Annotated in this window: 56 protein-coding genes and 3 pseudogenes (2 of these 59 only partly in view); 32 read left to right on the forward strand and 27 right to left on the reverse strand. The window is 70.7% G+C overall.

From position 1 onward, the window contains the following. Nucleotides 1–103: the beginning of an FAD-dependent monooxygenase gene (locus OHT76_RS02865; RefSeq protein ID WP_328869116.1), read on the reverse strand. Its footprint begins 1,142 nt before the window's first position; only the first 103 of its 1,245 coding nucleotides appear in the window; its start codon is at nt 101–103; its stop codon lies beyond the left edge, outside the window. A 339-nt stretch (nt 104–442) separates the two neighbouring features. Between OHT76_RS02865 and melC1 the strand changes: the two genes are divergently transcribed. Both melC1 and melC2 read left to right on the forward strand, forming a co-directional pair. Then, nucleotides 443–817, forward strand: a complete 375-nt coding sequence (melC1, locus tag OHT76_RS02870; RefSeq protein WP_328869117.1) for an apotyrosinase chaperone MelC1 — start codon at nt 443–445, stop codon at nt 815–817. Between the two features lie 34 nt (nt 818–851). Continuing rightward, on the forward strand, nt 852–1,676 hold the full coding sequence (gene melC2, locus OHT76_RS02875; protein ID WP_328869118.1) for a tyrosinase MelC2: 825 nt from the start codon (nt 852–854) through the stop codon (nt 1,674–1,676). On the opposite strand, the gene OHT76_RS02880 is transcribed toward melC2, so the two are convergent. Then, on the reverse strand, nt 1,655–2,347 hold the full coding sequence (locus tag OHT76_RS02880; RefSeq protein ID WP_328869119.1) for a ribonuclease H family protein: 693 nt from the start codon (nt 2,345–2,347) through the stop codon (nt 1,655–1,657). The two genes, melC2 and OHT76_RS02880, sit on opposite strands and share 22 nt — an antisense overlap. 35 nt (nt 2,348–2,382) lie before the next feature. Then, complete coding sequence (locus OHT76_RS02885) at nt 2,383–3,183, reverse strand: VOC family protein (RefSeq protein ID WP_328869120.1); 801 nt, start codon at nt 3,181–3,183, stop codon at nt 2,383–2,385. A gap of 146 nt (nt 3,184–3,329) precedes the next feature. Between OHT76_RS02885 and OHT76_RS02890 the strand changes: the two genes are divergently transcribed. The 5 genes from OHT76_RS02890 to OHT76_RS02910 all read left to right on the forward strand — a co-directional run bounded on the left by OHT76_RS02890 (nt 3,330) and on the right by OHT76_RS02910 (nt 9,045). Then, entirely contained in the window at nt 3,330–4,337 is a 1,008-nt protein-coding gene (locus tag OHT76_RS02890) for a zinc-binding alcohol dehydrogenase family protein (protein WP_328876438.1), read from the forward strand. Between the two features lie 279 nt (nt 4,338–4,616). Next, on the forward strand, nt 4,617–6,050 hold the full coding sequence (locus tag OHT76_RS02895) for a family 2B encapsulin nanocompartment shell protein (protein WP_328869121.1): 1,434 nt from the start codon (nt 4,617–4,619) through the stop codon (nt 6,048–6,050). A 17-nt stretch (nt 6,051–6,067) separates the two neighbouring features. Further along, nucleotides 6,068–7,111: a family 2 encapsulin nanocompartment cargo protein terpene cyclase gene (locus OHT76_RS02900; protein ID WP_328869122.1), complete on the forward strand. Its 1,044-nt coding sequence runs from the start codon at nt 6,068–6,070 to the stop codon at nt 7,109–7,111. 45 nt (nt 7,112–7,156) lie between these two features. Further along, the gene (locus OHT76_RS02905; RefSeq protein ID WP_328869123.1) at nt 7,157–8,032 is read left to right on the forward strand and encodes a geranyl diphosphate 2-C-methyltransferase; all 876 of its coding nucleotides are present in this window, start codon (nt 7,157–7,159) and stop codon (nt 8,030–8,032) included. Between the two features lie 104 nt (nt 8,033–8,136). Further along, the gene (locus OHT76_RS02910) at nt 8,137–9,045 is read left to right on the forward strand and encodes an SGNH/GDSL hydrolase family protein (protein WP_328869124.1); all 909 of its coding nucleotides are present in this window, start codon (nt 8,137–8,139) and stop codon (nt 9,043–9,045) included. On the opposite strand, the gene OHT76_RS02915 is transcribed toward OHT76_RS02910, so the two are convergent. Continuing rightward, the gene (locus OHT76_RS02915; protein WP_328869125.1) at nt 9,030–9,512 is read right to left on the reverse strand and encodes a VOC family protein; all 483 of its coding nucleotides are present in this window, start codon (nt 9,510–9,512) and stop codon (nt 9,030–9,032) included. The genes OHT76_RS02910 and OHT76_RS02915 overlap by 16 nt on opposite strands. Before the next feature lie 123 nt (nt 9,513–9,635). Here OHT76_RS02915 and OHT76_RS02920 point away from each other — a divergent pair, with 123 nt between their 5' ends. The 3 genes from OHT76_RS02920 (at nt 9,636) to OHT76_RS02930 (ending at nt 12,192) form a co-directional block, all read left to right on the forward strand. Then, nucleotides 9,636–10,838, forward strand: a complete 1,203-nt coding sequence (locus tag OHT76_RS02920) for an epoxide hydrolase family protein (RefSeq protein ID WP_328869126.1) — start codon at nt 9,636–9,638, stop codon at nt 10,836–10,838. Nucleotides 10,839–10,948: 110 nt separating this feature from the next. After that, nucleotides 10,949–11,587 carry an ATP-dependent Clp protease proteolytic subunit gene (locus OHT76_RS02925; RefSeq protein ID WP_328869127.1) on the forward strand — a complete coding sequence of 213 codons (639 nt, stop codon included), beginning with the start codon at nt 10,949–10,951 and terminating at the stop codon, nt 11,585–11,587. 2 nt (nt 11,588–11,589) lie between these two features. After that, nucleotides 11,590–12,192, forward strand: a complete 603-nt coding sequence (locus OHT76_RS02930) for a ClpP family protease (protein WP_328869128.1) — start codon at nt 11,590–11,592, stop codon at nt 12,190–12,192. Nucleotides 12,193–12,210: 18 nt separating this feature from the next. Here the strand turns inward: OHT76_RS02930 and OHT76_RS02935 are convergent, their stop codons facing one another. From OHT76_RS02935 to OHT76_RS02945, 3 genes are all read right to left on the reverse strand, one after another. Then, nucleotides 12,211–12,615, reverse strand: coding sequence for a helix-turn-helix domain-containing protein (locus OHT76_RS02935; protein WP_328869129.1), 405 nt, complete (start codon nt 12,613–12,615; stop codon nt 12,211–12,213). A 97-nt stretch (nt 12,616–12,712) separates the two neighbouring features. Continuing rightward, the gene (locus tag OHT76_RS02940; RefSeq protein WP_328869130.1) at nt 12,713–13,165 is read right to left on the reverse strand and encodes an ATP-binding protein; all 453 of its coding nucleotides are present in this window, start codon (nt 13,163–13,165) and stop codon (nt 12,713–12,715) included. A 99-nt stretch (nt 13,166–13,264) separates the two neighbouring features. Further along, a complete protein-coding gene (locus OHT76_RS02945; RefSeq protein WP_328869131.1) occupies nt 13,265–14,494 on the reverse strand; it encodes a DUF6777 domain-containing protein in 1,230 nt (409 codons plus the stop codon). A gap of 160 nt (nt 14,495–14,654) precedes the next feature. Between OHT76_RS02945 and OHT76_RS02950 the strand changes: the two genes are divergently transcribed. Continuing rightward, nucleotides 14,655–15,908, forward strand: coding sequence for a streptophobe family protein (locus OHT76_RS02950; protein WP_328869132.1), 1,254 nt, complete (start codon nt 14,655–14,657; stop codon nt 15,906–15,908). A gap of 15 nt (nt 15,909–15,923) precedes the next feature. Here the strand turns inward: OHT76_RS02950 and OHT76_RS02955 are convergent, their stop codons facing one another. From OHT76_RS02955 to OHT76_RS02970, 4 genes are read right to left on the reverse strand one after another with little or no spacing between them, the layout of a single operon-like run. Next, nucleotides 15,924–16,955 (reverse strand): serine/threonine-protein kinase, encoded by a 1,032-nt coding sequence (locus tag OHT76_RS02955; protein WP_328869133.1) that lies wholly within the window; start codon nt 16,953–16,955, stop codon nt 15,924–15,926. After that, on the reverse strand, nt 16,945–17,490 hold the full coding sequence (locus OHT76_RS02960) for a hypothetical protein (protein WP_328869134.1): 546 nt from the start codon (nt 17,488–17,490) through the stop codon (nt 16,945–16,947). Before OHT76_RS02960 ends, OHT76_RS02955 begins: the two co-directional genes overlap by 11 nt. 11 nt (nt 17,491–17,501) lie before the next feature. Continuing rightward, complete coding sequence (locus OHT76_RS02965; protein ID WP_328869135.1) at nt 17,502–19,841, reverse strand: ABC transporter ATP-binding protein/permease; 2,340 nt, start codon at nt 19,839–19,841, stop codon at nt 17,502–17,504. A gap of 46 nt (nt 19,842–19,887) precedes the next feature. Next, on the reverse strand, nt 19,888–20,298 hold the full coding sequence (locus OHT76_RS02970) for a hypothetical protein (RefSeq protein ID WP_328869136.1): 411 nt from the start codon (nt 20,296–20,298) through the stop codon (nt 19,888–19,890). Between the two features lie 243 nt (nt 20,299–20,541). On the opposite strand from OHT76_RS02970, the gene OHT76_RS02975 reads away from it, so the two are divergent. Continuing rightward, complete coding sequence (locus OHT76_RS02975; protein ID WP_328869137.1) at nt 20,542–20,829, forward strand: DUF1905 domain-containing protein; 288 nt, start codon at nt 20,542–20,544, stop codon at nt 20,827–20,829. A gap of 30 nt (nt 20,830–20,859) precedes the next feature. On the opposite strand, the gene mgrA is transcribed toward OHT76_RS02975, so the two are convergent. Beyond that, nucleotides 20,860–21,849, reverse strand: coding sequence for an L-glyceraldehyde 3-phosphate reductase (mgrA, locus tag OHT76_RS02980; protein ID WP_328869138.1), 990 nt, complete (start codon nt 21,847–21,849; stop codon nt 20,860–20,862). A gap of 127 nt (nt 21,850–21,976) precedes the next feature. Between mgrA and OHT76_RS02985 the strand changes: the two genes are divergently transcribed. After that, on the forward strand, nt 21,977–22,870 hold the full coding sequence (locus OHT76_RS02985) for a LysR family transcriptional regulator (RefSeq protein ID WP_328869139.1): 894 nt from the start codon (nt 21,977–21,979) through the stop codon (nt 22,868–22,870). A 27-nt stretch (nt 22,871–22,897) separates the two neighbouring features. Continuing rightward, nucleotides 22,898–23,407 carry a mycothiol transferase gene (locus tag OHT76_RS02990; RefSeq protein WP_328869140.1) on the forward strand — a complete coding sequence of 170 codons (510 nt, stop codon included), beginning with the start codon at nt 22,898–22,900 and terminating at the stop codon, nt 23,405–23,407. Here the strand turns inward: OHT76_RS02990 and OHT76_RS02995 are convergent. After that, entirely contained in the window at nt 23,395–24,468 is a 1,074-nt protein-coding gene (locus tag OHT76_RS02995) for an adenosine deaminase (protein ID WP_328869141.1), read from the reverse strand. The genes OHT76_RS02990 and OHT76_RS02995 overlap by 13 nt on opposite strands. A 45-nt stretch (nt 24,469–24,513) precedes the next feature. Continuing rightward, the gene (locus OHT76_RS03000; protein WP_328869142.1) at nt 24,514–24,900 is read right to left on the reverse strand and encodes a VOC family protein; all 387 of its coding nucleotides are present in this window, start codon (nt 24,898–24,900) and stop codon (nt 24,514–24,516) included. Between the two features lie 142 nt (nt 24,901–25,042). On the opposite strand from OHT76_RS03000, the gene OHT76_RS03005 reads away from it, so the two are divergent. Both OHT76_RS03005 and sph read left to right on the forward strand, forming a co-directional pair. Beyond that, nucleotides 25,043–25,501, forward strand: coding sequence for a pyridoxamine 5'-phosphate oxidase family protein (locus OHT76_RS03005; RefSeq protein ID WP_328869143.1), 459 nt, complete (start codon nt 25,043–25,045; stop codon nt 25,499–25,501). A gap of 122 nt (nt 25,502–25,623) precedes the next feature. Then, entirely contained in the window at nt 25,624–26,610 is a 987-nt protein-coding gene (sph, locus tag OHT76_RS03010) for a sphingomyelin phosphodiesterase (RefSeq protein ID WP_328869144.1), read from the forward strand. A gap of 16 nt (nt 26,611–26,626) precedes the next feature. On the opposite strand, the gene OHT76_RS03015 is transcribed toward sph, so the two are convergent. The 7 genes and pseudogenes from OHT76_RS03015 to OHT76_RS03040 form a co-directional block, all read right to left on the reverse strand. Continuing rightward, entirely contained in the window at nt 26,627–27,733 is a 1,107-nt protein-coding gene (locus OHT76_RS03015) for an LLM class flavin-dependent oxidoreductase (RefSeq protein ID WP_328869145.1), read from the reverse strand. An 11-nt stretch (nt 27,734–27,744) separates the two neighbouring features. After that, nucleotides 27,745–28,823: pseudogene (locus OHT76_RS03020) on the reverse strand (LLM class flavin-dependent oxidoreductase). Further along, complete coding sequence (locus OHT76_RS03025; RefSeq protein ID WP_328869146.1) at nt 28,820–30,193, reverse strand: NtaA/DmoA family FMN-dependent monooxygenase; 1,374 nt, start codon at nt 30,191–30,193, stop codon at nt 28,820–28,822. The pseudogene OHT76_RS03020 and the gene OHT76_RS03025 overlap by 4 nt, the downstream one beginning before the upstream one ends. A 16-nt stretch (nt 30,194–30,209) precedes the next feature. Continuing rightward, nucleotides 30,210–31,397: an LLM class flavin-dependent oxidoreductase gene (locus OHT76_RS03030; protein ID WP_328869147.1), complete on the reverse strand. Its 1,188-nt coding sequence runs from the start codon at nt 31,395–31,397 to the stop codon at nt 30,210–30,212. Nucleotides 31,398–31,681: 284 nt separating this feature from the next. Continuing rightward, nucleotides 31,682–31,996: a putative leader peptide gene (locus OHT76_RS44080; RefSeq protein WP_443049703.1), complete on the reverse strand. Its 315-nt coding sequence runs from the start codon at nt 31,994–31,996 to the stop codon at nt 31,682–31,684. After that, nucleotides 31,887–32,783 (reverse strand): glutathione S-transferase C-terminal domain-containing protein, encoded by an 897-nt coding sequence (locus OHT76_RS03035; RefSeq protein WP_328869148.1) that lies wholly within the window; start codon nt 32,781–32,783, stop codon nt 31,887–31,889. The genes OHT76_RS44080 and OHT76_RS03035 overlap by 110 nt, the downstream gene beginning before the upstream one ends. A gap of 139 nt (nt 32,784–32,922) precedes the next feature. Continuing rightward, entirely contained in the window at nt 32,923–33,045 is a 123-nt protein-coding gene (locus tag OHT76_RS03040; protein WP_328869149.1) for a putative leader peptide, read from the reverse strand. A 488-nt stretch (nt 33,046–33,533) separates the two neighbouring features. On the opposite strand from OHT76_RS03040, the pseudogene OHT76_RS03045 reads away from it, so the two are divergent. Continuing rightward, nucleotides 33,534–34,211, forward strand: a pseudogene (locus OHT76_RS03045) (sulfurtransferase). An 89-nt stretch (nt 34,212–34,300) separates the two neighbouring features. Here the strand turns inward: OHT76_RS03045 and OHT76_RS03050 are convergent. Continuing rightward, nucleotides 34,301–34,926: pseudogene (locus OHT76_RS03050) on the reverse strand (TauD/TfdA dioxygenase family protein); the annotation flags it as partial. Nucleotides 34,927–35,103: 177 nt separating this feature from the next. On the opposite strand from OHT76_RS03050, the gene OHT76_RS03055 reads away from it, so the two are divergent. Continuing rightward, nucleotides 35,104–36,735, forward strand: a complete 1,632-nt coding sequence (locus OHT76_RS03055) for a transposase (RefSeq protein ID WP_328869150.1) — start codon at nt 35,104–35,106, stop codon at nt 36,733–36,735. A 49-nt stretch (nt 36,736–36,784) separates the two neighbouring features. On the opposite strand, the gene OHT76_RS03060 is transcribed toward OHT76_RS03055, so the two are convergent. Beyond that, a complete protein-coding gene (locus OHT76_RS03060; RefSeq protein WP_328869151.1) occupies nt 36,785–37,897 on the reverse strand; it encodes an LLM class flavin-dependent oxidoreductase in 1,113 nt (370 codons plus the stop codon). Nucleotides 37,898–38,375: 478 nt separating this feature from the next. Here OHT76_RS03060 and OHT76_RS03065 point away from each other — a divergent pair, with 478 nt between their 5' ends. From OHT76_RS03065 to OHT76_RS03105, 10 genes are all read left to right on the forward strand, one after another. After that, nucleotides 38,376–39,275 carry an amino acid ABC transporter permease gene (locus OHT76_RS03065; protein ID WP_328869152.1) on the forward strand — a complete coding sequence of 300 codons (900 nt, stop codon included), beginning with the start codon at nt 38,376–38,378 and terminating at the stop codon, nt 39,273–39,275. Between the two features lie 227 nt (nt 39,276–39,502). After that, on the forward strand, nt 39,503–40,024 hold the full coding sequence (locus tag OHT76_RS03070) for a winged helix-turn-helix domain-containing protein (protein ID WP_328869153.1): 522 nt from the start codon (nt 39,503–39,505) through the stop codon (nt 40,022–40,024). A 13-nt stretch (nt 40,025–40,037) separates the two neighbouring features. Beyond that, complete coding sequence (locus OHT76_RS03075; protein ID WP_328869154.1) at nt 40,038–41,219, forward strand: acyl-CoA dehydrogenase family protein; 1,182 nt, start codon at nt 40,038–40,040, stop codon at nt 41,217–41,219. Between the two features lie 146 nt (nt 41,220–41,365). After that, entirely contained in the window at nt 41,366–41,467 is a 102-nt protein-coding gene (locus tag OHT76_RS44085) for a putative leader peptide (RefSeq protein ID WP_443049705.1), read from the forward strand. Nucleotides 41,468–41,583: 116 nt separating this feature from the next. Then, a complete protein-coding gene (locus OHT76_RS03080; RefSeq protein ID WP_328869155.1) occupies nt 41,584–42,690 on the forward strand; it encodes an ABC transporter substrate-binding protein in 1,107 nt (368 codons plus the stop codon). Between the two features lie 31 nt (nt 42,691–42,721). Next, nucleotides 42,722–43,510: an ABC transporter ATP-binding protein gene (locus OHT76_RS03085; protein WP_328869156.1), complete on the forward strand. Its 789-nt coding sequence runs from the start codon at nt 42,722–42,724 to the stop codon at nt 43,508–43,510. Then, nucleotides 43,497–44,384 (forward strand): ABC transporter permease, encoded by an 888-nt coding sequence (locus OHT76_RS03090; RefSeq protein WP_328869157.1) that lies wholly within the window; start codon nt 43,497–43,499, stop codon nt 44,382–44,384. The genes OHT76_RS03085 and OHT76_RS03090 overlap by 14 nt, the downstream gene beginning before the upstream one ends. Nucleotides 44,385–44,535: 151 nt before the next feature. Continuing rightward, entirely contained in the window at nt 44,536–45,324 is a 789-nt protein-coding gene (locus OHT76_RS03095; protein WP_328869158.1) for a 2-keto-4-pentenoate hydratase, read from the forward strand. A 19-nt stretch (nt 45,325–45,343) separates the two neighbouring features. After that, entirely contained in the window at nt 45,344–46,366 is a 1,023-nt protein-coding gene (locus OHT76_RS03100; RefSeq protein WP_328869159.1) for an amidohydrolase family protein, read from the forward strand. A gap of 77 nt (nt 46,367–46,443) precedes the next feature. Beyond that, complete coding sequence (locus OHT76_RS03105) at nt 46,444–47,082, forward strand: TetR/AcrR family transcriptional regulator (RefSeq protein ID WP_328869160.1); 639 nt, start codon at nt 46,444–46,446, stop codon at nt 47,080–47,082. Here the strand turns inward: OHT76_RS03105 and OHT76_RS03110 are convergent. Beyond that, on the reverse strand, nt 47,042–48,349 hold the full coding sequence (locus OHT76_RS03110; RefSeq protein WP_328869161.1) for an aldehyde dehydrogenase family protein: 1,308 nt from the start codon (nt 48,347–48,349) through the stop codon (nt 47,042–47,044). The genes OHT76_RS03105 and OHT76_RS03110 overlap by 41 nt on opposite strands. Before the next feature lie 203 nt (nt 48,350–48,552). Between OHT76_RS03110 and OHT76_RS03115 the strand changes: the two genes are divergently transcribed. Then, nucleotides 48,553–48,993 carry an SPW repeat protein gene (locus OHT76_RS03115; RefSeq protein ID WP_328869162.1) on the forward strand — a complete coding sequence of 147 codons (441 nt, stop codon included), beginning with the start codon at nt 48,553–48,555 and terminating at the stop codon, nt 48,991–48,993. Nucleotides 48,994–49,081: 88 nt separating this feature from the next. On the opposite strand, the gene OHT76_RS03120 is transcribed toward OHT76_RS03115, so the two are convergent. Continuing rightward, nucleotides 49,082–49,849, reverse strand: coding sequence for an ArsR/SmtB family transcription factor (locus tag OHT76_RS03120; RefSeq protein ID WP_328869163.1), 768 nt, complete (start codon nt 49,847–49,849; stop codon nt 49,082–49,084). Nucleotides 49,850–49,924: 75 nt separating this feature from the next. Then, a complete protein-coding gene (locus OHT76_RS03125) occupies nt 49,925–50,641 on the reverse strand; it encodes a phosphotransferase (protein ID WP_328869164.1) in 717 nt (238 codons plus the stop codon). A 94-nt stretch (nt 50,642–50,735) separates the two neighbouring features. Between OHT76_RS03125 and OHT76_RS03130 the strand changes: the two genes are divergently transcribed. Beyond that, nucleotides 50,736–50,999 carry a GlsB/YeaQ/YmgE family stress response membrane protein gene (locus tag OHT76_RS03130; protein WP_328876439.1) on the forward strand — a complete coding sequence of 88 codons (264 nt, stop codon included), beginning with the start codon at nt 50,736–50,738 and terminating at the stop codon, nt 50,997–50,999. Here the strand turns inward: OHT76_RS03130 and OHT76_RS03135 are convergent, their stop codons facing one another. After that, nucleotides 51,000–51,950: an NAD-dependent epimerase/dehydratase family protein gene (locus OHT76_RS03135; RefSeq protein ID WP_328869165.1), complete on the reverse strand. Its 951-nt coding sequence runs from the start codon at nt 51,948–51,950 to the stop codon at nt 51,000–51,002. It abuts the gene before it with no gap. A gap of 135 nt (nt 51,951–52,085) precedes the next feature. On the opposite strand from OHT76_RS03135, the gene OHT76_RS03140 reads away from it, so the two are divergent. Both OHT76_RS03140 and OHT76_RS03145 read left to right on the forward strand, forming a co-directional pair. Next, complete coding sequence (locus OHT76_RS03140; RefSeq protein WP_328869166.1) at nt 52,086–52,571, forward strand: nucleoside deaminase; 486 nt, start codon at nt 52,086–52,088, stop codon at nt 52,569–52,571. Nucleotides 52,572–52,676: 105 nt separating this feature from the next. Beyond that, nucleotides 52,677–55,120 carry the 5' portion of an aminotransferase class I/II-fold pyridoxal phosphate-dependent enzyme gene (locus tag OHT76_RS03145; RefSeq protein ID WP_328869167.1) on the forward strand. 1,879 nt of this gene lie beyond the right edge of the window, so 2,444 of the gene's 4,323 nt are visible here — the first part of the coding sequence; its start codon is at nt 52,677–52,679; its stop codon lies beyond the right edge, outside the window.

The raw sequence follows: 55,120 nt of genomic DNA on the forward strand, positions 1-55,120 counted from the left end.
GTTCGTGGACGGTGATGTCGTGGGACGGGTCCTGCAGCTTCAGCAGGATCGAGAGGTACAGGCCCGCGGGCCCGCCTCCGACACAGTCGACCTTCACGCGCACCCCTTGGAATCACTCAAAGCGATCATTTCGAAACGGAGAGTAGCAGCGGGCGAGCTCGTGATCCGGCTTCCGGATCGCGTCAGTTTCCCGGAGTGACCCAGGCCACCGGCGGCACGCCAGTCCGCGAAAGACCACCCGGATCAGGGGTCACGGAAGAAGGAATTGCCCGTTCCGGGGAACACCCTGCCCCCGGGACGGCAAGATCATCTCTGTTCAACCTTGCATGACATGTGGGTAATTGTCCGGATCGTAGCCAACCAGTCCTGAGGGATTTCTCCCGGTCTCGGCCCTCCCGATAGGCATACGGAGTCACCAGCCGAACCGAACCGGGAGATCCGTATGCCGGAACTCAGCCGTCGCCGCGCGCTCACCGCCGCGGCCGCCCTCGCCGCCGCCTCCGGAGCCGCCACCCTCGCCGCCCCCACCGCCCGGGCCGCCGGCCACCACCCCGGCTCCTCCCCCGCGCCCTTCGACGAGGTCTACAAAGGCCGCCGGATACAGGGCCGGGCCCGCTCGGGCGGCGGGCACCACGACCACGGCGGGGGCTATGCCGTGTTCGTCGACGGGGTGGAGCTGCATGTGATGCGCAATGCCGACGGCAGCTGGATCAGCGTCGTCAGCCACTACGACCCGGTGACCACCCCGCGCGCCGCCGCGCGCGCCGCGGTGGACGAGCTCCAGGGCGCCGCGCTGTTGCCGCTCCCCGCCAACTGACCTGCCCCTCAAGCACTTTCTGGAGCCTTCGCACATGACCGTCCGCAAGAATCAGGCGATCCTGACCGCCGACGAGAAGCGCCGCTTCGTCGCCGCCGTCCTGGAGCTCAAGCGCACCGGCCGCTACGACGAGTTCGTCACCACACACAACGCCTTCATCGTGGCCGACACCGACAACGGCGAGCGCACGGGCCACCGTTCACCCTCCTTCCTGCCCTGGCACCGCAGATTCCTGCTCGACTTCGAGCGCGCCCTGCAAGAGGTGGACGCCTCGGTCGCGCTGCCGTACTGGGACTGGACCGCCGACCGCACGGCGCGTGCCTCGCTGTGGGCGCCGGACTTTCTCGGCGGCACCGGGCGCAGCCTGGACGGGCGGGTGATGGACGGTCCGTTCGCCGCCTCGACCGGCAACTGGCCGGTCAACGTCCGCATAGACGGCCGTACTTATCTGCGCCGGGCCCTCGGCGGCGGCGGTCGGCAGCTGCCGACCCGGGCCGAGGTGGACTCCGTGCTGGCCATGGAGACGTATGACATGGCGCCCTGGAACAGCGGCTCGGACGGGTTCCGCAACCATCTGGAGGGGTGGCGCGGGGTCAATCTGCACAACCGGGTGCATGTGTGGGTCGGCGGGCAGATGGGCACCGGGGTCTCGCCCAACGACCCGGTGTTCTGGCTGCACCACGCGTACGTGGACAAGCTGTGGGCGGACTGGCAGCGGCGCCACCCGGGCTCCGCCTACCTCCCGGCCGCGGGCACGCCGAATGTGGTCGACCTCAACGACACGATGAAGCCGTGGAACGATGTGCGGCCCGCCGATCTGCTGGACCACACCCCGCACTACACGTTCGACGCCGCCTGATCCCGGCACTCCGGGTGGCCCCAGCCCTGCGCGTTCTTGGCGATGGGCTCGCCCGCCGCGTAGGAGCGGCCGCACAGACAGCGGCCGGGGAACTTCGCCTTGATCGTGCGCGAGGAGGAACCGCCGGCGCTCTTCTTGGCGGCCGTGGGGCGGCGGCGCGGCGCCTTGGCGGGGGTGTCCGGAGACGCCGGCGGCTCGGGCGAGCCGAGGTCACTGCCGGCGGGCTCCTGGACGGTGGCCGCCTGGCTGGCCGCGCGGTCGGCGAAGTCGTTGAGCTTGTCGCCGTCGACCTGGTGGGCGGGCACATAGCGGAACTCGACCGAGCGGCCGGCCAGGAGCTCGTCGATGCGTACGACGAGCTCCTGGTTGGCGACCGGCTTGCCGGCCGAGGTCTTCCAGCCGTTGCGCTTCCAGCCGGGCAGCCAGGTGGTGACGGCCTTCATGGCGTACTGGGAGTCCATCCGGACCTCCAGCGGTACGCCCGGGTCGGTCGCCGCCAACAGCCGCTCCAGCGCGGTGAGTTCAGCGACATTGTTGGTGGCTTTGCCGAGCGGTCCGGCTTCCCAGCGGGCCGGGGTCTCGCTCTCGTCGGCGACGACCCAGGCCCAGCCCGCGGGTCCGGGGTTTCCCTTCGAAGCCCCGTCGCACGCGGCCACTACTCGTTCACGCATGTTCCGATCATGCCATGGGCCGAAGGCGTGCCCGCTCAGACGTCGGTGAGCTTGGGCATCTCGCCCTGGGTGGAGGTGACGTCGATCACCGAGAAGTTCGCGCCCTGCGGGTCGCTGAGGGCTGCGAACCGGCCGAACGGGCTGTCCATCGGCCCGAACCGCAGCACCCCGCCGAGCTTGGTGGCCTTCGACACGGCCTCGTCGCAGTCGGCGACGCTGAAGTACACGTTGATGTACGGCGGTACCTCGGGCGGGAACTCCTCGGTCATCTTCATACGGCCGAGGACGGGGGCGTCGGAGACGTTGAAGATCCGGAAGTCGACCCCGTCGTCCTCCATCTGCTGCGCGGTGTACCGCGGGAAGACGGCAGGGAAGAACGCGTCGGACTTGTCCGGCTCACGGGTGAAGACCTCGGCCCAGCAGAACGCGCCGGGCTGCTCGGCCGATGCCTCGAAGCCCTCGTGGCTGCCCGCCTGCCAGACGCCGAAAACGACGCCGCCCGGGTCGCGGGCCAGGCACATGGTGCCGAAGTCACCGACCTCCATCGGCTCCATCAGCAGCTCGCCGCCGCTCTCCCGGATCCGCCGCGCGGTGGCGGCGGCGTCCGGGGACGCGAAGTAGAGGCACCACTGGGACTGGCCCTCCTGGCCGGGCATGGGCGGGACGACGGCGGCGGCCGCCTTGCCGTCCACGTAGGCCTGGGTGTAATTGCCGAACTCCGACGACTCCTCGCCGAAGGTCCAGCCGAGGACGTCGCCGTAGAAGCTCTTGGCTCCCTCGACGTCGGTGAACATCGCATCGGCCCAACAGGGGGTTCCCTCTGGCTGAACGGCCATGACAGCGGCCTCTCCGATCGGTGGGTTCGGTCCGCTTCCACACGCTAGCCATCCCCGGCCCGAACCGCGCGCCGAACGACACGGTCCGTTCCAGACTGGGAGAAAACGGTGTCGGCGGGACGGGGAGCGCGATGACGGACGGGACGATGCGCGCGTGGTCGGTGAGCACACCGGGGCCGATCGAGGAGGGGGCGCTGCGGTTCGTCGAGAAGCCGGTGCCGCAGCCGGCGGGCGACGAGCTGCTGGTGCGGGTGCGGGCGTGCGGGGTGTGCCGCACCGATCTGCATGTCACGGAGGGTGACCTGCCGGTGCACCGGCCCGGGGTGACGCCCGGGCACGAGGTCGTCGGGGACGTCGCCGGGCTCGGCGCGGAGGTGAGCGGCTTTGCGTTCGGCGACCGGGTGGGAGTGGCCTGGCTGCGGCATACGGACGGCACCTGTGCCTACTGCCTGCGCGGTGCGGAGAACCTGTGCCCGGGCTCGCGGTACACGGGCTGGGACGCGGACGGCGGCTACGCCGAGTACACGACCGTACCTGCGGCCTTCGCCCACCCGCTCCCCGGCGGCCTGGACGACGTGGCGCTCGCGCCCCTGTTGTGCGCCGGGATCATCGGCTACCGGGCGCTGCGCCGATCAGCGCTCCCGCCGGGCGGGCGGCTCGGTCTGTACGGATTCGGGGGCAGCGCCCATCTGTGCGCCCAGGTGGCGCTGGCGGAGGGCGCCCGAGTGCATGTCCTGACCCGGGGTGCGGCGGCGCGGCGACTGGCGCTGGAACTGGGGGCGGCGTCGGCGGGCGACGCGCACGAGCGGCCGCCGGAGCCGCTCGACAGCGCCATCCTGTTCGCCCCTGCCGGAGACCTGGTCCCGGTGGCACTGCGGGCACTGGACCGCGGCGGAGTCCTCGCGGTCGCCGGGATCCACCTCAGCGACACTCCGCCCCTGCACTACGAGAGCGAGCTGTTCTACGAGAAGGAACTGCGCAGCGTCACCTCCAACACCCGGGAGGACGCCCGTGAGTTCCTGGCTCTCGCCGCCCGGCACGGCGTACGCGCCACCACGCACAGCTATCCGCTGTCCCGGGCCGACGAGGCGCTGCGGGACCTCAAGGCCGGCCGGTTCGACGGGGCCGCGGTGCTGGTGAACGACGTGACCTGACCGCGCGTGCGGGTATGCGCGCACGGCCCGTTCGCTCCCCGTGCGCCGCCCGTCCGGGCGATGTCGACCGGCGTGCGATCACACGCGATTTCGCAGTCCACCCCGATCGGGCGGTTTGCACATCCGGCGCGTGAACCCGCCCCTTTCACGCGGTTCCCGGCCCTCACCGCCGCTGTTTGCCTTGTGTACAGGCAGCGCGTGCTGTCCACCCCGCGCCACGAGGTTGCCGTCTCACCGACCACACCGCTCACCCCTGATTCCACCCTCCAGGGAGGGACTGTGTCCGCACCCGAAAGCGCCGCCAATCCCGCCGTCGACGACCCCGCCACCACCGCTCCCCCGTTCACCAGCCTGAGCACGCAAGCGGCCCGACAACTCACCACGACCACCAAGTCCGAACCCCAGATGCAGGCCATCACCTCACGATGGCTGCTGAAGACGCTGCCCTGGGTCGACGTCAGGGGCGGCGCCTACCGGGTCAACCGGCGGCTGCAACTGCGCATCGGCCGCGGCCGGGTGCAGTTCGAGCAGAACGGCGCCGACGACGTCAAGGTCATCCCCCAGACCCTCACCGAACTGCCGGTGCTGCGCGGCTACTCCGACCTCGAGGTCCTCCAGCAGGTCGCCTCCCGGTTCCGGGTCCGCGAGGTGCGCGCCGGGCAGATCCTGTTCGAGGCCGGACAGCCGGTCACCGAGGCCTACCTCGTCGTGCACGGCCGCTTCACCCGCTTCACCGCCGGCAAGTACGGCGAGGAGGAGGTCATCGGCGTCGTCACCGACGGCGAGGGCATGGGCGACGAGGCCGTCGGCCGCGCCGACCCGCTCTGGCTCAGCTCGGTCCGCGCGGAGACGTCCGGTGTCGTACTGGTGCTGTCCTGGGACGCGATCATGGAGCACGTCGACCGCGCCCCCTCGCTAGCCGCCCATCTGGAGGCCTACGCGGAGCGGCAGGGCAAGCCGATGAACCGCAAGGGCGAGGCCGATGTGCCCGTGCAGGCGGGCCATGTCGGCGAGCCGGTGCTCACCGGCGGCTTCGTCGACTACGAACTCGCGCCGCGCGAGTACGAGTTGTCCCTCACCCAGACTGTGCTGCGGGTGCACACCCGGGTCGCCGACCTCTACAACGACCCGATGGACCAGACCGAGCAGCAACTGCGGCTCACCATCGAGGAGATCCGCGAACGCCAGGAGTGGGAGCTGGTCAACAACCGCGAGTTCGGGCTGCTCCACAGCACCGCCTACGACCAGCGGATCAGCACCTTCGCCGGACCGCCGACCCCGGACGACCTCGACGAGCTGCTGTCGATGCGCCGCAAGACCCGGCTCTTCCTCGCCCATCCGAAGGCCATCGCGGCGTTCTTCCGGCAGTGCAACCGGCGCGGCCTGGTCCCCGGCACGGTGACCGTCGAGGGCCACGAGGTGCCCGCCTGGCGGGGCGTGCCGCTCTTCCCGTGCGGCAAGATCCCGATCGGGCCGCAGCACACCACCAGCATCATCGCGCTGCGCACCGGCGAGGCCGACCAGGGGGTGGTCGGCCTGTACCAGACCGGCATCCCCGAGGAGTACCAACCGGGCCTGAACGTGCGGTTCATGGGCATCGACGACACCGCGATCCTGCGCTACCTCGTCACGGCCTACTACTCCATGGCGATCCTCGTGCCGGACGCCGCCGGAATCCTGGAGAACGTCCAGATCGGCCGGACCGCCGACTGAACGGGTGGAGTACGTCGATGAGCACATCCTCGTTCCGGGCGCCCGGCCCGCCGAGCCTCGCCCGCACAGTCCGGGCCCGGCGCGGCGGGGCCGTGCCCGGCCTGCTGTACCGGCCGGCGGTCCCCGCCGATCCCGAGAAGGTGAAGGAGGTCGATCTGCGCCTGGAGACGTGGGCGCACGGTCTGGATCTGTTCCCCAAGGCGTGGTCGGGCGACTTCGCGGGGTTCCAGTTCGGCCGGGCGGTGGTGCTCCAGCATCCCGGCGCCGCCGATCTGGAACGCCTCACCGCCGCAGGCAAGTTGCTGCTCGCCGAGAACATCGTCGACAACTGCTACTGCGAGGCAGACGAGGGCAAGGGCGGATCGGCCCGCGGCCTGGGCGGGCGGCTGATCATCGCCCAGTCGGCCCTCGACCCGTACCACGGCGACCCCGAGATGCAGGACCAGTGGGCGCTCGGCGTCCAGGCGGACGGCCCGCTGCGCTCCTACCACTGGGCCCTGAAGGACTACGCCGCCTTCGCCACGCCCAGCCAGACCGACCGGTTCGTGCACGACATCGCACGACTGCACCTGGGGTACCTCGGTGAGGCCGCGTGGGCGGAGACCGAGTACATGCCGCGGGTGTGGGAGTACCTGACGATGCGGCAGTTCAACAACTTCCGTCCCTGTCTGTCGCTGGTCGACGCCGTGGACGGCTACGAGCTGCCCGAGGCGGTGTACGCCCGCCCCGAGATCCAGCGGGTGACGGCGCTGGCCTGCAACGCCACCACGATCGTCAACGACCTGTACTCCTTCACCAAAGAGCTGGCGAGCGACCCGACGCATCTCAACCTGCCCGTGGTCGTCGCCGCCAACGAGCGGTGCGGGCTGAAGGCCGCCTATCTGGAGTCCGTCGAGATCCACAACCGGATCATGGAGGCCTTCGAGGAGGAGGCCGCGGTGGTCTCCGCCCTCTCGCCCGTCGTCGAGCGCTATACCGAGGGCCTCGCGGCCTGGGTCGCCGGCAACCACGAGTGGCACGCCACCAACACCCACCGCTACCACCTGCCCGACTACTGGTAACCCCCCACCCTGACGTCATGTCAGAAGGACCAGGAGGAACCCGCGTTGAGCTCCACCGACGTCGGCACCGCCACAGCACCGGTGCCGCCCCAGTCCACGTACCAGAACCGTGTGGCGGACTACTGGAACGCCGAGGAGAACCCGGTCAACCTCGAACTCGGAAAGATCGACGACCTGTATCACCACCACTACGGCGTCGGTGACGTCGACTGGTCGGTGCTGGAGGGGAACGACCCCGAGCTGCGCCAGGAGCGGATCACCGCCGAACTGCACCGCCTCGAACACGCCCAGGCCGAGCTGCTCGCCGCCCGGCTCGGGCCCCTCTCCCCCGCCGACCGCGTCTTCGACGCCGGCTGCGGACGCGGCGGCGGCAGTGTCGTGGCGCATCTGCGTTACGGCTGCGCCGCCGACGGGGTCACGATCTCCGCCAAGCAGGCCGAGTTCGCGAACGAGCAGGCCCGTAAGCGGGGCATCGACGACAGCGTGCGCTACCACTGCCGCGACATGCTCGACACCGGGTTCCCCTCCGGCGCGTTCGCGGCCTCGTGGAACAACGAGTCCACCATGTACGTCGAGCTCGACCTGCTCTTCGCCGAGCATGCCCGGCTGCTGCGCCGCGGCGGACGCTATGTGGTGATCACCGGCTGCTACAACGACACCTACGGGCGCGCCTCCCGCGAGGTGTCTCTCATCAACGCCCACTACATCTGCGACATCCACCCACGCTCGGCGTACTTCCGAGCGATGGCCCGCAACCGGCTCGTGCCGGTGCATGTGCAGGACCTGACCGCGGCGACCCTCCCGTACTGGGAGTTGCGCCGCCAGGCCGAGCACCTGGTCACCGGTATCGAGGACACCTTCCTGACCGCCTACCGGAACGGCAGCTTCCAGTACTTGCTGATCGCGGCCGACCGGGTGTGAAACGCGCCAGGCCCGCGGAGTGTGGTTGACGCAAGTCTTCCCCCCATCGCCCCGCTGTGCTTGCCTGGGGAGCCGTTTTCGGTCTCCGGGGCGGGAGTTGCCGCATGCGCAAGGCGTGGATGGCGGGGTTGCTGCTCACCGTGTCAGTGCTCGGCGGATGCGGGGATCCGACGTCGGGGGCCGAGCAGGCGCCGGCGCCCGAGGTGCCGAGGGCATCGGCCACCACGCAGCAGCGGGCCCCCGCCTCGCCGAGCGCCGCCGCCGTGAAGGCGCCGAGGGTGCTCTACCTCGGTGACTCACTCGCGATGGAGGCCCAGAAGGTGCTCGGGACCGAGCTCCGCCGGGAGTTGCGCGCCACCTACACCAGCGCCCCGTACTCGGGCACCACGCCCTGCGACTACCTGGAGGGCAGCCGCGAGCGGTCGCTGGTGCCGGACGCGGACAAGGCCGCCGCGCTGGTGCGGGAGCGGCGGCCGGACTTCGTGGTGCTCCAGTTCTGGGGCAACGCCTGGGGTTACACGCCGTGCATGGACGGCATCACGCACGACGCCGATCCTCGGACGTACTTCGACCGGTACACGGCGGACCTGAAGAAGCTCACCGAACAGATAGCCGCGGCCGGAGGGGAGCGGCGCCCGCGGATCGTGTGGGTGCTCCAGGGCCCGGACCCGATCACCCCCGACCGGGTCCGCCAAGTCAACGACCTGTACGAGCGGCAGGCCGACGCCTCGGGCGACCTCGTCGCGGACGCCGGGCGGACGGTGAGCGCCGACGGGGCCCGGTACACCTGGGTGCGGCAACTGCCGTGCACCAGCTACGAGCGCGAGCACCCCGACTACTGCACCGAGCCGGGCCGCGACCGTACCGCCCTGCATCGCGACGACGACTATCTGCACTTCTGTCTGGCGCCGACCACCTCGACCCCGAAGCCGTGCCCGGTCCGCTCGCCGGGCATCCTGCGGATGGCGCAGGAGGTCACCCGAGTGATCGCCCGGGATCACTCGCCCGCGTAGGCCTTCTCCAGGGCCGCGATGTCGAGCTTGCCCATGGCGAGCATCGCCTGGGTGGCGCGGGCCGCCTTCTCCGGGTCCGGGTCGGTCATCATGGCGTCGAGGCTGTCCGGGATGACCTGCCAGGACACGCCGTACTTGTCCTTGAGCCAGCCGCAGGGGCCGGGCTCGCCGCCGCCCTCGGTGAGCTTGGTCCAGTAGTAGTCGATCTCCTCCTGGTTCTCGCAGAAGATCATGAAGGAGACGGCCTCGTTGAACTTGAACTCCGGGCCGCCGTTGAGTGCAAGGAACTTGTGGCCGTTGGCCGTGAACTCCACGGTCAGCACGGTGCCGGCGGGCCGCGGGGCGCCCTCCGGGTAGCGGGCGACCTTGCCGACGCTGGAGTTCTTGAACACCGAGACGTAGTAGTGGGCGGCTTCCTCGGCCTCGTTGTCGAACCAGAGACACGTGGTGAAACCGTTGCTGGCCATGGGTACCTCCTGGGGCGTGGAACGCGGTCACCTGTATCGACCGATCCTCGCGCCGGAACTCATCGGCGGGGCGGCCGATTAATCCAGATGGCCCGTACACCGTCCGCGCCTAGCCTTACGGTCATGACTTCGACGCCCACCCCCGACGGCATCCGGCCCTTCCGGATCGACGTACCCCAGAGCGACCTCGACGATCTCCACCGCCGGCTGGACCTCACCCGGTGGCCCGACGAGCTGCCGGGCGTGGGCTGGTCCTACGGTGTCCCCCGCGACTACCTGAAGGAGCTCGTACGGCACTGGCGGCACGCCTACGACTGGCGGGCGGCCGAGGCCGAGCTGAACGCCTGGCCGCAGTTCACGACGACGATCGACGGGGCGAACGTGCACTTCGCCCATATCCGCTCCCCGGAGCCGGACGCCACGCCGCTGATCATCACGCACGGCTGGCCGGGCTCGATCGTCGAGTTCCTGGATGTCGTCGGGCCGTTGACCGACCCGGCCGCGCACGGGGGCGATCCGGCCGACGCCTTCCATGTCGTCGTGCCGAGCATCCCGGGGTTCGGGCTGTCCGGGCCCACGACCGACACCGGCTGGGAGGCGGCCCGGGTCGCCTCGGCGTGGGTCGAGCTGATGACGCGGCTGGGCTACGGGCGGTTCGGGGCGCAGGGCGGTGACTGGGGCGCGGCGATCTCCCGCGAGCTGGGCCGCGCCCACCCGGACCGGCTGATCGGCGTGCACCTGAACCTGCTGCCCGGGGCGCAGGCGACCCACGAACCCACGCGGGAGGAGCTGGACGCGCTCGACCCCGGGGAACGCGAGCGGACGCTGGAGTCGTGGCGGCGGTGGGCCGAGTGGTCGCGCGAGGGCACCGGATACGCCGTACTGCAGGCCACCCGGCCGCAGACCCTGGCGTACGCGCTCATGGACTCTCCGGTCGGCCAACTGGCGTGGATCGTGGAGAAGTTCAGGGAGTGGACGGACTCGACGGAGCTGCCGGAGGAGGCGGTGGAACGGGACCGGCTGCTCACCAATGTGATGCTGTACTGGCTGACAGGGACGGCGGGTTCGGCCTCCCGTATCTACTACGAGCGGGCGCACGACCCGAGTTGGGCAGCCAAGCAGTCCGGGCCGTCGACCGCGCCGACGGCCCTCGCGCTCTTCCCGGCCGAGCCGCAACTCCCCTTGCGGCACAAGGCGGACCGGACCGAGAACATCGTGCGCTGGACCGAGTTCGACCGGGGCGGGCACTTCCCTGCGATGGAGGAGCCGGACCTGCTGGTGGGCGACGTACGGGCGTTCTTCCGGCAGTTGCGCGCGAAGGACTGAGAAGGCGCTCTGCTCGCGGCAGATCTGCCGCGGGCAGAGAAATCCCCGCCGGACCAGGTCCGCGGTCAACAGTGGAGTCGACGGCATCCACGCCACGACGAGGAGATCCCATGACTCCAATGACCACGCTCGCGCCGCGGGCGGAGGAGGGCGACACCGCGCTCACCCGGTTCGACGACCAGCTGGCGGCCCAGTTGCTCGGGCAGCGGATCGTGCTGCTGGGCACCCAGGTCGACGAGGTCTCCGCGAACCGGGTCTGCGCGCAGTTGCTGATCCTGTCCGCCGAGGACCCGCGCACCGACATCAGCCTGTACGTCAACAGCCCGGGCGGCTCGGTGCACGCGGGCCTCGCCATCTACGACACCATGCGGCTGATCCCCAACGACGTCTCGACGCTCGCCATGGGCTTCGCGGCCAGCATGGGCCAGTTCCTGCTGAGCGTCGGCACCGCGGGCAAGCGCTTCGCCCTGCCGAACGCACGGATCATGATGCACCAGCCGTCGGCCGGAATCGGCGGCACCACCGCGGACATCGAGATCCAGGCGGAGAACCTGGAGCACACCAAGCGGACCATCGAGCGGATCACGGCCGAGCACACCGGCCAGAGCCCGGAGACGATCTCCCGGGACGGCGACCGGGACCGCTGGTTCACGGCCGAGGAAGCCAAGGAGTACGGCATGGTCGACCGGGTGGTGGAGTCGCTGACCGACGTCCGCCCGGCCGCCTCGAAGCGACGGATGGGGCTGTAGTCATGGGCAGTTACACGATTCCGAACGTCATCGAGCGCACCCCGCAGGGCGAGCGGTCCTTCGATGTGTTCAGCCGGCTGCTGAACGAGCGGATCATCTTCATCGGTACCGAGATCGACGACGGGGTGGCCAATGTCGTCATCGCGCAACTCCTCCATCTGGAGTCGGCGGCGCCCGAGAACGAGATCGCGATCTACCTCAACTCCCCGGGCGGCTCGTTCACTTCGCTGATGGCCATCTACGACACGATGACCTACGTCCAGGCGCCGATCTCCACGGTCTGCGTCGGACAGGCGGCGTCCACGGCGGCCGTACTGCTGGCAGGCGGGGATCCCGGACGGCGGTCCGTCCTGGAGCATGCGCGCGTGCTGCTCGGGCAGCCGGCCAGCGGCGGGCGGCAGGGCACGGTCTCCGATCTGGCGCTCCAGGCCAAGGAGATGGTCCGGATCCGCGCCCAGGTCGAGGAGGTGCTGGCCCGGCACACCCACCACGACGTCAGCACACTGCGTGCCGACATGGACCGCGACAAGGTGTTCACCGCCGAGGAGGCCGTGGCGTACGGCCTCGCCGACCAGGTGGTGAGCCGGCGCCTCGTCGGGGTGTGAGGCGCCGGGGCGGCTGGGTCAGGCGGCCAGGCAGAGGCCGTCGTACGACGAACCGGCCGTGCTGCGGCTGCGGACCGGGCTGTGGCGGCTGGTGAGCCGGATCAGTTCGCCCTGGGCGCGGGACAGCAGGTCGCCGAGGCCGAGTCCGAGGGCGTGGGCGGCGGCCGCGAGGACCTCGGAGGAGGCCTCCTTGCGGCCGCGCTCCACCTCGGAGAGGTAGGGCATCGAGATCCGGGCGGCGTCGGCCACGTCCTTCAGGGTGCGCTCCTGGGCGAGGCGTTCGCGCCGCAGGACATCGCCGACCAGGTCCCGCCACAGGGGTTCCCTGGGCGCGGGTGCGGCGGTTTCCGGGCGCGGGGGCTCCTGGCGCGCGGGCGGGCGCAGCGGGATGACGCGGGCTTGGTTCGGCGCTTGGTTGCTCACCCTCCCAGCCTAGGAGCCCGGGCCGCGCCGGGAAGGGATCAGCGTTCCGCCCTGGGGGAAATCGCCAGGGGCGAACAGGGAGTTGGCCCGGCTCCGGTCACTCGTCGCTCAGCCTCATCAGCGCGCGGACCCGCTTGCCGACCGGGACCCGCTCCACGGCGACCTCCGCCGCCAGCGCGTGCACTATCTCCAGACCGTGCCGGCCGACGCGTTCGGGATCCCGGGGGAAGCGCCGGGGCAGCGCGGCGCTGCTGTCGTAGACGGAGACCGCGACCTGGGCGTCGGTGCCCTCCAGGTCCAGGATGTACGGGCCGTTGCTGTGCCGGTCGGCGTTGGTGACCAGCTCGCTGACGACCAGGAGCACCTCGTCGTGGGTCCGGTCGTCGATGTCGGCGCACCATTCGGTGCGCAGCCGGCCGAGGAAGAGGGCGGCGAACGACCGCGCCTCGGCGATGCACCCCGGCTCACCGCTGTAGTGGGCCGCCCGTCGGAGCGGCTCCACGGGCACGTCGAAACCAGTCGGAATCACTGCCCCGTCGTGTTCGATCATGCGTTTCTCTCTCGGGAAGCCGGACCGGCCGGACACTGCTGCACCAGTCCTCGTACCCAGTGCCGCGCCCGGCATCCCCCCGCGCCGGAGCCCGGTACGTCACATCGCCGGCGACAGCGGGCTGACACCCGTGGGCAGCGACTGGGTCGCCGTGGCGGTCGTGTCGGACGCGAGCGGCACCTGAGGGCTGGTCGTCCCGGGCGACTCCGGCTCCGCCGGGGGCTCCGAGGTCGGTTCCGAGGTCTCCGGCGCGATCGGCTCGGGGGGCGTCTTCGAGGTCGGCGGGCAGGTGGTCTCGGTGCCGGTGGGCGTCGCCGGACACGCCGTGGTGGCGCCGGGCGACGGCGACGTCGTGGGCGGCTCGGTCACCGACGGGGCGGGCTCGTGGGCGGGCGGGTCCGTCTTCTGGTCCTTGCCTCCGGTGTCACCGGGGTGCCGCTCGAACCAGTCGTCCTGCTCGGGGTCGTAGACGACGAAGACATTGATGACGACGGTGGCGGGCGCGACCACGACGACGTTCGAGGACTTGTACGACGGCCAGGAGTCGCCGGTGGTCTTCGGCGCGGTCTGCTGGGCGACCGGTGGGGTCAGCGGGTTGCCGCAGGCGCAGCGCACCCGGGGCACTCCGCGGTCGTCGACGAGGACGGCGGTGCCGCTCTGCAGGACGGCCTGGTAGCTGGTGGCGCTGCCGTCGCGGTAGCCGTGGTTGGTGACGCGGGTGTCCATGCGCAGTTGCACGGGGGTGAGGCCGCGCAGATAGGCGGGGACGTCGGTGGGATCGACGCCGGCGACGGAGGCGAACGCCCTGTTCTTCGCCGGTTCCGCCTGCAGCGCCTTGATCTGCTTCTCCACGTCGCAGCTGGCGACGTTGCGGGTGCCGCCGTAGAGGCCGGGCGCTGCGCCGTCGACACCGCGGACGGCGTTGGTCGTGGCGGTCCCGGTGGCCGGGGAGGGGGTGACCGGTGGGGCGGAGCTGTCCGTCGCGGTGGACTCGGTGAAGGGGTCGGGGCCGGACTTTCCGGCGGCCTGGAGGAAAACCTCGCCGTCCGATCCCGAGCCGCCGCCGTCACTGCGGCTGAAGACAACGGCCAGCACCACGGCCGCGACCACCACGGTGGCGAGCACGGCGACGCGCGGCACGGACCGCCACCACGGCCGACGGGGTTCCGGCTCCGGGGTGACTCCGCCGCCCCCGGTACTGGGGGGCGGGCCGCCGCCGCCGCTGCCCGGCGGCTGGGACGGCGGCCCGGAAGGCGGCTGCGTCGGACCGGACAAGGGACCCGACGGGGGTCCTGTGGGTCGGCCGGAGGACGGAGGTTCGGCGCTCACGAGCCCTTCTTCCCGATATGGGGGCATCACGGCTTTCATGCCAATAGCCGCACTTTTCCCTATCGTTACCATTGTGTGCTCCAGGCCGGTACCGTCCGCAAGCCGACGCGGACGGCCCTCCCGGCAGGCGCGCCGCGCGGGCGCTGCTTAGCGTGGCAAGGTGACTTCGCGCACCCCCTCCGACCAGGCCCTGGCCCGCCACGGCTGGCCGCAGGCCCTCGTCGCCGTGCTGGCCGGACTGCTCGCCATGGGGATCGTCGCCGCGCTGGGACTGTGGGCGGCGGGCGCGACCGGTCTCCCGGACAACGCCTTCCCGCGGGTCGTCGCCGCGACCGTGGTGACCGCCGTCGGCGGCACCGTCGAGATGTCCGGCGACGCCGGCGGCCTCGCCGAGTCCGCGGCCGACCTCACCGTGATCCCGCTGTCCGTCACGCTGGTCGGCGCGCTGCTGATCGCCGCCGGTTTCCTGCGGCCGCTGCGACACCGGGCGGTGGCCGGAGCGCGTGAGCTGGCGGGGTGGGCCGGCCGGATCGCCGTGCTGTGGCTGCTGGCGCTGCTCGGTCTGGCGCTGGCCGCGCGTCAGACCTTCACCATCTCCCTCGGCGACGACACCCTCGGTGACCTGGGCGATCTCTTCGGCGTCACACCGAAGGTCGGCTTCCGCACCGACGTGCCGCTCACCGTGTTCTTCGGACTGCTGTGGCTGGCGGGCGTCCTGATCCTGGCCCTGCTGGTCTCCCGCGGGGCTCCGCTGCCGCCGAGGCTGCTGCGCTTCCAGGCATCGGTGCGCCCGGCCGCGTACGCCATGGTCCTGCTGCTGCTCGCCTACGTCGCTCTCGGCGTCGTCATCGGTCTGATCGTCGCCGCGACCCGCGGTCACGTGCCGGAGACCCTCGCCGTGCTCCTGCTCGGCCTGCCGAACCTGGTGTGGCTGGTGCTCACCATCGGCCTCGGTGCCACGTGGGAGGGCCGGGTCGAGGGTCCGTTCGGCCTGCCGATGCCGCACGTCCTGGACGAGGTGCTGCGCGGCTCGGACACCGCGACCCTGAACCTGAGCACGCTCGCCGAGCACGACAGCCGGGTGTGGTGGCTGGTGGTCGTGGACGCGGTCCTGGTTCTCGCCGCCGCGTTCGTGATGGCGGCCCGCTCCCCACGCCGGATGCGCGCCTGGCAGCACGCGGTGCACATGGCGGTGGCGCTGGCACTGACGGTGCTGATGATCTGCCTGATTGGCCGGACCTCGGCCCACTACGGCCTGTCGGTCCTGGGCATCGGCGACCTGGGGGGCGATCTGGGCGGGGAGCTGCTGCTGGAGCCGCAGATTTGGGGGGCGCTGGGGTTCGCGCTGCTGTGGGGGTTGGTGGCGGGGTTCCTGGGCGCCCTGCTGGCCAGACCTGTGCGGAGGCAGACCTAGGGGCGCGGGGCTGTATCAAGGTGCGGCGCTGCCGCGTGGGCGCGACAAGCCCCCACCGGCCCGCGGATTCATGACCGCTTCAGCCCACCGAGGCGGCGCCTTGGGCCCCTCCACCTTCTCCTCCACGACCTTCATATCCACCTGCGTAGCCGGGTGACCGGCCTCCGGCGTCCCGCGCAACGCGAGACGCAGCGCAGCGACAAACGCCAGACACGACTCGTACCGATCATCAGGACTCTTCGCCAACGCCTTGGCGAACACCGAGTCGACCTGCGAGGGAAGATCCGGCCGCGCCGAAGTCAGCGGCGGCGGCTCGTCATACTGGTGCGCCCACAGCAGAGCCATGTCGTCGTCCCGCCGGAAGGGCGGCCGTCCCGCCAGGCACTCATGGACGACACAGGCGAAGCCGTACACATCGCAGCGCGCGTCGACCGGCTTGCCGGAGATCTGCTCGGGCGCGACATAGTCGAGCGTGCCGACGAACTGCCCGACGGTGGTGAACCCGGTCAGGGACAGCGACTTCTTCGTCAGCCCGAAGTCGGTCAGATAGGCGTGCTCGGGGTGGTCACTGTCCGTGCCGCGGGCGACCAGGATGTTGCCGGGCTTGACGTCCCGGTGGACCAGCCCGTGCTCGTGGGCGGCATCCAGGGCGGACGCGACCTGCGCGGCGATGCGCACGACCGTCGCGGGCGGCAACGGGCCCTGCCGGTCCAGCAGATGCCGCAGATCGCTGCCGGCGACATAGCGCATGGCGATGTACAGGACGCCGTCCGTCTCGCCCGCCTCGAAGACCGGCACGATGTGCGGGTGATCGATCGCTGCGGCGGCCCGGGACTCATGGGTGAAGCGGCGGCGGAAGGTGTCGTTGCGGGCGAGTTCGGGGGCGAGCAGCTTGAGCGCGACGGTGCGGTCCAGGCGCAGATCGCGGGCGCGGTAGACGACGGCCATACCGCCGCGGCCGATCTCCTGCTCGATGCGGTAACCGGCGACCTGCCGTCCGATCAGCTCGGAGGGGCGGCCGGAGAAGAGGCTCGTGTCACGGGCCATCCGGGGTCACCACCTGGGTGGCGGCGTGGCCGGGATCCTCGGCGGCGGCGCGGGGCGCCTCGTCCGTGGCGAACGTGGACAGCCGCAGCCCGTCGGCGTAGACCCAGCGCCCGTGCTCGGCGTCGTACAGCCACACATGCTCGCCCTCGACGACCACGCCGATCCGCAGGCCGCGCGTGCGGTCGCGGAAGGACTCGCCGTCCAGGCCACCGGCCGCGAGGTCCTCCAGCGCGGCCCGGTAGCGGGCCAGGTGCTGTTCGGCGCGGGCCAGATGGGAGCGGGGGTCGGCGGTGCGGGCCAGGGCGGCGTCGGGGGTGGGCGGGTCCTGGGGTACGGCGAGCAGATGGCGGCCGTCGACCCAGGCCGACCAGCCGTTGGCACACAGGATGTGCCCCCAGTCGCCGCGCCGTTCGACGAGCTGGACCGGGAGCAGCGGGTCGAGGGGCACCGTGAGCCGGGCCGGGTCGGGGGCCTCCCAGGCGGGCATCCCGTGGGCGGGGACGACGTGGGTGGGCCGGAATCCGGGTGTCGCCATGGGCCTCGCGCCTACTTCCGCATCACGACGGGTTCTTGGCGGCGCAGCAGCCGGGAGACCACGTAGCCGAAGACCACCGACAGGACGAGCAACATGCCCACGTTGAGCAGCCACACGCCCGCCGAGTGGCGGAACAGCGGGTCGCCGGTCAGGTCGCCGGGGACGATCCGCGCCAGGTCGACGGTGCCGGCCATCGCGCCGAGTGCCCAGCGCGAGGGCACCAGCCAGGCGAGCTGTTCCAGGCCGGGCACGCCGTCGAGTTTCAGCAGGGCGCCGCAGAACACCACTTGGACGATGGCCAGCAGCACCAGCAGTGGCATCGTCACCTCTTCCTTGCGCACGAGAGCGGAGACCAGCAGGCCGAGCATCATCGCGGTGAAGGCCAGCAGGGCGACGGCGATGGTGATTTCGATCAGGGGCGACATCAACACGCCTTCGCCGCCGGGGGCATTGAGATCGACGCCGAGCAGGGCGACCAGCGTCAGCACCACGGCCTGGAGCACGGTGATGGTGCCGAGGACCACGACCTTCGACATCAGGTAGGCCGATCTGGACAGGCCGACGGCCCGCTCACGTTTGTAGATGACCCGTTCCTTGACGAGTTCGCGCACGGCGTTCGCGGCTCCGGTGAGGACCGCGCCGACGCACAGGATGAGCAGCGCGTTCATCGCGGTGTCCCGGGTCAGGGCGCTGCCGGCCAGGGCGCGGGCCATGGCGCCCATCACGAACGGCAGGGCGATCATGATGACCAGGAAGGTGCGGTCGGCGCCGAGGGCGGCGGTGTAGCGGCGGATCAGCGTGCCGAGCTGGGCGCCGCGGCTGCGCGGCCGGCGGGGCGGGGTGATGACGACCGGTCCGGAGCGGGGCAGCCGCGGTTGTGCGGTGGCGTCGGCTACGTACCGGTGGTGCAGGGGTGAGGTGGTGTAGGCGCCGGCCCAGTCGCGGTCCTGGTCGCGTTCGAAGGCCTCGAAGGCCTCCGGCCACTGGTCGAAGCCGAAGTAGGCGAGGGCGTCCTCGGGCGGGCCGTAGTAGGCGATCCGGCCGCCGGGGGCGAGCACCAGGAGACGGTCGCAGACGTCGAGGCTGAGGACGCTGTGGGTGACGACGATGACGGTGCGGCCGTCGTCCGCCAGGCCCCGCAGCATGTGCATCACCGAGCGGTCCATGCCGGGGTCGAGCCCTGAGGTCGGTTCGTCGAGGAAGAGCAGGGAGGGCTTGGTGAGCAGTTCCAGGGCCACGCTGACGCGCTTGCGCTGGCCGCCGGAGAGGCTGTGCACGGGCTGTGCGGCGCGCTGATCGAGGCCGAGTTCCCCGATGACCTCGTCGACCCGGGCGCGGCGTTCGGCCTTGGCGGTGTCCTGCGGGAAGCGGAGTTCGGCGGCGTAGGACAGGGCGCTGCGGACGGTCAGCTGGGAGTGCAGGATGTCGTCCTGCGGGACCAGGCCGATGCGCTGGCGCAGCTCGGCGTAGTCGCGGTAGAGGTCGCGGCCGTCGTAGACGACGGTGCCGTGGTCGGCGGGCCGCTGTCCGGTGAGGGCGTTGAGGAGAGTGGACTTTCCGGCGCCGCTCGGTCCGACCACCGCGAGCAGGCACTTCTCCCCCACCGGGAAGGACACATGGTCGAGGAGGGTCTTGCGGCCGTGGTCGACGGCGACGGTGAGGTCCTGGACCTCCAGGGAGATCTCGCCGGTGTCGACGTACTCCTGGAGTTCGTCGCCGACCAGGCAGAACGCCGAGTGTCCGATGCCGATGACATCGCCGGGCAGGACGGGGGCTGCCGTGATGGTGCTTCCGTTGAGGAAGGTGCCGTTGTGGCTGCCCAGGTCGGCGATCTCGTGGCCGCCGTCGGGCAGGGCGCGCAGTTCCGCGTGGTGGCGGGAGACAACGAGGTCGTCGAGGACGAGGTCGTTGTCGGGGGCGCGGCCGATGCGGACGGTACGGGTGGGCAGCGGCCGTACGCTGGTCGGCTGCCGGAAGGTGCCGGTCTGCGCCGGCATCGACACGGCCGAGGGGCGCTCCGGGCGGGGTTCCGGGCGGTCGAGGAGGACGGCGCGGGGGCCGTCGGCGGGGTTGCCGAAGCGGATCACGGTGCCGGGGCCCACGCCGCGTTCGTGGATGCGGTGGCCGTCGGTGTAGGTGCCGTTCGTGCTGTTCTCGTCCTCGAGCGTCCAGTGGTCGGCCTCGGGGTGCAGGACGGCGTGGTGCCAGGAGACGCGGGCGTCGTCGATGACGACATCGCAGAGCGGGTCGCGTCCGACGTGGTAGTCGCGGCTCGGGGTCATCACGGTGGAGCCCGACTCGGTCTCCATCACGAGCACGGGCGCAGTCGGTGCGAACGGTCGCTCCGCCATGCCAGAATTCTACCGATTAGCCCACTTGCGCGCCTGACGCGGAGGTTCAGGCGACCGGTACGACCAGGGCGGGGGCGGTCCGCTGCATCCGCAGCGCGTCGATGGACTCGGCGAGCAGTTCGTACTCGGTGGTCTCGTCGCACGTGGCGATGCGCACGAGCCGTCCGGCCGCCAACTGCTCGGCGACCAACTCCTGTTGGGCTGCATCACCGCACCAGGCGCGCAGTACGGCGGGCACATCGGGCACCGTGGCGGCGACCGGGACGAGGGCGCTGGGCGGGAAGTGCTCGGCGTCGGGGTGCGGGTCTAATCGCTCGGCGATCCAGGAGGCGCGGTCGCGCAGCCACCACAGGGCGAGGGCCAGGGTGGGCGCCCGGTAGGTGCCGAGCGGTACGCCGATGCGCCGGCCGCCGCAGGTGCCGTACGCGGTGACATGGCACAGGAATTCGTCGTGCACGTCTCACTCCCCCGTGGTGCGCTCGCCTGTAGGCCGGGGCCTCGCTTTCCGTGCGGCTCAGTGCTGTGCGTGATCGACTCTTCGCTCCGCGTGAAGCGCCCTCTGCAGTTGAGTATGTTCACTACTGAAACACTGTCACCATGACTTTCCGGCCAGTCTCCTGGCATATTCACCAAGATCCTTGGCCGAAACGTGACGGGATCGCGTCAAACCCGGTATTCGCGAAGGCGAGCGGAGGACACCATGGACAGCACCGGAAACGTGGACGTTGAATTCACAGCCGTCCTGCGCAAGCGCCCCGAGAAGGGAAGCTGGACCTACGTCGTCTGGCCGGAGTCGGTCGACTTCTTCGGCACCCGCGGTCTGGTCAAGGTCCGCGGCACCATCGACGGCCACCCCTTCCACAGCTCCTTCATGGCCCTCGGCGACGGCACCCACATGCTCCCGGTGAAGGCGGAGGTGCGGCGGGCGATCGGCAAGGAGGAGGGCGACACGGTGACCGTGAGACTGGAGGAGCGGCTGGACTCGTGAAGAGCCCAGCCGCTCAAAGGCACATCCGGCTCAGGCCGTGGCGACCTCGTCGATGCGGGCCAGTTCCTCCGCGTCGAAGTGCAGGTTGCCGACCGCCGCCACGCTGTCCTCCAGCTGCTGCGGGCTGCTCGCGCCGACCAGGGCCGAGGTGACCCGGCCGCCGCGCAGGACCCAGGCCAGGGCCATCTGGGCCAGGGTCTGGCCGCGGCCCTTGGCGATCTCGGCGAGGGTGCGCAGCCGGGCGACCAGGTCCTCGGTGAGGGCCTCGGAGTTCAGGAAGGGGCTGTCGCTCGCGGCCCGGGAGTCCTCCGGGATGCCGTCAAGGTAGCGGCCCGTCAGCAGGCCCTGCTCCAGCGGGGAGTAGGCGATGGATCCGATCTGCAGCTCGTCGAGGGCGTCCAGGAGGCCCTCCTCGGGACGGCGGTCGAGCATGGAGTAGCGCGGCTGGTGGATCAGGAGCGGGGTGCCCAGCTCACCGAGGATGCGCGCGGCCTCCCGCGTCTGCTCCGGGGAGTAGTTGGAGACGCCGACGTAGAGCGCCTTGCCCTGCTGGACGGCCGAGTGCAGCGCGCCCATCGTCTCCTCCAGCGGAGTCTCCGGGTCCGGGCGGTGCGAGTAGAAGATGTCGACGTAGTCCAGGCCCATCCGGGTCAGGCTCTGGTCGAGCGAGGACAGCAGGTACTTGCGGGAGCCCCACTCGCCGTACGGTCCCGGCCACATCAGATATCCGGCCTTGGTGGAGATGACGAGTTCGTCGCGGTACGGCGCGAAGTCCGCCGTCAGCGCCTCGCCCAGCGCCGACTCGGCGGACCCGGGCGGCGGGCCGTAGTTGTTCGCCAGGTCGAAGTGCGTGACGCCGAGATCGAAGGCGCGGCGCAGGATGGCCCGCTGGGTCTCGACCGGACGGTCCGGACCGAAGTTGTGCCACAGACCGAGGGACAGTGCCGGGAGTTTGAGGCCGCTGCGTCCGGTGCGCCGGTAGGGCATGTCCGCGTAGCGGTCGGGGTGTGCGGTGTACAACGCGACTCCAGAGGGGTGGGCACGGTGGAACCAGGTTCCCTGAAAACCGGTGTCCACTCTTTCGTGACCTGTGGGCATTGGTCCAACAGAAGAATCCGATGGAATTCAGCAGATAGGCTTCTCAGTCATGGAACTGCGCCATCTCCAGCACTTCGTCGCGGTCGCCGAGGACCAGCATTTCACCCGGGCCGCCGAGCGGCTCATGGTGTCCCAGTCGGGGCTCTCGGCCTCGATCCGCTCGCTGGAACGGGAGCTCCAGACCCCGCTGTTCATGCGTACGACCCGCAGCGTGACCCTCACCCCGGCCGGGCGGGCGCTGCTGGGCGAGGCGGAGCGGATCCTGGCGCAGGTGCGGTCCGCCCACGAGGCGGTCGCCGCGGTGCAGGGCGTACTGCGCGGGATGCTGGCGCTGGGGTCCGAGCAGTGCATCGCCGGGGTGCATGTGGCGGGGCTGCTCGCCGCGTTCCGGCGGAAGCACCCGGACGTGGAGATCTGTCTGCGCCAGGCCGGTTCGGGGGCGCTCGCGGAGGAGGTCGCGGCCGGCCGCCTGGACCTGGCCTTCGCGGTGCGTACGGCGCAGGAGGACACCGACCAGCTGCAGCTGCGCGCCGTACCGCTGACCAGTGAGCCCATGACGGTGCTGTGCCACCCCAGTCACCGGCTCGCGAAGGCCGGAGCCGCGGTCACCCCGGAGGAGCTGGGCGGCGAGGTCTTCGTCGACTTCCACCCGGACTGGGGGCCGCGCCGCACCACCGACGCGGCGTTCGCCGCAGCGGGCGTACGGCGGGCGGTCGCCCTGGAGGTCAACGACGTGCACAGCCTCCTGGACCTGGTGGACGAGAACCTCGGCATCGCCGTCGTACCGCGCCACTTCCGGCACAAGCGGGAGTCGCTGACCGCGCTGCCCGTGAAGGGCACCGGCGAGCGGGTGTACGAGACGGTCGCACTGCTGCCGCCCGCGCAGGCCACGAGCCCGGCGGCGCGGGCGCTGATGCAGTTGCTGGACATCGAGGGCGCGTGACGGCCGGCTTTGCGCGATGGTGGAGCCATGCATGCCAAGGACATCCTCATCGACGGTTTCAGCCGCATCCAGGAAGAGGTCCACGCCACCGTCGAGGGCCTCGACCCCGACGACCTGCACGCCCGCCCGGGCCCCGACGCCAACTCCATCGCCTGGCTCGTCTGGCATCTCACCCGTGTCCAGGACGATCACATCGCCGACGCCTTCGGGCTCGAGCAAGCGTGGCTCACCCAGGACTTCCAGAAGACCTTCGGACTCGACCTGCCCCGCCATGACACCGGGTACGGGCACACCGCCGCGAAGGTCGCGAAGGTGAAGGTCGCATCGGGTGACCTGCTGACCGGGTACTACGACGCCGTGCACGCCCAGAGCCTCGGGGCGCTGCGCGAGCTGGCCGCCAAGGATCTGGAGCGCATCGTGGACGAGCGCTGGGATCCGCCGGTCAGCCTGGGCGTACGGCTGGTCAGCGTCCTGTCCGACGATCTGCAGCACATCGGACAGGCCGCCTATGTCCGCGGGCTGCTTCAGAGCGCGTAGCCCGGCAGGACGACGTCCTCGATGAGGGCCTTGCGCTCGTCGAACGGGATGAACGCGCTCTTGACGGCGTTCACCGTGACCGTGCGCAGGTCCTCCACCGTCCAGCCGGCCTGCTCGACCAGCAGGGACATCTCGCGCGTCATCGTCGTGCCCGACACCAGACGGTTGTCGGTGTTGAGGGTGACGCGGAAGCCGAGGTCCTTCAGGGCGGTGATGGGGTGCTCGGCTATGGAGGTGGCGGCGCCGGTCTGGAGGTTGGAGGTCGGGCACATCTCCAGCGCGATCCGGCGGTCGCGGACCCAGCCGGCGAGGCGGCCGAGCTTGCCGGCCGCGAGGTCGGGGATGTCGTCGGTGATGCGCACACCGTGACCGAGGCGCTGGGCGCCGCAGATCTGGAGCGCCTGGTGGATGCTGGACAGGCCGTCGGCCTCACCGGCGTGGATGGTGAACGGCACGCTCTCGCGGCGCAGGTGCTCGAAGGCGGCCAGGTGGTCGGCGGCGGGGAAACCGGCCTCGGCACCGGCGATGTCGAAGCCGACGACGCCGGCGTCACGGAAGGCGACGGCCAGGTCGGCGGCCTCGCGCACCCGGTCGAACATGCGCATGCCGCACAGCAGGGTGCCGACGCGGACCGGGGTACCGGCCGCGGCGGCCTTCGCCATGCCGGCCGCCAGGCCCTCCTGGACGGTCTCCACGACCTCGGCGAGCGCGAGACCGCCGTTGGTGTTCAGCTCGGGGGCGTAGCGGACCTCGGCGTATACGACCCCGTCGGCGGCGAGGTCGAGGACGTACTCCTCGGCGGTGCGCAGCAGGCCCTCGCGGGTCTGCATCACGGCGAGGGTGTGCTCGAAGGTGGCGATGTAGCGGACCAGGTCGCCGGAGTTCGCGGCCTCGAAGTACCAGGCGGCGAGCTCGTCGGGGTCGGTGGTGGGCAGGGTGTGGCCGACCTCGGCCGCGAGCTCGATCACGGTGGCGGGGCGCAGGCCGCCGTCGAGGTGGTCGTGGAGGACGGCCTTGGGGAGGCGACGGATCACATCGGCATCTACGCGCGTAGCGGTCATGGCAGGTCTTTCCTTGAGCGGGGCGGTTCGAAGGCGGGAGGCGGGTCAGACGGCGGGCTGGAGCAGGTCCCAGCGGTTGCCGTACAGGTCCTGGAAGACGGCGACCGAGCCGTAGGGCTCGTGGCGCGGTTCCTCCAGGAAGGTCACGCCCGCGGCGAGCATCCGGGCGTGGTCGCGGGCGAAGTCGTCGGTGTGCAGGAAGAAGCCGACGCGCCCGCCGGTCTGGTCACCGACCCGGGCGGTCTGGGCGTCACCCTTGGCGCGGGCGAGCACCAGTCCGGTGCCCTGATCGCCGGGCTCCACGACGACCCAGCGGGAGCCGTCCGGGCGCGGGGTGTCCTCGACGAGCCGGAACCCGAGGGCCTCGGTGTAGAAGCGGATCGCCTCGTCGTAGTCGTCGACGACGAGGGTGACCAGGGCGATGCGTCTCATCGGAGCCTTTCGGGACGTGCGATTGACGGGAGAGGTTATACGTAAAACCCTCCGCGCGCCAGTCCGTGTGGGACGGCTGGTCCCGCAGCCCTAGGACCACGGCCCGAGGTGCCCGCACACGATGATCGGTAGCGTCCCCGCCATGACGATCAACGACGCGATCCGCACCCCCGAACAGCGCAGGCGTGAGGTCCTCGAGCGGCTGGACCGGGAGACCGACATCTGGGTGGCCACGGCGGACGCCGACGGGGTGCCGTGCCTGGTGGCGCTGTGGTTCGTCTGGGACGGGGAGGCGCTGTGGCTGTCGACGCGGGCGGCCAATCCGACGGGCCGGAACCTGCGGGACGGCGGGCGCACGCGGCTGGCGTTCGGTGATACCCGGGACGTGGTGCTCATCGACGGCGAAGCCACCGGGTTCACGGCCGAGGAGGTGCCGGCCGTGGCGGCGGAGGCGTTCCTGGCGAAGACCGGGTGGGATCCGCGCGCGGACCACGCCTCCTACGTCTTCTTCCGGGTGCGCCCGCTGGCGGTGCAGGCCTGGCACGAGGTGCGGGAGCTGCCGCAGCGGCATCTCATGCGAAACGGAACGTGGCTTGTCTAGACAGGTTCTGCGCGTGTACCGCCGTAGGCCATCCGATTCCCCCAAAGGTGTTACCTGACAGTAATCCCTGATGGTTTGATGTGCGACGCCACTCAACACCCCTTCCACCACAGGGAGAACCAGTGACGCTTTCCGCACAGCGCCGTGCACAGGGATCGGCCGTGCTCGCCCTCTCGCTCGCCGTCGCGGGTCTCGCCGGTACGACGCCCAGCGCGTCGGCCGCCGAGCAGACGCCGGCGCTGAAGGTGCTGTCGTACAACGTGTTCCTCTTCAGCAAGAGCCTCTACCCGAACTGGGGCCAGGACCACCGCGCCGCCGAGATCGTGAAGACGTCGTTCTTCCAGGGCAACGATGTGGTGGTGATCCAGGAGGCGTTCGACAACTCCTCCTCGGACGCGCTGAAGTCGGCCGCCGCGGGCGCCTATCCATACCAGACGCCCGTGGTCGGCCGGAGCAAGACCGGCTGGGACGCGACGGGCGGGGCGTACTCGGCGACGACGCCGGAGGACGGCGGCGTCACGATCCTCAGCAAGTGGCCGATCGTCCGCCAGGAGCAGTACGTCTACAAGGACGCGTGCGGCGCGGACTGGTGGTCCAACAAGGGCTTCGCGTACGTCGTGCTGAACGTGAACGGCACCAAGGTGCATGTGGTCGGCACACATGCCCAGTCGACGGACCCTGGATGCGACGCCGGTGAGGCCGCAGCGATGCGCAGCCGCCAGTTCAAGGCGATCGACGCATTCCTGGACGCCAAAAACATCCCGGCGGGCGAGCAGGTGCTGGTCGCGGGTGACTTGAACGTCGACTCGCGCACCGCGGAGTACAACTCGATGCTCGCCGACGGCGGCCTGGTCGGCGCCGACGCCCGCACCGGGCACGCGTACTCCTTCGACACGCAGGACAACTCCATAGCGCGCGACCGCTACCCGACCGACCCGCGCGAGGACTTGGACTACGTCCTGCATCGCGCGGGCCACGCCCGTCCGGCGGTGTGGAAGAACGACGTCGTCAAGGAGCAGAGCGTGCCCTGGACAGTGTCGAGTTGGGGCACGGACTACACGTACACCAACCTGTCGGACCACTACCCGGTGACCGGTTCCGCGGGCTGATCCCGGTGGGCACGGTTCAGCGCCGTGCCCACTCCTCCGCCAGCAGACGGTAGGACCGCACCCGGTCCGCGTGTTCATGGGTCATCGTCGTGATGAGCAACTCGTCGGCCCCGGTGGCCTCCTGGAGCTGTTCGAGCTGGTCGGCGACGCGGGCGGGTGAGCCCACGAACTGGGTGTCGACGCGGTCCTGGACGAGCGCCCGGTCCGCGTCGGTCCAGTCGTGGGCGCGGGCCTCCTTGAGGGTCGGGTACTCGATCGCACCCTCGGCCGTGCGGATGCTGCTTACCCACAGGCCGTAGCCCTCGGCGAGTTCGTGGGCCGTGGCGTCGTCCTCGGCGACGACGATGTCCGCCGAGACGCTCACGTAGGGAGTGTCGAGGAACTCCGACGGCTGGAAGAAGGCCCGGTAGCCGTCCACGGCTTCGAGGACGGTGGCCGGGCTGACGTGGTAGTTCGCGGCGAAGCGCAGACCCCGGGCGCCGGCGACCTCGGCGCTCTGGCCGCCGCTGCTGCCCAGGACCCACACCTCGACGTCCGCGCCCTCGCCCGGCACCGCGTGCGCCTCGATGCCGTCCGGCGAGCGGTAGGTGCCCGCGAGCAGGGCCAGTATGTCGTCGATCTGCTCGGCGTAGTCCTGGGACTCGGCGTTCGGCAGCATCAGGAGCTTGCGCTGGAGGGCGATCCTCGGGGAGCCGAGCAGGTGCTCGGCGTTGAAGCGGGGCGGTATGAGCAGGCCGTTCGAAGGGGAGCGGCGCGGGGGCTGCGTCGACTGTCCCGGTGGGCGTCCGCCGGAGCGGCCGAGGCCCAGGTCGAGGCGGCCGGGGTGCAGCGCGTCGATCAGGCCGAACTCCTCGACCGTGGACAGGGCGGTGCGGTGGCCGAGTTGGACGGCGCCGGAGCCGAGGCGGATGGTGGAGGTGGCGGAGGCCGTCAGGGCGAGGACGACCGCGGGGGACGTACCGGCCACTCCGGGGTTGAGATGGTGTTCGGCGAACCAGTAGCGGGCGTAGCCGAGGCGTTCGGCCCGCCGGGCGAGGTCGATCGAGTTGCGCAGGGCCTCGGCCGGGGTGGCGCCGGACGGGATCGGCACCAGGTCCAGGACGCCGAGGGGGATGGCTGACACAGGGGTTCTCCTCAGAGGTCGGCGGGGAGGGGCTCGGGCAGGACGGGCCCCCAAAGGAACGGCGGATCCGGGATGCTCCGGCGCAGCCGCGGTGCGACCTCCGACTGGAACAGCTCCAGCGAGGCGCGGTGTTGACGCTCCGTCAGTCCGCCTGCTTCCGCTGCAGATGCAGCACGGTGTGGCCGAACTGCTCGTGGTAGCGGTGCACTTTGTCGACGACCTGCTGCGGGCTTCCGATCAGGGCGGAGCTGCGGGCCACGAAGTCGTCGAGCGTGGGGAAGACCGGCTCCAGGCTCATGCTTCGCTACAAGGCCAAGTTGCTCTCGAAGACGGGCCGGTAGGCGGCGGTCGCCTCCTGCGAGGTGCGGGCCACATGGACGCCCGCGGTGCCGGCTCCGACCGCGATCCTCGCGGGGTGGTGGCCGTGGTGCTCCCAGCGCTCACGGTAGTGCCGGATCAACTCGGCGTACGGCTCGATGGGGTTGGTGACGTTCGCGGAGAACAGCGGGTCGCCGTAGCGGGCGGCGAGGTCGACGCTCTCCTTGCTGGTGGCGCTGCCGTGCCAGACGCGGACGGGGAACTGGTACGGCCGCGGCCACACCTCGGCGTCCTTGAGTTCGGGGCGGAAGCGGGTGCTCGCGGTGACCTTGTCCTGCCGCCAGATCCGCCGGAACACCTCGTAGCTCTCGGCGTTGCGCTCCCACTGGTCCTCGGGCGTGACCTGGAACAGCTCGCGCTGGGCGGCGCCGTTGCCCTTGCCGATGATCAGTTCCAGGCGCCCGCCGGAGAGGTGGTCGAGGGTGGCGTAGTCCTCGTAGGCGCGTACCGGGTCGAGCAGGCTGAGCGTGGTCACAGCGGTGAACAGCCTGATCCGCCGGGTGAGGGCGGCGATGTGGCTGAGCACGACGGGCGGGGAGGACGAGATGAACGGCCGTTCGTGACGCTCCCCCACGCCGAATCCGTCGAAGCCGAGTTCTTCGGCGAGCAGGGCGTTGTCGAGGACTTCACGGAATCGGTCGGTGGTCGGCTTCCGGACTCCGCTGACGGGATCCGGGGCGTGCACGATCAGGGTGATGGCGAGGAACTTCACGACGCCGCCCGGTCGGCACGCGCCGCGTCCGGGTGGGCGAGGCCCAGGTGGTCGCGGAGTGTCGGGCCCTCGTACTCGGTGCGGAACACGCCCTGTTCCTGGAGGAGGGGGACGACCCGGTCGGCGAACTCGTCGAGGCCGCCGGGGGTGATGTGCGGGACGAGGATGAAGCCGTCGGCTGCGTCTGCCTGGACGAGGTCGTTGATCGTGCGGGCGATCGTGTCCGGCGAGCCGATGAAGTTCTGCCGGTTGCCGGTCTCGATGACCAGGTCACGGATCGACCAGTTGTGTGCGGCCGCCAGCTCGCGCCATTCGCGGGCAGTGGCGAACGGGTCGCGGTACATACGCACTTGGGCTCGACCTCGGGCGACGGTGTGTTCCCCCGGCAGCGGGTCGATGTCGGGCAGGGGGCCGTCGGGGTCGTAGGCGGACAGGTCGCGGTTCCAGACCCACTCCAGGTGCTTGATCGCGGTGGCTCCGCTGACCTGCTTGCGGCGCACCTCCTTGGCCAGCTCCTGAGCGTCGGAGTCGGTGTCGGCGAGGACGAAGGTGGCGGCGGGCAGGATGAGCAGTTCGTCGCGGCGGCGGCCGTAGCGGGCCAGCCTGTTCTTGACGTCGGTGTAGAAGGCCTGGCCCTCGGCGAGTGTGGCGTACCGGCTGAAGATGGCGTCGGCGCTCGACGCGGCGAACTCGCGGCCCTCGTCGGAGTCGCCGGCCTGGAAGATGACCGGGCGGCCCTGCGGGGAGCGCGGGACGTTGAACTGGCCGTGGATGTCGAAGTGTTGGCCGCTGTGCACGAAGGAGCCGGCCTTCGCGTCGCGCAGGAAGGCACCGGTGGCCTGGTCCGCGAGGATCTCGTCGCCGTCCCAGGAGTCGAAGAGTTCGTTAGCCGTGGCCAGGAACTCCTTGGCGCGCGAGTAGCGCTCCTCCTGCGGCAGGAAGCCGCCACGGCGGAAGTTCTCGCCGGTGAAGGCGTCCCAGGACGTGACGACGTTCCAGGCGGAGCGGCCGCCGGAGAGATGGTCCAGGGTGGCGAACTGGCGGGCCACCTCGTAGGGCTCGTTGAAGGTGGAGTTGATAGTGCCGGTCAGGCCGAGGTGCTCGGTGACGGCGGCGAGCGCTGCCAGGACGGTGAAGGTGTCGGGGCGGCCCACTACGTCCAAGTCGTAGATCTGGCCGCCCTGTTCGCGCAGTCTGAGGCCTTCGGCGAGGAACAGGAAGTCGAACTTGGCGCGTTCGGCGGTCCGGGCGAAGTGGGCGAAGGAGCTGAACTCGATATGGCTTCCGGCCGCGGGGTCGCTCCACACGGTGGTGTTGTTCACGCCGGGGAAGTGTGCGGCCAGGTGGATCTGCTTGTGGGGCTTGGACATCGGGATCCCTTCCGGCTCAGGCGGCGTAGCGGTTGGCGGGGCGGGGCAGACCCAGCAGGCCGCGCAGGGTGTCGGCTTCGTAGGCACGGCGGAAGGCGGCACGGCGCTGGAGTTCGGGGACCAACTGCCGGGTGATCCGCGGCAGGTCGTGTGCGAGTACGGCGGGCCTGAGCCGGAAGCCGGTGAGCCCGGTACGCCGCAACTCCTGGAGGAGGTCGGCGAGTTGGACCGGGGTCCCGGCGAAGGCGCGGGCGTCGCCGGCGTACGGCTGTCCCGCGAGGGCGTCGAGGCGCTCGCGGCGTGCCGTGGCCGTAGCGGGGTCGTCGTCGAGGAAGACCACCAGGTCGCCGAAGATGTGCAGGGGCTCGTCGGCGCGGCCGGCCGCTGTCTGCTCGGCGCGGATCTCCGCGACGATCGCGCGCGCCTCGTCGACGTCGTGCGGGGTGACGTAGCCGATGTCCGCCTGCCGGGCCACCAGGCGGTAGGGCACGGTCTGGTGGGCCAGAGCCGTGACGATCGGCTGGCCCTGGGGTGGGCGCGGGGTGATGGACGGGCCCTTGACGCTGAAGTGCCGGCCCTGGAAGTCGATGTAGTGCAGCTTGTCGCGGTCGATGAAGCGGCCGGTGGCGGCGTCGCGGATCTCGGCGTCGTCCTCCCAGCTGTCCCAGAGCCGGCGCACGGCCTCCACGTAGTCGGCGGCCTCGTGGAAGAGGTCGGTGGCCACGGGGCTGTCGTAGGAGTCGATGGGGTCGATCGTGCGGCGGCCGAAGTGGGCGGCCTCGTTCGGGCGGGCAGTGATCTGCACGCGCAGGCCTGCCCGGCCGGTGCTGACGTAGTCGAGGGTGGCGATGGCCTTGGAGAGGTGGAAGGGCTCGGTGTGGGTGGCGACCACGGTCGGGACGAGGCCTATGTGCCGGGTGAGCGGGGCGACTCGGGAGGCGATGAGGACGGCGTCGAGGCGGCCGCGGATCTGGTCGGTGCGCTCGTCCGGGTCGAGAAAGTGCGAGGACTGCAGGCCGAGCCCGTCCTCGAAGGTCACGAAGTCGAGCAGGCCGCGCTCGGCCTCGGCGACCAGATCGGCCCAGTATCCGGCGGTGAACAGGTCGCGGGGGCGGGCCGCGGGCTCACGCCAGGAGGCGGGGTGCCAGCCGGTGCCGTCGAGGGCGACGGCGAGGTGCAGCGGGGCATGGGGTGTCGAGGACACGAAGGGGTGCCTTCCTGAAGATCCGTACAAAGATCACCGGCCCGCGCGTCGGTCGGGGGCACGGTCGTTAGGGCCTGTCCGGCGGATCAGGCCGGCTGCAAGCAACGGTGCTTGTCAGTGCAGGTGAGCGGGGTCTGGTGCGTGCAGCTGCAAGGCGGAGGAGGGAGTCGACGCGGAGCGTCGGCGACCGACGACAACGCCGCTGGGGGTCCCCCTCTGGGGGAGTGCGTGCCAGACCCCGCGACGCCGGCATGATCCGCCGGACAGGCCCTAAGGGGAACGGGTCAGGAACAACAGAGCGCGCCGGCCACGCGCTGGAGGTCGATGTGGGGCCGGGAGTGGAGGTGCACGGCACGGAACCTGCGGGTCACGTCCGTCCCCTCCGTCCTCGTCCGGGCGCGCGTAGGCGCCTCGCCCGTGTCCTCGTCGCTCACAACGCCCTGGCCTCGCGGGATTGTTCCCGGCTCCGGTCCACTGGGTGGAGTTCCTTCACCGCCGGTCGGCCTGCGACGGGCTGGACGGGGCGCCGTCCGCGTGGGCCGCCCAGTCCACGATCTGGACAGCCGCTCCCGCCGCTTCGAGACCCTGGCAACGGGCATGGTGGCGGCGTGCGATCCCGTCCAGGTCGAGGTGGGTGCCGAAAGCCGGGTGGGCGGCGAGGCGGCGGGCGTAGGCCCACAGGGTGGGGTGCCCGGCGATGCGCTGCACCGCGGCGGCGTCCAGGTGGTAGCGGTGCACGGTGTCGAGCTGCACCAGGGTGACCCACAACTCGACGTCCGCGGCGGTGAGGTGATCGCGGATCACATACTCGCGTTCGGCGAGCCAGTGCTCCAGCGCGTCCAGGGTCTCCATCAACTGCTCGGCTGCGGCGGCGCGTTCCTCCTCGTCGCCACCGGCCGACCCGGCGTGCTGCGCGGCGCCCTCGATGCCCTGCGCGCACATGCGCGCGACGGCGTCGATCTCCGACTCCGCGTCGCACGGGTACAGCTGCGGTCGGTCGCCGCCGAAGTGCCGGGCCAGGTCACGGGCGATGTCGGGGGCGTGGGTGCTGACGATGCGTCCCGACCAGTCGTCGCTGAGGACCGGGCCCAGGGCGGGTCCGGGGTACCGGTGGGCGCTGGCGTCGTAGAGCGGGCGCAGCACGGTGTGCCCGCCGTCGGGACAGTCGGGGACGGCGGGCAGGTGCACCGCCGGACAGATGTCGTCGAGGCCGAGCAGGCTGTGGGTGACGGCGACACGGAGGCCGTCGGGGCAGGCGGTCGACAGATGGAGCCGGTAGCGGCGCGGCACGGCGTAGTGGCCGCTGCGCGCGTCCGGGCCGATGCGGCCGTGGAACGCGGCGGCGTGCTGCGCGGACGAGTGGGCGGCCAGCGGTGCGACGGACATGACTCTCCCCGGGGCAGGAGCGCAGGGTTGTGGCGGCGGAAGCGACGGCATACAGGGGGCGGGCCGATGCGGGTGCGTCGACAGGGCGGTGCGCGTGGTCGACGCCGGTCGGGTGTGGGCGCGCGGTGGCGGGGCCCGATTACCCGAGGGGACCGATCGCGCTGCACACGCGCAGGAGATCGATGTGGCGGCGGGAGGTCAGCAGGGGCGACGGCACGGACGTACGGCTCACTCGGTCGGCGACCGGCTCAGCACGCCCCATGATTCCCTACCTGTTCACTAGGATTCCCTTCCGGAGTGTCGATCGGGCGGCGGCCGACGTCAAGGGGGCGTCCACAGAGCGGCCATCGGGGCCATGGCGCTTGGACGGTGGGCGTTGGACGTACGGCCTCACCTGCTGCATCCTTGGCGCATGCTGCGTACAGCCCTTGGGGCGGCCTGCGGGCCGCGTTCCCTCAGCACCGGACCGTGGCCTTCGGCCCCGGGGTCCGCGGTGTGCTGCGGTGCGGGCGTGCGGCTGACGCAGCGGCGGGTGGTCGACTTCGGCCGCGCCGTCACGATGCGCTGTCGCTGATCCGCGCCCTCCCCTCATCTTCCTTTTCCTGCCGCCGAGTTGACCCGCGCCATGGCAGGCCACGCGCGCCCTCGGCGACCGCTCCGACTACGAATCGAGCCCCTATGAACACTCCTCAGCCTGTCCATGCCTGGGACGAACCCGAGGGGATCGCCCCGCGCGGCGCCTTCGAGACCCTGCCCGTCCTCATCACCGCCGCCGGTCTCGACGACCTGCTGCACACCGGTGATCCGGCCCCCGTCGTGCTCGACGTGCGGTGGCGGCCCGGCGATCCGGACGGCCGCGCGCACTACCTCAAGGAGCACATCCCGGGCCCGCTGTACGTCGATCTCGACACCGGACTCTCCGCGCCCGCGACCGCGCAGAGCGGCCGGCGTCCGCCGCCCGACCCGGCGTCGCTCCAGTCGGCGGCGCGCCGCTGGGGAATCTCCGCCGGCCGTACCGTGGTGGTCCACGACGACAACGGCAACACCGGCGCGGCCCGCGCCTGGTGGCTGCTGCGCTGGGCCGGTGTGGAGCATGTACTGCTGCTGGACGCCGACGCAGCGGCCGACGTCGCCCGGAACGGCGTGCTGTTGGACGCCCGCGCTGCTGAGCGGTACCGCGGGGACAGCGAGCCGGTCGATTCGCGCCTCTGACACATCCCCGGCGCGCTGTCCGCGCCGACCGGCGACAACCTCAACCCCGACGGCACCTTTCGGGACGTGGAGGAACTCGCCCTGCGTTTCACCCTCCTGGGCGCCGACGACGCCACCGACGTCGGCGTCTGCTCCGGTTCCGGAGTCAGCGCCGCCCACCAGATCGCGGCGCTGGCCCACGCGGGGATCCCTGCCGCGCTCCACGCCGGCTCGTGATCCGCCTGGTCCGCGGACCCGGCCCGTCCGGCGGTGCGGGGCGAGCGGCCATACTGACACCCGGAGGGAGGCCCGCAACGACGACCGAGTCACGCCTCCGCGACCGCGCCGTCGGTGGACGCGCCAGAGGCGATCCCGTAGGCGGGCTCCGGCACCGACTCCGGTGCCAGCAGCAGCGAGCGACGGCCGTCGACGCCGGCCGGGACGTCGCCGTCGACGGTGACGCGGCGCAGGATGCGCTCGTGGTCGTCAGGAGTCGTCCACGCCGTAGTGCTGGGTGGCACGGTTGTCCCAGATGGCGAGGTCACCGGCCCGCCACTGCCAGCGGACGGTGTACTCGGGACGCTCGACGTGCGACTGGAGGACGTCGATCAGGGCGGGAGTCGCGGCCGTTGAACCCGGTGAGCTTCTGGAGGAAGTTGCCGAGGATCAGGGTGCGTTCGCCGGTCTCTGGGTGGACGCGGACCACGGGGTGCTCGGTCCGGAACTTGACCGCCGTGAACACCCCGCGGTGCTGCTCCAGTTCGGGCGAGGCGGCGCCCCGACGGACGGCCGCGTAGTCGTAGTCGTTGGTGTGCACACCGCGCAGGCCGTCGGCCAGCACCCGCAGCGGTTCGGGGAGTTGGGCGTAGGCGGCGCCCGTGTTGGACCACAGGGTGTTGCCTCCGTACGGCGGGACGACCTCGGCGCGCGTGAAGGAGAAGGCGGGGTTGGCAGCTGCTGCTCAGTGACTGTGTATGAGTGTGTTCTGGCGTGCGCGTGGGCGCCTTGTCCGCGGAGATCGTGATGCTCGCAGGGAACGGAGGTTCGTCCGTCGAGTGCGTGACCTTGCCGGGTAGCGGTCGTTGGATGTGATGGCAGGATCTTCAGTCCACGGCAGGGAGGTTGTGGGGTGGGCGGGCTGCGGGAGGTGGGGCCGTCGTTCGTGGTGCCCGGCCCGGCCGGGGTCGCGGTTCGTGACCGGCTCAAGGGCCTGACCGCCGCGGACGAGATGGTTCTGCGTCTGGTCGGGGAGCATCTGGGGACGCTGGCCTCTCGTGATCTCAAAGCCCGTTGCCAGGCCGGGCTGGACCACGGCAGCAGGCAATGGGCTGAGCGCAAGCGCATCCTCACCGGCGAGTCGTCCTCGCGCTGGGCCGGGTCGATCACGAAGGCCGGCAACGACCAGTGGGCGCTGGCCCGCCGTGGTCAGCTCGCGCACATCCAGTCTCTGGAGGCGGGTGTGCGCACCATCACGCACCGGCTGTCCCAGCCGCTCGGAGCGAAGGGCAGCAAACAAGCGCCGGGCGGCTATGGCAGCAGGCGGGAGTGGTTCGCCAAGTCCCGCCGCCTGCACGTGCTCAGTGACCGGCTCAAGCGGGAGCGGGCGGACCGCGAGGCCGGGCGCGTGCGTGTGGTGCGCGGCGGCAGGGCACTGCTGAACACCCGCCACCACCTGGAGGCGGCCGGGCTCACCGAAGTGCAGTGGCGGCAGCGGTGGCAGGCCGAGCGCTGGTTGCTGGCCGCGGACGGCGAGTCCGGCAAGAGGTTCGGCAACGAGACCCTGCGCGTCAGCGTCGACGGCGAGATCAGCATCAAACTGCCCGCACCCCTCGCCACACATGCCAACGCCCCGCACGGCCGGTACACGCTCACCGGCCGCGTGCAGTTCAAGCACCGGGGCAGCGAATGGGCCGACCGCGTGGAGGCGAACCGGGCCGTCGCCTACCGGATCTTCTACGACACCGGCCGGGGCCGCTGGTATCTCACCGCGTCCTGGCAGCGCCCCACCGTCGAGCCGATCCCGCTGGACGCGGCCCGCGCCCACGGCCTCATCGGCGTGGACACCAACGCCGACCACCTGGCCGCCTACGCACTGGACAGGCACGGCAACCCTGTTGGCAACCCGCACCGCTTCTCCTTCGGCCTGACCGGCACCGCCGACCACCGCGACGCCCAGGTCCGGCACGCGATCACCCGCCTGCTGCACTGGGCCCAGCAGCGCGGCGTGGCCGCGATCGCCATCGAGAACCTCGACTTCACCGCGGAAAAGACCCGCGAGAAGCACGGGCGGCGCACACGGTTCCGGCAGCTGATCTCCGGCATGCCCACCAGCAAACTCAGGGCCCGCCTCATCTCCATGGCCGCCGAACAGGGTTTGGCCATCGTGGCCGTGGACCCGGCCTACACCTCTACCTGGGGCGCCCAGCACTGGCAAAAGCCCCTCACCAGCACCAGACGCAAGACCACCCGCCACGACGCAGCCGCCGTGGCGATCGGCAGGCGCGCCCTGGGGCACCCGATCCGGCGACGGACGGCACCGCCCCCACACGACCAGAGCGATCGTGCGGGGCATCGGAGCGTCCAGGCCCCATCGGGCGCCCCAGGGCGCGAGGGAAACCGCCCCCGCATCCCCGGACCACGGACACGATCCGTGCCGCCCGGCTGCGGCGCGAACGCGGTCGACCAGAACGCCCAACACCGTTCGGGGCGCTCGGCTGAGCACGAGTCCTGGCACCAGGACTCACTCCCGCTCAGTCTTTAGGAACGGTCGGTGACCGGTACTTGAATGACCGTCAGCTCAGGTGCGGAGGTCATCCGTGCACCGCCGCGAGGCTCCCGCGGGCCGCGTCGCGCTTGGCGACTTCCTCGCGTACCAGCGGGATGACGTACCGGCCGAAGTCGATGGCGTCGTCGAGCAGGTCGTAGCCGCGGGCCGAGAGGATGTCGACGCCGAGGTCGTAGTAGTCGAGGAGTGCCTGCGCGACCGTTTCCGGGGTGCCGACCAGGGCGTTGGAGTTGCCCGCGCCGCCGGTGGCGGCGGCCGTCGGGGTCCACAGGGCGCGGTCGTAGCGCTCCCCCGCCTCGGCTATGGCGAGCAGCCGTTGCGATCCCGTGTTCTCGGGGGCTCCGGTGCGGTGGCGGCGCTTGAGTCCGGCCGCGCCCCGCTCCCTGATGGCGCCGACCGTGCGGTGGGCCTTCTCCCAGGCCAGTTCCTCGGTCGGCGCGATGATCGGGCGGAAGGCGACCTGGATGCGGGGCGTGTCGGTGCGGCCGGCGGCACGCGCCGCGGCCCGCACGGCCTCGATCTGCTCCGCCGTCCGCTCCAGCGGTTCGCCCCACAGGCAGTAGATGTCGGCCTCGGCGCCGCCGACGGCGTATGCGGCGGGCGAGGAACCGCCGAACGAGACGTTGGGGCGCGGCTGTTGGACGGGGAAGACGTCGCTGACGAAGTCGTGGAAGCGGTAGTGGTCGCCCTCGTGGTCGAAGGGCTCGTGGCTGGTCCAGATCTTCTTGACGATCCGGATGTACTCGCGGGTGCGGGCGTACCGCTCGTCCTTGGTGAGGGTGTCGCCCTCGCGGCCCTGTTCGTGGTCGTTGCCGCCGGTGATGAAGTGCACAGTGAGCCGGCCCTCGCTGACCTGGTCGAGGGTGGCGAAGGTCTTGGCGGCGTAGGTGGGGTACGAGACGTTGGGCCGGTGGGCGAGGAGGATCTGGAGGCGGTCGAGCCTGCTCGCGATGTACGCGGCGGCGGGGGCGGGGTCCGGTGATCCGGAGCCGTAGGCGAACAGCACCCGGTCCCAGCCGTGCTCCTCGTGGGCGCGGGCAAGCCGAAGTGTGTAGTCCTTGTCGAAGGCGGCGCCGGAGCGCGGGGTGGTTTCGGAACCGTCGTTGGTGGCGGCGATGCCGAGGAATTCCACGGGCATGACAGGGGGCCTTTCGGAGACGATCGCACGCGGGCATGGGTGACAGACCGTCAGACGGAGGACGGGTCAGATGGTGCGGGCGTGACGACGCCGGGCGTCGGAAGAAAGAGGGGTGCTGCGGCAGCGCGCGTGGGAAGAGAGCTCGGCCCGCGACGGGGTCACCGAGGGAGGGAAGGGCCGGTCAGACGGCCCGCTGCCGCGTCAGGCGCAACACGCTGCGGACCACACTCGACCGAAGTCGATGTGGTCGCGTGAGACCAGGCGCGGCTGGGTGTTCATGCGAACCAATTGAGCAGGGCATCCAGCTTTTCGTCAAGCGGCGCTCGGATGCCGGACCACCTCGACGGGCCGTGAGGGGCGTGGTTGACACGGGCTCGCCGCAGGCCCGTACGATCGCTCTCCTGTGCCGCGTTGAGGGACGCGGCGCGTGTGACGACACCGGGCGGATCACTCCCAACGTCCCCCGGAGCGCCTCCTGATGGTCACGCCTTCCGAAGTCTCCCCTGCCCTCGAGGTACCGCCGACGAAGCCGTCCGGCGCCGCCGACGACGACCCGCGCATCGTCCCGCGCCGGCACCTCGGCCGCTGGGTGACCGCTGCCGCCGCGCTGCTGGTGTTCGCGATGGTGGTCAACTCCGTTGTCCGCAACCGGGCCTTCCAGTGGGATGTGGTGGCCCGGTACTTCACCACCGCCGCCGTGCTCGACGGGCTGCTGCTCACCCTGTGGCTGACCGGCGTGGTGATGGTGCTCGGGTTTGCGCTCGGCATCCCGTTGGCCGTGATGCGGCTGACCGCCAACCCGGTGCTGCGCACGCTGAGTTGGGGTTATGTGTGGATCTTTCGGTCCACCCCGCTGTTGGTGCAGTTGCTGTTCTGGTTCAACATCGGCGCCCTGTATCCGACGCTCGGCCTCGGTATCCCCTTCGGGCCGCAGTTCGTGTCCGTCCAGACGGTCAATCTGCTCGGCCCCACCCTCACCGCCGTCATCGGTCTGACCCTGCACGAGGCCGCCTACGCCGCCGAGGTGGTGCGCGGCGGCATCCTGTCGGTGGACGCCGGTCAGACCCAGGCCGCCCAGGCGCTCGGCATCGGCAGAGTGCGCACCCTGCGCCGTGTCGTCATCCCGCAGGCGATGCGCTCCATCGTGCCGACCGCCGGGAACATGCTGATCGGCACCCTGAAGGGGACCAGCATCGTGAGCGTCCTTGCGGTGCATGACCTGCTGTACTCGGTGCAGTTGGTCTACAACCAGACCTACCAGGTCATCCCGCTGCTGATGGTCGCCACGCTCTGGTACATCGGCGTCACGACCGTGCTCAGCGTGGGCCAGTTCTACGTCGAGCGCCACTACGCGCGCGGCTCGGCGACGCAGCCCTGAGAGCAGACTTCTCTACTTTCCCTATCGAGTTACTAGGAAAGCATTGACGGGACTCGTACCCGTTGCGCAGGATGGTGACCATGTCCCACACGCAGCAACGACTCGTACGTCGTCGGCATGTCGACTTTGGTCACGTCGTCAGTGCCGCCTGCTGTCGCGCGTAAGGCACGCATCGCGCGTTGCCGCTCCGCTCCTTCTCTCATCGACTCCTCTGAAGGACGAACGCCATGACCACGGCACTTCCCACCACCCCGCTGTCCGATGTGCGCCATCTGCGCCTGGTGGACGACATCCCGCAGGACACAGCACCCGGTTCCCCGCCACTCGTCGGCTATCTCGTGATGGTGCCCGAGGGCACCGATCCCGCCGAGCTCTTCGCCCGCGCCGGGGTGCACCCGGTGGCGCCTCCCGTCCGGCGGACGGAAGACGACGACGTCCGCATCGATCCCGCACGGCATGTCGCGGAGGTCGACGGACGTGAACTCGACCTCACCTACCTGGAGTTCGAGCTGCTGGCGCATCTCGTCCGCCATCCCCAGCGCGTGCACACACGCGAGCGGCTGATGGCGGAGATCTGGGGCTACGACCACGTCGGTGACGGCCGCACCGTGGACGTCCACATCGCGCGGCTGCGCCGCAAGCTCGGCAAGGCCCATCGGGACCGGATCGTCACCGTGCGCAGCGTGGGCTACAAGTACGTGCCCGGTCGGCAAGTCGGCTCCGACGCCGCGCTCCGCGGCCGACCTTGAGGAGAGCACTTCGATGGGCGTCGCCCCTGCGCATTGGCTTCGAGTCGCCCGTGAAACGGCGGACGACCTGGCCACGGACGCGGTGGCCAGGGAACAGGCAGGCAAGGCGCCCTTCGACGAGGTGTCCCGGCTACGCGAAGCGGGACTGCTGACGCTCCTCGTCCCGGCCGAACTCGGAGGCGGCGGCGCGGACTGGCCCACGGCCTACGCGGTCGTCCGGGAGCTCGCCGCCGCCGACGGCGCCATCGGCCAACTGCTCGGCTGTCACTACGTCTTGTCGTGGAGTGCCCGGCTCTTCGCCGAGCCGGCGCTCGCGGCACGGATCGAGCAGCGGTCGGCGGCCGAGCAGTGGTGCTGGGGCGGTGGCCTCGCCCGCCAGGAAGCGCGGCTGACGCTGGTGACCTCGGGCGACGGATATGTGCTCAACGGCCGACAGAGCTACACCACCGGCGTGCTCGCCGCCGACCGGCTGGCCGTACGAGCGGTGCGCGCCGACACCGGCGAACCGCTCGCCGTCCTCGCCGACCCCACCCGCCGGGGCGTACGGATCGACGACGACGCCGACCCCTTCGGGCAGCGACTCGCCGCCGGTGGCAGCGTGGAGTTCGACGGCGTACGCGTGGACGCCGACGAGGTGCTCGGCTCCCTCTCCATCGACGAGGACGTCCTGTCCCCCGCTACCTCGCTGGCCTCCCCGCTGGGGCGGCTCGTCTCCGTCCAGCTCCGTCTCGGGATCGCGGAAGGGATGCTGGCCGAGGCCCGTGAATACAGCAGGGCAGGCCACTCCACCTGGCACCCGGAGTGGCCTGCCGGCTCACCCCAGGACCCACAGAGACTGACGGAGTACGGCGAACTCACCGTCCTCACCCGCGCCGCCTCCGCACTCGCCGCCGAGGCGCTGACAGCTCTGGATGGCGGACTGCACCGCGGGGCGAACCTCACCTACGACGAGTGCGCCGAGATCTCCGTCCTGGTGGCCGTCGCCGAAGCCGCCGCCACCAAGGCCGCGCACGAATCCACGGCCCGCGCCCTGGACGTCATCGGCGTCCGCTCCACGTCCTCACGCCTGGGCCTGGACCGCTTCTGGCGCAACGCCCGGACCCACACCCTGCACGAACCGGTGGCTCATCGACTCCGCGACGTGGGGGACTACTTCCTCAACGGCGAGCATCCGCCGTTCACCCTGCCGGTCTAGGCCGATCACGCCTCCGTCTCCGCGGCCTGATCTCAAAAGGCAAGATCAGGTCGTCCAGCATACGAACATCCTATTGGGGTAGCGGCCGACTTCTGCCACGATCCCTAGCAAGCAGGTAGGAAAACTAGGAATCGATGGGGGTGGCCATGGGAACGCTCGTCCGCGCAAAGCTGTCGCTCCCCCTTCTGACCTCCCGCCGCCACATCGACCTTCGTCGTACGTCGAGCGCCATCTGTCGGCCTGTCTGAGGCCGTTCGCCGGCCTGCCGGTCTCCCCGTACCGCCCTTCAGCAACACCCGCGCCCTCCCAGGCGCGGGTGCGTGCCGCGTACCCCTGCTCCGCCGAACCCTGAGAGGACACCTCCGTGTCTGCCGCAAGACCGCTCACGACCCTGCGCACCCTCGCCGCCATAGCCGCGCTCCCGCTCCTGCTCACCGCTTGCGGTTACGGCTCGGAGTCCACCGACGACGACAAGCAGGCCCAGGTCGCGGCGGACGCCATGAAGCTCTCCGCCGACGAGGTGCGGATCGGTTACTTCCCGAACCTCACCCACGCCACGGCCCTGGTGGGTGTTCAGGAGGGCATCTTCCAGAAGGAGCTCGGCGGCACCACGATCAAGTCCTCCACCTTCAACGCCGGCCCCTCCGAGATCGAGGCCCTCAACTCCGGGTCCATCGACATCGGTTGGATCGGCCCCTCCCCCGCCATCAACGGCTACACCAAGGCGGACGGCACGAACCTGCGCATCATCTCCGGCTCGGCGTCGGGTGGTGTGAAGCTGGTCGTGAACCCCGAGAAGATCAAGTCCCTGAAGGACGTCAAGGGCAAGAAGATCGCCACCCCGCAGCTCGGCAACACCCAGGACGTGGCGTTCCTCAACTGGATCTCCGAGCAGGGCTGGACGGTGGACGCGCAGAGCGGCAAGGGTGACGTCTCGGTCGTCCGCACCGACAACAAGGTGACCCCTGACGCCTACAAGTCCGGTTCCATCGACGGCGCGTGGGTGCCGGAGCCGACCGCGTCGAAGCTGGTCTCCGAGGGCGGCAAGGTGCTGCTGGACGAGGCCGACCTGTGGCCGGACAAGAAGTTCGTGATCACGAACATCATCGTCCGGCAGGAGTTCCTCAACAAGCACCCGGACGTCGTCGAGGCCGTCCTGCGCGGCTCGGTGAAGACCAACGAGTGGATCAACGCCAACCCGGACCAGGCCAAGGCGTCCGCCAACAAGGCCCTGGAACAGGAATCCGGCAAGGCGCTGCCCGCCGAGGTCATCGCCCCGGCCTGGAAGTCGATCACATTCCTCGACGACCCGCTGGCCGCGACCCTCGACACCGAGGCCGAGCACGCGGTGAAGGCCGGTCTGCTCGAAGAGCCCGACCTCGACGGCATCTACGACCTCGCTCTCCTCAACAAGGTCCTCAAGGCCGAGGGCAAGGACGAGGTCGACGACGCCGGCCTCGCCGTCAAGTAGCGGACCCATACGTTCCCAGGAGGTGACGACCATGGCCACCACGATCACCAAGGCCGCCGAGGGCGGCACAGCGACCGCGTACGCCACCCGCATCGAGCATGTCTCGAAGTCCTTCGCCGGCCCCGCCGGGCAGCAGCTCGTCCTCGACGACATCACCCTCGATGTCGCCCCCGGCGAGTTCGTCACCCTCCTGGGAGCCTCCGGCTGCGGCAAGTCCACCCTGCTCAACCTGGTCGCCGGCCTGGACAGGCCGAGCGCGGGCGCCATCACCACCGACGGGCGCCCGGCGCTGATGTTCCAGGAGCACGCCCTGTTCCCGTGGCTGACCGCGGGCAAGAACATCGAACTCGCCCTGAAACTAAGGGGAGTTCCCAAGGCCGAACGGCGCCCGGAGGCGGAACGCCTGCTGGAACTCGTCCGGTTGCACGGGTCGTACGGCAAGCGGGTGCACGAACTCTCGGGCGGTATGCGGCAGCGCGTCGCGCTGGCCCGCGCGTTGGCGCAGGACAGCAAGCTGCTGCTGATGGACGAGCCGTTCGCGGCGCTGGACGCGATCACCCGGGACGTCCTGCATGACGAGCTGACCCGGATCTGGCGCGAGACCGGCCTGTCGGTGCTGTTCGTGACGCACAACGTGCGCGAGGCCGTCCGGCTCGCCCAGCGGGTCGTGCTGCTGTCCTCCCGCCCCGGCCGTATCGCCCGGGAGTGGACGGTCGGTATCCCGCATCCGCGCCGTATCGAGGACAGCGCGGTCGCCGAGCTGTCCGTCGAGATCACCGAAGAACTGCGTGGGGAGATCCGCCGCCATGGCCAGCACTGACACCACCGCCAAGGACGGCAACGACCTGGCCGGACTGGAAGCGGGCCTGGACGCCCTCGACACCGTCCAGACCAGCCGCACATCCGTCCGCGAGACCCTCACCCGCAAGGTGCTGCCGCCGGTCACCGCCGTCGCCCTCGTGCTGGTGCTGTGGCAGGTGCTGGTCTGGGCCGAGGTCGCCCCCAGCTACAAGCTGCCCGCACCCACCGCCGTATGGGACGAAGTGGAGGCCGCCTGGCTCCAGGGCACACTCCTGGACTACATCTGGACCAGCGTCAGCCGCGGTCTGCTCGGCTTCGTCCTCGCTCTCGCCATCGGCACACCGCTCGGCCTGCTGGTCGCCCGCGTGAAGTTCGTCCGGGCCGCGATCGGCCCGATCCTGTCGGGTCTCCAGTCACTGCCGTCGGTGGCCTGGGTGCCGCCGGCCGTGCTGTGGCTGGGTCTGAACAACTCGATGATGTACGCCGTCATCCTGCTCGGCGCGGTCCCCTCCATCGCCAACGGCCTGGTCGCCGGCATCGACCAGATCCCCCCGCTGTTCCTGCGCGCGGGGCGCACGATGGGCGCGACGGGGCTGCGCGGGGCGTGGCACATCATGATGCCCGCGTCGCTGCCGGGCTATCTGGCCGGTCTGAAGCAGGGCTGGGCGTTCTCCTGGCGCTCCCTGATGGCCGCCGAGATCATCGCCTCCTCCCCCGATCTGGGCGTGGGCCTTGGCCAGTTGCTGGAGAACGGCCGCAACAACGCCAGCATGTCCCAGGTGTTCCTGGCGATCTTCCTGATCCTGCTCGTCGGCATCGCCATCGACCTGCTGATCTTCAGCCCCCTGGAGCGGCGGGTGCTGCGCAGCCGCGGACTGCTGACGAGGAGCTGAGCGACATCTCAGTCGTCACAGGACGCCGTTCCCGCTCAGCGGGGACGGCGTCCTCCGTGTGTCGCCCTCGAACCCTTGCCGTAGCGTTTACTCCAATTGGAATAACCGCTACAGTAGGCTCGCCGACCCGCCTGGCAGCAAGGAGCGACGGATGACCCTCACCGACGGACAGCGCGCGGAGGCCGCACGGCTGCTGCGCGAAGCCGAGCACCGGGCGGATCCGGTCGAGCCGCTGTCGGCCCTGCTGCCGGGCCTGGATGTGGCCGACGCCTATGCCGTACAGCAGGACAACATCGCGCGCAGGCTGGCTGACGGGGCCAGCGTGGTGGGCCACAAGGTCGGCCTCACCGCGCCCGCGATGCAGCGGCTTCTCGGGGTCGACGAGCCGGACTTCGGCCATCTGCTGGACGACATGGTCCACCGCGACGGCTCCCCGGTCCTCGCGGCCCACTACTGCCGGCCGCGCGTCGAACCGGAGATCTGCTTCCGGCTGGCCCGGCCCCTGGGCGGCCCCGGAACGACCGTCGAGGACGTTCTGGCGGCCACCGACGCGGTCGCTCCCGCGCTGGAGATCGTCGACAGCCGTATCCGCGACTGGCGGATCACCCTGGTCGACACGGTCGCCGACAACGCCAGCTCGGCCGGTCTGGTCTGTGGTCCCTGGACTCCCCTGGCTCAGGTGCCGGACCTCGCCGAGGTCGTCGTCGACCTGGTCGTCGACGGCGAGCGCGTCGACTCGGGCAGCGGGCGGGAGGTGCTGGGCCATCCGGCCGCCGCGGTGGCCTGGCTGGCGAACACCCTCGCCGAGTTCGGTACGTCCCTGGAGCCCGGCCAGGTCATCCTGCCCGGCGCCATGACCACCGCCCCCTTCGTCACCGCGGGCCAGAAGGTCGAGGCGCGCTTCAGTGTCCTGGGCCCCGTGTTAGTGACCTTCGTCTGAGGGGCCGGAGGCACGCGTCATGACCGCCACGCCGAACCGCGTCGACGTCCACCAGCACCTGATCCCGCCCTTGTACCGCGACCTGCTCGCCAAGGCGGGGATCGCCGAGGCCGGGGGCCGTGCCCTGCCCGACTGGAGCCCCGAGGCCGCCCTCGAGCAGATGGACCTGCTGGGCACCGCCACGGCGATCATGTCCGTCTCCACCCCGGGCACCGGCTTCCTCACCGACCGGGCCGAGGCCGCGGACCTGGCCCGGCGGCTCAATGACTACTGCACCGCCCTCGTCGCCGAACACCCGGGCCGTTTCGGCTGGTTCGCCACCCTGCCCATGCCCGACGCCACCGCGTCCACGGCAGAGGCCGCACGGGCCCTGGACACCCTGGGCGCCGACGGGGTCACCCTCCTCGCCAACAACCAGGGCACCTACCTGGGTGCGGACGGCCAGGACGAGCTGTGGCGAGCGCTCGACGACCGAGGTGCCGTCGTCTTCGTCCACCCGGCCGAACTCCCGGCGCCCGCGGTCGAGAACATCCCGCCGTTCGCCGCGGACTTCCTCCTGGACACCACCCGGGCCGCGTATCTCCTCGTACGCAATGGAGTCGTCCGGCGTCACCCGGAGATCCGGTTCATCCTGAGCCATGCCGGCGGCTTCGTGCCGTACGCCTCTCATCGCATGGCCGTCACCATCGCCGCCGAGACCGGGCGCAGCCCGCTCGATGTGCTGGACGACTTCCGCGCCTTCTACTTCGACACCGCGCTGTCCTCCAGTCCGGCCGCGCTCCCGACGCTGCTCGCGTTCGCCCGACCTGGGCATGTGCTGTTCGGCAGCGACTGGCCCTTCGCGCCCACTCCGGCCGGCCAGTACTTCGCGAACGGTCTCGACGCGGCCGATGTCCCCGGTGTGAACCGCGCCAACGCGGAAGCCCTCTTCCCCCGCCTCGGCGGCATGCCTGTCCCCACGCCCCCGAGACGTCTGCGCCACCGGGCACAGCGAGCCGCCGCCCGCCTCGCCTTCCGACTCGTCCAGCCCGGCAACGGTTGATGCCCGCACTCCTGTAGGGGCCGCTCCAATTAGAGTGGGCGGCATCAGAGCCCCGCACGAGCTGGAGTGACGCACCCATGACGCAGACCCCGCGCAGGAAGCGCGCCAACGGGGTGGAGTCCCGCCAGCGCATCCTCGACGCCGCCGTGGAGATCGCCGGTGAGCGCGGTTACGACGGCACGTCCATCGCGGCCGTCAGCGCCAAGTGCGGCCTTCCGGCCAGCTCGATCTACTGGCATTTCAAGGACAAGGACGATCTGATCGCCGCGGTCATCGAGCGCAGCTTCGAGACCTGGCTGACGGCGGTCGAACTGCCGGGAGAAGATGCCGGGACCCCTCTGGAGCGGGTCACGCTGATGGCCGCGAACGTCGCCAAGTCCCTGGTCGACGCCCCGGACTTCCTCCGCCTCGGGCTGATGCTCGCCCTGGAGCGCCGACCCACCGAGCCGCGCGGCAGAACGGTCTTCCTCCAGGTCCGGGAGGTCTCCCGCCGACGGGTCGCGGAGATGATCCAGACCCTGTTCCCGGACCTGGACGACGACGCGGTCCACACCCTCACCACCTACGCCATCGCGGGCGCCGACGGCCTGTTCATCCAGCACGAGGTCGCGGGCGTGGACCTGGTCGCGTTGTTCGAGCTGCACGCACGCCTGCTCTACGAGGCGGCAAGCACGCTCAGCTCAGCGGCTTCTCCAGTACGGCCTTCCGGTGGCTGAACGTCTCGATGGAGTACCGGCCGTGGTAGTTGCCCGTGCCACTCTCGCCCACGCCGCCGAACGGCAGGTCGGAGACGGTGAGATGGGCGAGCGGGAGGCCGTGTCCGAGGCCGCCGGATGACGTCTCGGCGGCGATGCGGCGGCGCGTGTCGTCCGACTCGGAGAAGACGTACAGGGCGAGCGGCTTGTCGCGGTCGTTGATGAAGTCGATCGCCTCGTCGAGGCCGGGGACGGTGACGATCGGCAGGATCGGACCGAAGATCTCCTCGGCCATCACGGGCGAGCCGGGGTCGACGTCGGCGAGCACGGTCGGCGCGAGGTACTTCAACGCGCGGTCGCTGGACCCGCCCACGACCACACGCCCCGACTCGAGCAGCCCGGCAAGCCGGTCGAAGTGCCGTTCGTTGACAATACGGCCGTACTCGGCCGAGGACGCCGGATCGGTGCCGTACAGCGACTCCACCGCACGGATGAGCTCGGTCTCCAACGCGGCGGCGGTCTCCGGGTCGGTGAGGACGTAGTCGGGGGCCACGCAGGTCTGGCCCGCGTTCAGGAACTTGCCGGCGGCCAGCCGGTCGGCGACGACCTTGAGGTCGGCATCGCGGTCGACGAACGCCGGTGACTTGCCGCCGAGTTCAAGGGTGACCGGGGTCAGATGCTCGGCGGCGGCGCGCATGACGATGCGGCCGACGGTGCCGTTGCCGGTGTAGAAGATGTGGTCGAAGCGCTCGGCCAGCAGGGCCGTGGTCTCGGGCACGCCACCCTCGACGACCGCCACCGCCTCCGGGTCCAGATAGGTCCGCAGCAGCCGGGCCAGCACGGCCGAGGTCGCCGGGGCCAGCTCGCTGGGCTTGGCGACGACCGCGTTGCCCGCGGCGAGCGCGCCGACGATCGGGGTCAGCAGGAGCTGGGCCGGGTAGTTCCAGGGCGCGATGACGAGGACGACGCCGAGGGGGTCGTACTGCGTCCAGGCGCGCGCGTCGGTGCCGAGGTGGTCCGGGACGGGGGCGGGCTCGGGGCGCAGCCAGTCGTCGAGGTGGTCGAGGGTGTGGTCGATCTCGCGGACGGTGAAGCCGATTTCGGTGCGCTGGGCCTCCGTGGCGCTCTTGCCGAGGTCGGCGCGGAGGGCCGCGGCCAGCTCGGGGGCGTTCTCGGTGAGCATCGCGCGCAAGCGGCGCAACTGCGTGACGCGCCACTCGACGGGCTTGGTGCGGCCGGTGCGGAAGGCGGCGCGCAGTCGCGCCACGGTGTCGGCGGGGTGGTTCACGGTGCCTCGCTGGGGATACGAACGTATGGATGCATACACCAACCATTCAGCTTCAGAAACAATTCCCCAGCCCGCAGCCACCCGCACCCCTCGCCTCTGACCTCTACACATAAAGGCCAAATAAGCGCAGAATGTAGATACGCGGCGCTTATCCGCATACCGCACCAGACGCGGTCAGGCCTGCGAGTCAAAGGAGACGAGTCATGGCCAACGTCTCGCCCACCAGAGGTGACATCACCAGCCACCCTGATGTAACCGAAATGCGGGATCGCTACGCCCGCATGCTCGGCGGTCGCGATGTGACGCTCTTGGACGGACCAGTGTTCCTGCTCGGTCTGTACTGTGCCGTATCCCCCTGGATACTCCACTACACGACCAGCCAGCCCGACCTCGTGCCCCACAACCTGGTCATCGGGATTGCGATCGGTCTGCTGGCTCTCGGATTCACCCGCGCTCCGGAACGCATGTACGGCCTCAGCTGGGCCTTCTGCGGGCTGGGTGTGTGGATGATCGTCTCGCCGTGGATCGTCGGCGACAGCCCGGATGCCGGAGTCGTGCTCAACAACATCATCATTGGCGGCCTGGCCGTGATCCTGGGGCTGATGTGCGCCGGTACGGCGGCGAAGAGCGCCCCCAAGCCGTGAGAGCCACGAAGTGAGGATCGAGAGGTAGAAGGAGGACGCGCCGGCCGGCCCGGGCAGCACCGGACCGGCCGGCGCTCTGTGTCCACGCTCAGTTCCCCGGCACCAGCCACGGTTCCTGCGGGAGCGGACTGCCGGTCTCCAGGAGCGACTTGAGGTTGGACAGCACGGCCGGCCAGCCCAGGGACACGTCCGCCAGGTCGCGCTCGGTGCGCAGGTCCTCGTGGGTCACCGTCAGCCGCACGATGTCGGCGTGCTGCTGGATGTCGAAGGTGACCCGGGAGTACGTGTCCGCGCGCCCCTCGTTCTCGGGCTCGGTCCAGGTGGTGACCAGCCGGGTCGGGCGCTCGCTCTCCACCACGGTGCCGACCACGTCGGCGATGCCGGAGCCGTCGGTGCGGACGTGCTCCCAGCGGGAGCCCTGCTGCCAGTCGGAGACGTTGCTGTGCCCCCAGTAGGCGGCGGTCAGGTCGGCGTCGGTGAGCGCGTCCCAGACCTTCTCGGGTGTGCTCTCGATGTAGGTGACGTAGACGAATGTCGGCTTGTCGGTCATGGCTTCCTCGGCTTGTCGCTTCACGGCGCCGAGCGCGCGCAGGCGCGGGCGCTCGAACTTGTCGATCCATCGCTCCTGGATCTCGTGGAGCGGGACCGGGTTGAGGTAGTGCAGCTTTTCCCTCCCCCGCCGCACGGTGCTGATCAGGTTGGCGGACTCCAGGACGGCGAGGTGCTGGGTCACGGCCTGCCGCGTCATCTCGATGCGCGCGCACAGCTCGCCGAGCGTCTGACCGTTGTCCTCGTGCAGCCGGTCAAGAAGCCGCCTGCGGGTGTCGTCGGCCAGGGCCTTGAAGACCTGGTCCATCGGGGAGTCGCTCTCTGATCGCACACTCAACGTTATGCAGGTAATTACTTGCATGTCAATCCGGAGACGAGGGTCTCAGCCGAGTTCCCGGCGATGGGCCGCCACCCAGTCGTGAGCGGCCCGCACGTCCTCCACGACCCCCCGTTCCCACAGCCTGACCATCGCCGCGTCCCCTCGCTCGGCTCCGGCCGCGATGCCTCTCCAGCACCGGTCCTGCCACCACAGGATCGTGTCGACGAGGCCGTCGAGGCGGTCGACGCCGTACGCCTCCCGGATCAGCCCGATCCGCCGGGCCGCCTCGGGCACGTCGGTCACACCCGGCCCGAGGTCCAGGTACTGCCAGCACATATGGGCCACGTCCTGAACCCGCTCCCCCGGAGCGGCGAGATCCCAGTCGATGAAGGCCCTCGGCCGCCAACCCCCGTCGTACACGGTGTTCTTCGGCGCGAGGTCGTTGTGGCAGACCACGTCCCGGTCGCCTGCCAGGGGCGTGGCGTGGGTCAGGTCGTGGAACTCGCGTACCAGGCGGGCGATCCGCACCAGGGCCGCGTCCGTGCGGGCCGCGGTCTGTTCCTCGGGGGTCACCGCCGCGCGGCCCTCGATGTAGCCGAGCATCTCCCGGCCGCGTTCATCGGTTCCGAGGAAGCGTGGTGCGCCCGGCCAGCGGTGGTGTTCGAAGAGGGTCAGCAGGCTGCGTACGTATGGCGATCGCGGTGACGGTGTACGCCGTACCGTCGCGCCCACCCGTACGACCTCGTTGACGGCGCCGCCGTCCAGAGTGTGCTCCTCCATCCGCCTGAGTATGGACGTTGGTTGAAGCGGAACTGACTGGCCGGGCCGTCGGGGGGAACCCGGAGCGCGTGGGGGTTGAGGAGAAGAGGTGGAGATGGAGATCTCCGGCATCATCAGCGCCATTGTTATCGGCATTGTCATAGGTGTGCTCGGTCGGCTGGTCGTGCCCGGCCGTCAGCGCATCGGGGTTCTGCTCACGATCCTCGTGGGCATCCTGGCCGCACTGATCGGTACGGCCATCGCAGCAGGGTTCGACGTGGCCGACACCGACGGTGTCGACTGGGTCGAGTGGCTGATCCAGATCGGGCTCGCGGCACTCGGCGTCGCCGCACTGGACCGGACGCGAGCGCGTCGCTGATCAGTGCCGGCCGAGCCAGTCCGCGTACCAGGCCACCGTGGCGTCGATGGTCTCGGCCAGCGGGGTCGCAGCCGTGCCGAAGGCCCGCTCGAAGGCCGAGGAGTCCATGATCTGGGGCTCGGTGTGCTGGTAGAACATCTCCGCGTACTCGGCCATGAACTCCTCGTCGAACGGGCCGAAGGGGCGGGCCTCGGGCACCGGCACCACGGTCAGCGGCCTGCCCACCCGCTTCTCGATCATGGTGAGGATCTCGCGGGTGCTGAGGGCGGGCGCGGTCGGCAGATGCCAGACGCGGCCGTCGCCCTCGGGGTGCTCCCCGAGGGTCGCGAGCCCTGTGGCCACGTCCTCGATGTTCGTGTAGCTGTGCGGCAGGTCGATGTCGCCGAGGCCCGGCACCTCCCCACCGGTGAACGCGGCCGGGAACACGGCGCCGCCGAGCGTGGAGTTGAGGACCCCGGGGCCGACGAAGTCGGCTGAGCGGCCGAGCACGACACGGGCGCGGCCCTCGCGATGGGCGGCGAGGTACTTCTCGTCGAGTTCGGCGCGCATACGCCCCTTGCGGGTGGTCGCCTGCCACGGGGAGTCCTCGGTCATCACCGCTCCCCCGGTCTCGCCGTACGGGTACAGCGTGTCGAGTACGACCAGTCGGGCGCCGACGGCCTCGACGGCGGCCAGGACGGCCTCCTGGATGCGGGGCATCACTTCGACCTGGAGGTGATAGCCGACGTTGACGCAGTGGTAGGCCACGGCGGCTCCGGCCAGTGCGGCCCGCGCACCCTCGGCGGTGGCGACGTCGGCGGCGTACCGCTGGACGCCCTCGATCGCGGGGCCCTCGCCCTTGCGGTCGACGAGCCGCACGGGGTGGCCGCGGCGGACCAGTTCCCGGGCGAGCGCGGTTCCGGCGGGTCCGGAGCCGAGGACGACGTGCAGGGGGTGTGCGGTGGCGGTCATGGCTGACCCCTTCCATGAAGAGTTAGTTGCTGTCGCTTCTGTTAGAGACTATAACTCTCATAATAGGGACTGGCAATGATGGGCCGGGCGTAGGGTGCGAGTGAAGATCCACCTGCGCGAGAAGGGTCGTACGCCATGGCCGTGAAGGACGCCGAACTGCCGTACCTGCGCCGCTGCGTGGAGCTGGCGGCCGCGGCGCTGGACGCCGGGGACGAGCCGTTCGGTTCGGTGCTCGTGGCGGCGGACGGCTCGGTGCTCGCCGAGGACCACAACCGGGTGGCCTCCGGCGACCGCACCCGCCATCCGGAGTTCGAGCTGGCCCGCTGGTCGGCGGCTCACCTCACCCCCGAGGAACGGGCCGTGGCCACCGTCTACACCTCCGGCGAGCACTGCCCCATGTGCGCGGCCGCCCATGCCTGGGTGGGCCTCGGCCGCATCGTGTACGTCGCTTCCAGCGAGCAGCTCGCCGCCTGGCTGACGGAGCTGGGCGTGCCCGCCCCGCCGGTGCGGACCCTGCCGGTCAACGACATCGCGCCCGGCGTGGTCGTGGAGGGCCCGGTGGCCGAGCTGGTGGACGAGGTGCGCGCGCTGCACTTCCGATTTCACGGTCACCCAGGCTGACCAGGGATCCGTCCCCGCCGAGATGCAGGGGCCGAGCCGCGCTGCCTAGGATCAAGAAAGGCCCGCCGGTTCGACGGCCGGGCCCCTCCCGCGCGGGGGAGGCGCATGCCTTTGCAGCCGGCTCAGAGGCTCACGGCCGCATTGCTGACGCTGATCGCGGTCGCCACCGCCGTCTATCTGACGGTCCCCGCGGCGCTCACCCCGGTGTGGGCCGTGATCGGTCTGCTCGGGGTCGCCGCCGTCCTGACCGGGACCGAGCTGCACCGCCCCGCCCACCGCTGGCCCTGGTGGGTGCTGGCAGGCGGTCTGCTCACCTTCATCGTCGGCGACACGTACTACAACGTGATGGAGAACTACTTCGACGCCTCCAACCCGTTCCCCTCCCCCGCCGATGCCTGCTACCTCGCCACCTATCCGCTCTTCGCCATAGGTCTGTCCGGTCTGGTCCGCTACCGCTGGGCCGGCCACGACCTGCCGAGCCTGCTGGACGCGATGATCTTCACCGCGGGTCTCGCGCTGCCGGTGTGGGTGTACCTGGTGCAGCCGCTCACCGAGGTGGAGGGGCTGACCTGGGAGCAACGGGCGATCAGCATCGCCTATCCGCTCGGTGATGTGCTCGTCCTCGCCCTGCTGGTCCGGCTGTTGGCCCCGACCCCGCTCAAGGGGCCCAACCGGTCGGTGCAGCTGTTGGTCGTCGGCACCACGACACTGCTCGGCTTCGACATCGCCTACGGCATCCTCCAGCTCAACGAGGCGTGGGAGACGGGCACCCTGCTCGACGCCGGGTGGATCGTCTTCTACGCGGCCTGGGGCCTGGCCGCGCTGCACCCGTCCATGGTGGAACTGACCGCCTCCGTACCCACCCGCGAGTCCCTGCTCCCGCCGCCCCGCCGGCTGCTGCTGCTCGCCCTGGCGACGCTGATCGCACCCGGGATCCTGCTCCACGAGGCGGCGGGCGGCGCCGCCCATGACGCGGCCGCGATCGCCGCCTTCTCGGCCGCGCTGTTCCTGCTGGTCATCCTGCGCCTGGCGGTCATGGTCGTGGCCCACCGCCGGGCGGTGGCGCGGGAGCTGGCGCTGCGCGGCGCGGCGGCCTCGCTGGTCTCGGCCTTCCTCCGCAGCGACGTGACCCGCTCCTGTGAGACGGCCGTGGCCACGCTGCTCGGCCCCGCCGTAGATCATCGGACCGTGGTGCTGTCGGCCGAGCAGGCGACGGATCCCTCCTTGCGGACGGCGCATCTGACGACACCCGACCGGCTCGGACCAGAATTCGCCGACGAGTTGGGCGGTCTGCCGTCCGTACTGGTGTGCCCCATGACGCAGCCCGACCGTCCCCCCGGCGGCGCCGCGGGCGCGCTGCTGGTGGCCGGGCCCGCCCGTCCGCTCGCGGAGACCCGTGGCTCCCTGGAGATCCTCGCCTCCCACGCGGGGCTCGCCGTGGAGCGCGTGATGCTGCGCCAGGAGGTCGTGCGCCGGGAGAGCGAGGCGTACTTCCGCACGCTGGTGCGCAACACCTCCGACGTCATCCTGATCGTGGAGGACAACGACACGATCCGGTACGCCAGTCCGTCCGCGGTCTCCGTGTTCGGCACCTCCGACCTGGCCGGCAGCTCACTGCCGGAGCTGGTGGACCCAGGGGACCGGTCCCGGGCGGCGCAGGCGCTGACGTCCGTACGGGACGAGGAGTCCCATGCCGGGCACGACCACTGGTGGGTGCGCCGCGGCGACGGGCACGTCGAGGTGGAGGTCCGGTGCACCAACTTCCGCGAGGAGCCCACCGTGGGCGGCCTGGTCGTCACCCTGCGGGACGTGACCGAGCAGCGGCGGCTCCAGCAGGAACTCACCCAGCGCGCCTTCCACGACCCGCTGACCGGCCTGCCGAACCGGACGCTGCTGCTGGAGCGGATCGAGCGCGCCCTGCTGCGCGGCCGCCGCGAGTCGGCGCTGACCTGTCTGCTCTTCATCGACCTGGACGACTTCAAGCAGGTCAACGACACTCTCGGGCACTCCACGGGCGACCAGCTGCTGGTCGCCGTCGGCACCCGGCTCTCCCGCACCCTGCGCCGCAGCGACACCGCGGCCCGGCTCGGCGGCGACGAGTTCGCCGTACTGATGGAGGACGCGCACGAGCCACTGGACGCCGAACTCCTCGCGGCGCAGGTGATCCAGGCGCTGTCGCGGCCGTTCCCGCTGGCCGGGGAATCGGTGACGGTTTCCGCCAGCGTCGGTGTGGCCACCGCGCGGGACAGCACCGACGCGGAGGAGCTGCTGCGCCATGCCGACCTCGCGCTGTACTCGGCGAAGGCGGCCGGCAAGCGGCAGTGGCGGCGGTTCCGGCAGCTGCTGCACACCCGCATGGTCGAGCGGCACGATCTGCAGAGCCGACTCGCCCACGCTGTCGCCGCCGAGGAGTTCACGCTGCGCTATCAGCCCGTCGTGGACATCACCGTGGGACAGGTGGCCGGCTTCGAGGCGCTGGTGCGCTGGCCGGGGGCGCCCCGCCCGCCCGTCCTGCCGGAGCAGTTCATCACCCTGGCCGAGGAGACCGG

The sequence above is a fragment of the Streptomyces sp. NBC_00287 genome, assembly GCF_036173105.1.
Lineage (GTDB): Bacteria > Actinomycetota > Actinomycetes > Streptomycetales > Streptomycetaceae > Streptomyces.

What these genes read in the sequence shown, in the direction of transcription:
- OHT76_RS03065 (WP_328869152.1), top strand. Translation starts at nt 38,376, where the DNA reads ATGGTCACGCCTTCCGAAGTCTCCCCTGCCCTCGAGGTACCGCCGACG.
- OHT76_RS03135 (WP_328869165.1), bottom strand. Translation starts at nt 51,950, where the DNA reads ATGACCGCCACCGCACACCCCCTGCACGTCGTCCTCGGCTCCGGACCC.
- OHT76_RS03000 (WP_328869142.1), bottom strand. Translation starts at nt 24,900, where the DNA reads ATGAGACGCATCGCCCTGGTCACCCTCGTCGTCGACGACTACGACGAG.
- OHT76_RS03100 (WP_328869159.1), top strand. Translation starts at nt 45,344, where the DNA reads ATGACCGCCACGCCGAACCGCGTCGACGTCCACCAGCACCTGATCCCG.
- melC1 (WP_328869117.1), top strand. Translation starts at nt 443, where the DNA reads ATGCCGGAACTCAGCCGTCGCCGCGCGCTCACCGCCGCGGCCGCCCTC.
- OHT76_RS02960 (WP_328869134.1), bottom strand. Translation starts at nt 17,490, where the DNA reads ATGGCGACACCCGGATTCCGGCCCACCCACGTCGTCCCCGCCCACGGG.
- OHT76_RS03025 (WP_328869146.1), bottom strand. Translation starts at nt 30,193, where the DNA reads ATGTCCAAGCCCCACAAGCAGATCCACCTGGCCGCACACTTCCCCGGC.
- OHT76_RS02985 (WP_328869139.1), top strand. Translation starts at nt 21,977, where the DNA reads ATGGAACTGCGCCATCTCCAGCACTTCGTCGCGGTCGCCGAGGACCAG.
- OHT76_RS02920 (WP_328869126.1), top strand. Translation starts at nt 9,636, where the DNA reads ATGACTTCGACGCCCACCCCCGACGGCATCCGGCCCTTCCGGATCGAC.
- OHT76_RS03090 (WP_328869157.1), top strand. Translation starts at nt 43,497, where the DNA reads ATGGCCAGCACTGACACCACCGCCAAGGACGGCAACGACCTGGCCGGA.
- OHT76_RS02965 (WP_328869135.1), bottom strand. Translation starts at nt 19,841, where the DNA reads ATGGCGGAGCGACCGTTCGCACCGACTGCGCCCGTGCTCGTGATGGAG.
- OHT76_RS02990 (WP_328869140.1), top strand. Translation starts at nt 22,898, where the DNA reads ATGCATGCCAAGGACATCCTCATCGACGGTTTCAGCCGCATCCAGGAA.
- OHT76_RS02975 (WP_328869137.1), top strand. Translation starts at nt 20,542, where the DNA reads ATGGACAGCACCGGAAACGTGGACGTTGAATTCACAGCCGTCCTGCGC.
- OHT76_RS03105 (WP_328869160.1), top strand. Translation starts at nt 46,444, where the DNA reads ATGACGCAGACCCCGCGCAGGAAGCGCGCCAACGGGGTGGAGTCCCGC.
- melC2 (WP_328869118.1), top strand. Translation starts at nt 852, where the DNA reads ATGACCGTCCGCAAGAATCAGGCGATCCTGACCGCCGACGAGAAGCGC.
- OHT76_RS02940 (WP_328869130.1), bottom strand. Translation starts at nt 13,165, where the DNA reads ATGATCGAACACGACGGGGCAGTGATTCCGACTGGTTTCGACGTGCCC.
- OHT76_RS03005 (WP_328869143.1), top strand. Translation starts at nt 25,043, where the DNA reads ATGACGATCAACGACGCGATCCGCACCCCCGAACAGCGCAGGCGTGAG.
- OHT76_RS02910 (WP_328869124.1), top strand. Translation starts at nt 8,137, where the DNA reads ATGCGCAAGGCGTGGATGGCGGGGTTGCTGCTCACCGTGTCAGTGCTC.
- OHT76_RS03085 (WP_328869156.1), top strand. Translation starts at nt 42,722, where the DNA reads ATGGCCACCACGATCACCAAGGCCGCCGAGGGCGGCACAGCGACCGCG.
- OHT76_RS02890 (WP_328876438.1), top strand. Translation starts at nt 3,330, where the DNA reads ATGCGCGCGTGGTCGGTGAGCACACCGGGGCCGATCGAGGAGGGGGCG.
- OHT76_RS03125 (WP_328869164.1), bottom strand. Translation starts at nt 50,641, where the DNA reads ATGGAGGAGCACACTCTGGACGGCGGCGCCGTCAACGAGGTCGTACGG.
- OHT76_RS02955 (WP_328869133.1), bottom strand. Translation starts at nt 16,955, where the DNA reads ATGGCCCGTGACACGAGCCTCTTCTCCGGCCGCCCCTCCGAGCTGATC.
- OHT76_RS02995 (WP_328869141.1), bottom strand. Translation starts at nt 24,468, where the DNA reads ATGACCGCTACGCGCGTAGATGCCGATGTGATCCGTCGCCTCCCCAAG.
- OHT76_RS03120 (WP_328869163.1), bottom strand. Translation starts at nt 49,849, where the DNA reads ATGGACCAGGTCTTCAAGGCCCTGGCCGACGACACCCGCAGGCGGCTT.
- OHT76_RS03140 (WP_328869166.1), top strand. Translation starts at nt 52,086, where the DNA reads ATGGCCGTGAAGGACGCCGAACTGCCGTACCTGCGCCGCTGCGTGGAG.
- OHT76_RS03040 (WP_328869149.1), bottom strand. Translation starts at nt 33,045, where the DNA reads ATGGGGCGTGCTGAGCCGGTCGCCGACCGAGTGAGCCGTACGTCCGTG.
- OHT76_RS02885 (WP_328869120.1), bottom strand. Translation starts at nt 3,183, where the DNA reads ATGGCCGTTCAGCCAGAGGGAACCCCCTGTTGGGCCGATGCGATGTTC.
- OHT76_RS03075 (WP_328869154.1), top strand. Translation starts at nt 40,038, where the DNA reads ATGGGCGTCGCCCCTGCGCATTGGCTTCGAGTCGCCCGTGAAACGGCG.
- OHT76_RS02925 (WP_328869127.1), top strand. Translation starts at nt 10,949, where the DNA reads ATGACTCCAATGACCACGCTCGCGCCGCGGGCGGAGGAGGGCGACACC.
- OHT76_RS02930 (WP_328869128.1), top strand. Translation starts at nt 11,590, where the DNA reads ATGGGCAGTTACACGATTCCGAACGTCATCGAGCGCACCCCGCAGGGC.
- OHT76_RS02915 (WP_328869125.1), bottom strand. Translation starts at nt 9,512, where the DNA reads ATGGCCAGCAACGGTTTCACCACGTGTCTCTGGTTCGACAACGAGGCC.
- OHT76_RS02880 (WP_328869119.1), bottom strand. Translation starts at nt 2,347, where the DNA reads ATGCGTGAACGAGTAGTGGCCGCGTGCGACGGGGCTTCGAAGGGAAAC.
- OHT76_RS03060 (WP_328869151.1), bottom strand. Translation starts at nt 37,897, where the DNA reads ATGCCCGTGGAATTCCTCGGCATCGCCGCCACCAACGACGGTTCCGAA.
- OHT76_RS44080 (WP_443049703.1), bottom strand. Translation starts at nt 31,996, where the DNA reads ATGCCCGTTGCCAGGGTCTCGAAGCGGCGGGAGCGGCTGTCCAGATCG.
- OHT76_RS03095 (WP_328869158.1), top strand. Translation starts at nt 44,536, where the DNA reads ATGACCCTCACCGACGGACAGCGCGCGGAGGCCGCACGGCTGCTGCGC.
- OHT76_RS03115 (WP_328869162.1), top strand. Translation starts at nt 48,553, where the DNA reads ATGGCCAACGTCTCGCCCACCAGAGGTGACATCACCAGCCACCCTGAT.
- OHT76_RS03070 (WP_328869153.1), top strand. Translation starts at nt 39,503, where the DNA reads ATGACCACGGCACTTCCCACCACCCCGCTGTCCGATGTGCGCCATCTG.
- OHT76_RS02900 (WP_328869122.1), top strand. Translation starts at nt 6,068, where the DNA reads ATGAGCACATCCTCGTTCCGGGCGCCCGGCCCGCCGAGCCTCGCCCGC.
- OHT76_RS03035 (WP_328869148.1), bottom strand. Translation starts at nt 32,783, where the DNA reads ATGTCCGTCGCACCGCTGGCCGCCCACTCGTCCGCGCAGCACGCCGCC.
- OHT76_RS03130 (WP_328876439.1), top strand. Translation starts at nt 50,736, where the DNA reads ATGGAGATCTCCGGCATCATCAGCGCCATTGTTATCGGCATTGTCATA.
- OHT76_RS44085 (WP_443049705.1), top strand. Translation starts at nt 41,366, where the DNA reads ATGGGAACGCTCGTCCGCGCAAAGCTGTCGCTCCCCCTTCTGACCTCC.